Source organism: Glaesserella sp., from assembly GCF_041814905.1.
In the GTDB taxonomy this organism is placed as follows: Bacteria; Pseudomonadota; Gammaproteobacteria; order Enterobacterales; family Pasteurellaceae; genus Glaesserella.
In genome coordinates this window covers 1-57,671 of the sequence record NZ_JBGXYA010000055.1, presented here as the reverse complement: position 1 = coordinate 57,671, position 57,671 = coordinate 1, and the positions used below count along the sequence as shown (strand labels likewise).

The window sequence follows — 57,671 nt, the reverse complement described above, 5'->3', positions numbered from 1 at the left end:
AGACAACTTCGCCAAAAATAATGAACTACTATTTCCATTTGGAGAATGAATATCTCGAACATCCTGCAAATTTTCTTTGTATCGAATAGAAACGTTATTCTGATTGTTATATTCCGAATGAATTTCAGTAAAAACAGCACTTGAATTAGGTAATGCAAGATAAATATCATACGAGCTGGCATTATCTAACTGTTTGATTTCCAATGGTGCAGGTAATAGATCTTGGGCCGGTAAGTTAAAATACGAACCGTCCGGAAATACCCCTCTTGCAGATAGCAACGCAATACGCCCAAGATTTAACATTTCCCGATCAATTTCGAGAGAAATTAATCCAAAATTGTAATTATTATTCAAAGCTAATAATTGATTTTGAATTAAATAATCAATATGACGCTGCTGTTGTTGGAAATGCTGTGGTTGAACAAACAATCCTTCTTTCCAAATCACTCTGTTCTTAGACATAAAATTATTCTTCGTCCTTTCTAATATCTACTTCATTTTCCCTAACATGAACTAATATATGATATCTATGACCCACTCCTTTTAACGTCACGACTTTTTTCCACTCTGTCTCTCCGGAATCAGCATAATATGCAATTACACCAAGATAGTTATTTTCCTCTTTCAATTTAACCTGTGGCAAAGACTTATATTGAGACGGTAATAAAGTATAATCTTGATGATCAATATAGTTTTTTCCTAAAACGTCTTTCAATTCTTCCATACTAAGTTGCTCATAATAAGCGGATAGTAATTTAGAATCTTCGCTTAGATAAACTAGTTGTAACTCTATTGGAGATGGTTGACCCGCCTCATTACGGTTAATATCAGATTCTGCAAGCAATGAAATCTGTACGGTAGACGGCTGCTCTAACGGACCGCCAACTTGGATATCCGGATCTTTGATAACTTTTCCTATTTTAGTCATAGTTTGGCACCCCGAAAGAACGAGAGTGACCAATAATACAGAGAGCAATTTCGATTTTAAGTTACGGTGCATATAAAACATTATTCATTTCCTTTATTTTGTTTATCACGTAATGCTTTGTCATAAGCCTGAGAATAGACTTCCCAGAATAATTTCTCAAAACCATATTGACGTTTTGATGTTAATTCTTCGTAATAATTTTTATACATTTCCCAAGCCCAGGCACTTCCTCCATTTTGTTTCTCATTACTACGGCGATAATTTTCAAATCGTTGCAATAATAATTGGGGAGAGAATGCATCTAAAATTGCCCCCAATGCACTAATAATAGCTACACGATTTGCCTCATTATGAATTAATAAGTTATGCAAACTTTCTGATACGGCTGCAGGTGCAGCTAGATGAACCGGGCTTTTTTGATCTCCGAATAATACCTCCATCGTTGTAGAATAATCTAAATTTAGGCGAAGAGGGTTATCTTCTATCGGTCGCAAATGTTTATCAGACAAACTATTTTGTTCTTTTTGCAACGCTAATAAACCTTCAATAACAGCTTTTAACGTTTTGCCAACCTCTTCTAAAAAGTCGTTTGCTTCCTGGCTATCTATCAGCTTAATCTTGGTATCCATCTCTCTCATTAACGGGGAAATAGTAACGTAAGCATTTTCCATAAATTGAGAGTGCTCTTCATCCTCATTGTGCACTATTGGTAAATCCACATAAGATTGGTGGTTCATCTTAAAATCTCCATAAGATTGTAATTTGATTGATTTATCTTCTGAACGATGGCGATCTGATAATAAGTGATGCGAATTACCACCGGTATCAGAGTTGGTAATATTATTTCCTTTAGGATCTAAAGCAAATATAGGATCTTTAACAATACTTTCGTCTACCGTATCCGCGAGTTGTTTCTCATCAACCAAATTTACCCCGTGTTTACGGTCCAGAATTTCTTTTAAGTAGTCTTGGTTGCCAGCAACTATCTCTTCAACCGTTTTTCCTGAACGGTTTTCTGATAATAAATCCGTTTCACTTATTGTAACTGCTAACTTTAAAGAGCCAAGCTTAATCTGATCTCCGTCTTTCAAACGGATAAACCCGGATTTAGGAGTAAAGGTTGCGGAATTTACCAATAATGCTTTCCCGATAACCTGTAAACAAAAAGCATTATCTCTCCATTCAATATTGGCTTGATTTGTCGGAATAGTACCTTTTATATCTTGTAATACCCAATGATTATTGGCACCACTACCAATAGTTCCACCATCTTTGTTAAAAACATTTTCTCGGGATCGACCGCTCTCTAAATCGGTAACATTTTTAACGCTTAATATCAATGAATAATGACTCACTTATCTACTCCCTAATACAAATTGTCACATTGGGTTTTTGATCCGGTTTACCTACAAAACTTGTCCAACCAAGCATAGAATTTTGCTCATCACCAAGTTTCATACCTGTGATTTGCTTCGGTTTAAGCCCCAACTTTAAATCCCAAGCAAATTGATCTTTTAAAACAAAAGAAACAAACGTAATTAATGATAAATAATTCTCTCCGTTAGGTAAAAAAGAAAGAAATTGCTTACGTGAAAGATTGTTCAATTGAAGTTCAAACTTACCTCCACGATCAGGATTTTTTCCACCCAATGTAAAATTCACCCCTAAACAACTACGACCTGTAGGCGGTCGTCCTAATTCTTTTAGGATCCCTCCTAAACGATTCTGTTCATTTTCGGAAATATTTACGTACCGGAAACGCCATTCTTTTAGACTAACATCAGGTAAATCAAAACAATGAGAAACTAAATTTGCAATAACCTCAGAAGATCTTCCCGGACTAGCCAGCATTCCCGCATAAGCTAACATTTTACTATGATGTATACTTAAACGATTACGCGTTTTTTCATGCCCTAATCCAACTAGCGAAAACATTCGTTGTGAAAAAGCATCTGTTCCTTCATCTCTAAAATTAATGTAGTAGCGGTATTTTCTCCAAATATGGTGTAGCAATAATACTAATCTATGGTTGAATAAATTCATAAAATCAACTAGCTTCGTTTCTTTATGTAAATATTCAGCGGCTAAACTTTCTAAATAATAAGTTGGTAACGGAGATTGGCTACCATGTAATCCTAAAAAACTAACTTCTAAATAGTATTGCCCTTGCTTAGTTGAAAGTACATCCACAATATCCCGGATTGGAAATTCCAATCCTGCAGATGACATGAAGCGAATCGGCTCTTTTTGAGGTAATAATGCTAAAGTTGTCGCAGATTCTACCTTTGATAATTTAAAAAGTATTTCAACTAATTGATAAAAGCTATAACGCGTAATATTAATTAATTGTGTCTTTTCTACATCAGGGCGTGTTGACCTATTTGAATTGGCCATTCGTACACCTCCTGATTATCAATATTCACTATTCTTAATTTATGGAAAGAGTTCACACTCGCATAAAGCGTAAAAAATTGGGACAGTACACTACCAAATAAAAACATATCTCCTTCAGAAGTAAACCCACTTTGTTTTATATGTAATGTGGATTGAAGCCCTCTAATTGAAACTCCTTTAAATAATCTATCAATGGATATGGTTTCAATTGATTGAATGGCATCTAATTTCTTTTGTGAAATTTTTGCATTACGACGACTATGCCAAGCCGGTAAATCATAGGTTTTCAATATTTCCTTCAATGGTTCAATATCTAATAACGATAAATAATTTAAAGAAGAATTAGAAATTAGTTTCCAAGCCAACGTTCCATCTAATGAAGGGTGTAGAGGTAATGATGGACGTGTAATATTTTTAAATTGTGTTGAAGACGGATGTTGCTCGGTACTAACACAAATATCGCCAACCTTTAATTGAGTCGGTAAATCACGGTTAGTACAAGTTAAATCAATAGCAACACATTCATTTGTTGTTAATAATTGAACCTCATCACCTCTAACAAAGGATAAATAGTGATCAAAACCGGAGTGAAATAAAGCTTCTTTAGTTCTCAAACGATAATAAAGAGATGTTCGACCTTTCATATATTCTATTTGATGACGAAAACTTTCAAAAGGTTCGTAAACACGGCTACCACTATTGTTTCTTTTACTTAAATTAGTCTCTTTTTGAACAAAACTAGAAACTTTATCTATTGAGAAAATTTCATACCAGTCCGGATGTTGGTGACTTCCTTTAACTATATATTCTGTTTTGGTTCCATCTAAACGAATATTCTCACTATCATGTTTAAACAAATTAATAGCAGGCACACAATGCAAACGGAATGTTGATGTCCGAATATTTACATCTACAGGTAAAGGCAAAGAAAATGATAGTTTAAGAGTAAACGTTTTACTTTTCACTTCAGATGATAGTGTTTCAAATCCAGTTACATCAAAAAATAAAAAACTTTCAGGAAAACAATAATACTCTTGCAAAACTCTATACCCTGCATTTGTATGTTGAGGATAAGGTAATATAGCATCCTCTCTCTTAAATCCTACAGGAGAAAAGTTGATATTAGGTACCGGATAATTTATCTCATTTATCACCAATTTAGCGGATTGAAGATAGTAGGACAGCCATAAATATAATTGCTGACTACTATACTCATCCGCACCTAGATAAAATCTTAATTTATTTAAATCTAAAGTATCAAAAGACAACTCAGATTCAGAAGAGAAATGAATTTCAATAACTGACTTTTCATTATTGTTCGTTGTCACAATCTCTTTAATTGAAAAAGGATTTAACCACACATCACGACAAGTTTGGAAAGTACATCGAACCTCACCATCATCAATAATAGCATTATCTTGATTAATGTAAGTCGTGGAAATAGGCTTACTTAATAAATAAGTACCTTTCTCTACTATATCTTGCAATTTTCCGACTTTTTCATCGGGAGAAAACTCCACTATAGTCATACTTGGAGTTGGTCTTAAATAGTTAGGCCACAGCATATTAATCATGCTATGTGTAAATTCAGGAAACTCATCTTCGATCTTAGCTCTTAGATTTCCTGTTAAAAAAGCAAACCCTTCTAATAAACGTTCAACATCAGGATCTGAACTTTTCTCAGACAAAAAATTAGCTAAATGCGGTTTTTCAACAGCAAGTTGTTTCCCTAGTTCACGTAAATATTCTAGTTCGTTTCTGAAATATTTTTCTAATACAGACATCGTTATGCTCAAATATCAGCAAGATCTAAGTAATAATGGCGATCGTTATCTAAATGTAAATTAAATATCACTGAAGAATGTATGTCTTCCACTGATAATACTGCATCAATACGAAAATGCAGTAATAGAGGATTATCTTCATTTATCAGTGATTGTACTTTCACAGAAGTAATTCTAGGCTCAAAATTTAAAATACAACTTTCAATGACAGATTGAATTTTCCCCGTCATGTCCATAGTACCTATGGTCGCATCATTTAAATCAACAATACCCAAATCTGAAGCACTTTGACAGGCTCCAGGATGGGTATTTAAAATGTTGAGTAAATTACGCTTAACGGATAAAACAAGTTCCCTCGAATGATGACGTTTAGAAATTTGAGTATCTTCTGCTTGAATTCGTTCAAACAAGCTGGCAGCGTTTTCTCTATCCCAGCTAAGTAATGCTGGCATAAAAAATCTACTCCTTATCTAAACGACCAACTAGCGACAATTCAAAATTAGAGCCCATATATTTGAAATGTGGTCTCACTTTGATTGAAGATAAATACCAACCCGGATCACCCGCTACATCAGACACACTAATGGATGCACTACGGAAAGGACGGCGACTACGAACATCAGCCGGCGGATTCTCCTGATCTGCAACATATTGTTTCAACCAAGTATTGAGTTCTTTCTCTAAATCACCGCGCTCTTTCCAGCTACCAATTTGCTCTCTTTGCAGTACTTTAATGTAGTGAGCTATACGAGTGATCATGAACGTATAAGGTAACTGTGTGCCCAATTTATAATTGGTTTCAGCAATCTTACCTTCTTTTGTGTTAGGGAAAACTTTCGGTTTCTGAACTGAGTTGGCAGAGAAAAACGCAGCATTATCACTTCCTTTACGCATTGTCAAAGCAATAAAGCCTTCTTCCGCCAATTCAAATTCACGACGATCTGTAATCAATACTTCTGTTGGGATTTTAGCAACGGTTTGCCCCATAGCTTCATATAAATGGACTGGCAAATCATAAACAGCACCGCCACTTTGTGGTCCGATAATATTTGCACACCAACGGTATTTAGCAAAACTATCAGTTAAGCAGGAACCTAATAAGAATGCACTATTTCCCCACAGATAATGCTCATGGTCTTTACTTACATCTTCTTCATAACCAAAACTTTTTACCGGATTATCTGTAACAGAATAAGGTAAACGAGCCAAGAAACGTGATACCGTTAAACCAAGGCTACGAGAATCTTCTGATTCGCGTAATGCACGCCATTTTGTATAGACAGGGCTCTCAAAAACAGACTTAAGATCTTTAATTGCAGGTAATTCGGTATAACTTTGAACACCAAAGAATGTCGGAGAAACCGATGATAAGAAAGGAGCATGAGCCATAGAACCTACGGCACTAACATACTGCAATAACTTCATATCCGGTGTTTTTGGAGTAAATTCATAATTACCGATTACAGTACCAATAGGCTCTCCACCGAATTGACCATAACCAGAAGAATAAACATGTTTATAAAAACCGGATTGAACCAATTCAGGAGCAAATTCAAAGTCATCAAGTAATTCTTCTTTTGTTGCATGTAAAATATTAATTTTAACATTTTCACGGAAGTCGGTTCTGTCTACTAACAATTTTAAAGAACGCCAAGATGATTCTAGCTGGCGGAATTTTTCATGGTGTAAAATTTCGTCAACCTGCAAACTTAATTTGCGATCAATCTCTGCAATCATTCGATCGATTAACAATTTATTGATTGGTTCTTCTTGATTATCCGTCATTAGGATATTTGAAATAAATGCCGCAACACCTTGTTTTGCAACATCGTACCCTTCGCTATCAGATGCAATACGCGTATGCGCCATAATTTCGTCAAGTAAAGACGTAGTTTGTACTTCAGACTCTTGAAGTTGTTCTTTTACAGCTCTTGCCATAGTTTATTACCCTTTCTTAAAATATCACCAACGGTTACTTATCGCTTACTAAATTCAATTCTTTTAGCAGTTGTTCTCTAGACTCATCATTCTCTAATAACTCGGCTAAACGAGCGCGAAATGCAGGGACGTTACCCAACGGACCTTTTACCGCAGTTAATGCTTCACGTAACTCTAATAATTTTTTGAGTTCAGGTACCGCATTAACAATGTTATCCGGTGAAAAATCATTTAAAGAGTCGATACTTAAATTTACACTTAACTCTTCATCCTCTTTTTCTGACAATTTATTCGGAACATTGAGGTTTAGCTCAATATCCATTTCTCCCATCACTGCAGAGAATGTATTTTTGTCAATAGAAATCATAGAACGCTCTTCAATAGTTGAATCTTCTGTTCTACCTTTCATATCACCGACAACAAGCACATTTAGAGGTAATTCAACCTCTGCAGCTTGACCTTCCGTTGCAGGTACATATTTAATGTTAATTCTCTCTTTCGGTGCTACTGAACCTTCTTTGTATTTACTCATAGAGCGATCTCCTCATTACAAATTGTCTTTACAGAATTAAGAACCTTTACTCGCATATATCATGGAATACACCAATATAATGCAATCCATTAATCATACATCAAAATACCATAAATATAAAAGATTTGGAAAAATTTCCACTCCATACAAATTTTATTTACAAAAAATTAATATATTTACAAATAAAGGCAATTAATTTATTAAACAATAACGCTAAACTTACAAACAAAATAATAAGCTCGCTAAACAAAGTTTAGCATCTCATTGAAAACTAAAGAGATTTTATTATATATCAAGGGTGTTCAGAAAGAAATTAAATTTAATTATTTTAAACAACCAAAAACAAAAATTAATTTACATTTACAGCATCATACCTATGATTTATTAAAAATCAGACCTCTTTAATAATAAATATTTTTTATCATACCCTCTTGTAATTTTATTAAAATTTGAGATACTTATACAAAGCTTTTGGTGAGTTAATAGTGAGATAGGTAAAAAGCTTTTACTAACTTAAGTTAATCTAACATAAAGGCTACATTTCAAATGTTTCATATCCCAATTGTAATAAAGTAGGAGAAAACCATGCCAACCCCATGTTATGTATCAATTACCGGTAAAACACAAGGTGAAATTACTTCTGGTGCTTTCACAGCTGAATCAGTAGGTAATATCTTCGTTCAAGGTCATGAAAATGAAATGCTTGTGCAAGAAGTTAAGCATGTTATTGAAGTTCCGACCGATCCTCAATCAGGTCAACCTTCCGGTCAACGTGCTCATAAGCCATTAAAACTTACCGTTGCATTAAACAAAGCTGTACCTATGCTTTACAATGCATTAGCATCTGGTGAAATGTTACCTAAAGTTGAATTAAAATGGTATCGCACCTCTGTTGAAGGTAAACAAGAACACTTCTTCACAACTTCATTAGAAGATGCAACTATCGTTAGTATTGATTTAAAAATGCCTCATGCTCAAGATCCTACACAACGTGAGTTTACTCAGTTGTTGGAAATTTCTTTGGCATATCGTAAAATTAATTGGGAACACACATCAGCAGGTACTTCTGGTGCCGACGACTGGCGTAATCCACTTGAAGCTTAATTTTTTGACTAGATACTCTTTATCTAGAAAATAAAAATTCTGTTTCTAATTTGGACTTATAAAAAGGTCTAGACATTTGGCTAGACCTTTTTATCTATCTGAACTACAGTTCACATGTAGTATTTCTTACCTATGTAATTCTAAAATAGCAGTTATTTATAAAAACAGTTTCATGAAGGAAGAATAAATGAAAGTATTAAATAAAATTTTTATTCATATCATGGCATTTTTCTTGGTTGCTTGTAGCGCCAAAAATCCATCCGGATATGAAAAAGTAGAAGCTGTAGTGACTGCATCCAATGGTAATTTATATATCTTAACGGAGACCTTGGATTATGAATTTCCAAAATCCCGCATTAAAGATATAAAATTATTTTTTGAACTTGCCCCTACATTTTCAGAAATCAATCAACCTATTAGCTCCCGTATGTGGGTAAAAGAACGCAGTGTCGACTTCTCATTTGATGAAGCTACATTGCGCATTCAAAAAGAAGATAATCATAAATTCTCAAGAAACGATTCAAACCTTAAAGATTCTTATACCGCCAACAATAAGGCGAAGAAATTTTTGAAACATCTTGAGAAAATGGTAAAACAAGATCGTTCCGGCAAATTGGCTATTAAACGCGAAAATAATCAAGAAAACATTACCGATTATAATTTCATCACAAACAAAAAAGTTAAAAATGATAACATAAGAGGAAGAATCGTAGATATCGCAGAGCGCCAAAAAATTATTGAAGAATATAAATCCAATCCGGATAGCTTTAAAGATTACCGAATTAATATCTTCTATGAACCAAGCTTATTCACAAAAAATTTCTTTGGTAAAAAAATCGACAAACGCACGATAATATCAGAAAGTCCGATAACACTAGGAAACTGGAAAACATTACCGACTTTAAAAATACAATAACGCCTCAGTATTTTGTCTTACTCAAGTTTCAATCAAACATACGAATGTTTTGTAAAGCCATAATAAACAGTAAACACGTTTATTATGGCTTTTTTGTATAGTTAAAACAGCATTTAGCGATGACTGCCTGTTATCTTTAATTTGCAAAATTTTTGCCTAAACAGACCGCTTGTAAGAACCGATAAAGAACCGAATAGCGTCTACAATTCCAGCAAGACGGCTCTAAGTTGATGCAGTTTGTCTCTTGTTGCCGCCGCTTTTTCAAATTCAAGATCTTTAGCGAAATCACGCATTTGTTGTTCAAGCACTTTAAGTTCTTTCTCCAATTCTTTACGGGATTTTGGCATATAACTATGCTGAGCTTCACTGGCTTTTGTCGATTTCTTACCTCGCTTTGGCTTATCACTTTGACCGATATCGAGTAACTCACCGACTTTCTTATTCAACGCTTGCGGCACAATACCGTGCTGTTTGTTGTATTCCATCTGTTTTTCACGGCGACGTTCGGTTTCCTGAATCGCTTTTTGCATGGAATTCGTGATTTTGTCGCCATATAAAATTGCTTTACCGTTCAGGTTACGTGCCGCTCGCCCGATAGTTTGGATAAGTGAACGCTCGGAACGAAGAAAACCTTCTTTATCCGCATCAAGAATGGCGACGAGAGAAACTTCCGGCATATCCAAGCCTTCACGCAGTAAGTTGATACCGACTAGTACATCAAACATCCCCATTCGTAAATCATGGATGATTTCCACCCGTTCAACCGTGTCGATATCACTGTGCAAATAGCGGACCCGTACACCGTGTTCATCGAGATAATCGGTTAAATCCTCCGCCATCTTTTTGGTCAGTGTAGTCACCAAAACCCTTTCATTCACGTCTACCCGTTTACGAATTTCGGAAAGCAGATCATCAACCTGCGTTGAAACCGGACGCACTTCAATCAACGGATCCAACAAGCCCGTCGGACGCACCACTTGATCGATCACATCCGGATTTTTTTCCAGTTCATAAGGCCCAGGGGTGGCAGAAACATAAATTGTTTGCGGAGAAAGACGCTCAAATTCTTCAAAACGCAGCGGACGATTATCCAACGCCGACGGCAGACGAAATCCGTATTGTACCAATGTTTCTTTCCGCGCACGGTCACCACGATACATGCCACCGATTTGCGGCACAGTCACATGAGATTCATCGATAATCAAAATACCGTCGCTCGGCATATAATCGAACAACGTCGGCGGTGGCTCGCCCTCTTTTCTGCCCGATAAATAACGGGAGTAATTTTCGATTCCGGAACAATAACCAAGCTCGTTCATCATTTCGATATCAAACTGAGTGCGCTGTGCAAGGCGCTGTTCTTCAAGCAATTTATTCTCTTGGATAAAATAAGTGCGACGCTCGGCAAGCTCAACTTTAATCTGCTCGATAGCATCTAAAATGCGTTCTCTCGGTGTTACATAATGGCTTTTCGGATAGACGGTGAAACGCGGTACACGACCTAAATTATGCCCGGTAAGCGGATCGAACAAGGAAAGGTTTTCGATTTCATCATCAAATAATTCAACTCTCAATGCCACCTCATCCGATTCGGCGGGGAAAATATCGATCACTTCACCGCGTACACGGAAGGTACTGCGCTGAAAGGCTTGATCGTTTCGGGTATATTGCAATTCGGCAAGGCGAGACAAAATTTCACGCTGATTCATGATCGCCCCGACTTGTAAATGCAGCATCATCTGCATATAGGCATCGACATCCCCTAAACCATAAATCGCCGATACGGAAGCCACCACAATGGTGTCACGCCGCTCAAGAAAAGATTTAGTCGCAGAAAGACGCATTTGTTCGATCTGTTCATTGATCGATGCATCTTTTTCAATGAACGTATCACTACTCGGCACATAGGCTTCCGGCTGGTAATAATCGTAGTAAGAAACGAAATACTCTACCGCATTTTCCGGGAAGAATGCTTTCATTTCCGCATAGAGCTGTGCCGCTAAAGTTTTATTTGGTGCCAAAACCATTGCCGGTCGATTAAGGGTAGCAATCACATTGGCGATAGTAAACGTTTTACCCGAGCCGGTTACCCCAAGTAATGTTTGATGTGCCAAACCGTCATTCAAACCCTCTATCAGCTTGGCAATGGCTGACGGTTGGTCGCCCGAAGGTTTAAACGGAGAATGGAGAATAAAAGGTTTGCCTTGCTTACTCATTAAAAAATCCTATCCAAAAATTTGAACAGGATTTTAGCATAGACAAGCGGTCTGTTTTAGCCGAAATTTTGCAAATTATTTACGCGAAAAACCGTTTGACTCAAGCAATCGACTAGTTTTTCTTGGATGCAACCACATTCTCTATCTGTTGTAAAAAATGGCGCCACGTGAACCGATTCAACACAAAGTCCGCCCCGGCTCTTGCCCTTTCCAAATCTTGTGCCGACGGACCGAATTTCAGCCGCTTAAACAATGCCGCCGCCTCATCTTCGCTGTGTACGATATGGCAATATTCTTTAAACAATGAATTCAACGCCAAACTCGGCGTAGAAACCAAAATACCCCCGCATGCCAAAATTTCCACCACACGGCGGGAAAACATCGTCGGTGAATCCTCAATCGTATTCACATTCAGCGACACCGCATACTGACGATAAATATCCGCCGTTTGCTCATAACTGAGCGACGGACGAACATCCAAACCAAATTCCGCTTGCGGATAACGATAATTGTCCGATTTACGCGCCGAATTCCGATCAAACACCGTCACCGGCAGCCCGGCGCGCTGTGCGGCACGAAATAACATCTCTTGCCGGGCACGACGCTGATCATGCACATGCTTACTGTAACTCCCGACAAAATTCGCCGCACAATGTTTAAACTGAAACCCTTGATAATTATGAATGCGGGGCTGAACGGGGAACATCGCCACATCGACGGTTGTCGACGCAGGCACCACCGCCCGATAGCGTTCGACACAATTTTGATCCACCGTAAAAATATGATCAAAATGCTTTGCCGAATCAATAAACCGCTCGAAATGTACCCCGTCTTCTTTATTCCAAAATACGGTCGGAATCCCCTTGTCCTTAGCTTTTTCCACCAATCGTACCAATTTTTCATTGGTTCGGTTTGGATGGTCTGGATAAGAGGCGATTTTAAACTTCCAGCTGTCTTTATAGCCATTCCAAGCAGATTCGACTAAAAGGCAATCAGAGGATAATTTTAGTATATGATTTGCTATAAAGTTACATTTTAAATGCGATAAATAACTACCTTCGTACTCTAGAGAAGAGGCAGTTAATTTATCAGAGATTAACATTATCTTCATAGTATTTATCATGCATAAAAATTAGGTTGATTACTCAAACCAGCTTCAGCAATTAACCTATTTAATAAATATTTAGATTTTCTATCTTCAAAACTCAGACATAGCATTAACTCATTAATTAATCTACAATTGAAAGGTAATATTACTTTATGTGACAAATCACATTCTTGGTACCAAATATTAGCCCATTTACTATTTCTATGTTCCCAATAAAAAAGATCGTAAAAATCAAAGTCACTTATTTTATCATTATAAAACTCAGTATATTCAATATATTTTCTAAATTCTTCAATTACTAATTCATTAGTATTAATATCCGATGTAGACCATTTTTTAGCTAGAACTTCTGGTGTGATATTCTTTTCCATTCTTTCTGAATAAAATATTGTCCCTGTTTCTGATATAGTTGAAACTAATACATTAGAATCTATAGGAAGTTGTTGATAATATGCTTGAGCTAATACAGGAAATCTTGCATGTAGTGAAAATGTCTTAGAATACATTTTATAAAAATCATTTCCATAATCTAATGTAGGTAAATATAAAATAAAATGAGGGAAACCTGCATGTGTCGCACATTTTGATGCTCCCACTAAATCTTTTTCATAATGGGGATAATCACCTCCAAATTTGGTATACGTAAATGTATCAACTTTCAAATTGGCTAATAATGCAATAGCAAGAATTGTTCTACTATCTAAACCATTAGTAAGTGAGATATATGTATTATCCTTTTCATATATGCATTTAAAATAGTTAAGCAAATAATTCTTAAACAAAAGATAAATAACATCCTTACTATACCTACTATATTTATCAGAAAGAGAAATATGAGGATAAAATCTCTTATGCTCTGTATACTCATTCGTATGTTCTATAAAGCAGTTTGCAATAACTGGATATATACCTTTTAAAGGTGTAAGCATAGCAGGAAAATATTTTCCACCCGGAGAAATATAATCCTTATGATTCATAATATCTGACAAGTTCTTATCTTTATCAACATCAAAGTAGTCTTTAAATATTTGTAAGTGAGACGTAAAAACTCCATTTACCTCTTTTGACCAATAACAAGCATAAGTACAATGGCTATCCGGTATTATAGACAAACTGGATTTATTTTTTAAAATAACTAAGAATCTACCAGCTAAATAAGTAATATAATTAATCGCTTCATTAAATGATTTTTTATACTTTTCTAAAATCAACTGAGAAACTTGTTTACTTTTATAACTACTCTCTAGATCGTAAGCATTTCCAATGAGTAACACAAAAATATCATCATTTGAAATTAAATGATACTCCGTCGTTTTAGAAAAATAAAATTTATATTCACCGATATTTTCCTTTTCCCAAGGTAACGGTATATCTTTCTTACACAATAAAAAACCATTTGAGCAATATTCAGCATAATCCCTTTTTGTATTCATAATATTAACATTCATGTTATCCCCTAACTAATTTCATATCTTTTCATTGGAATTGAATTAAGCACTAAAATTTCCATAACCAAACCTTAAAAAACTTATATAAATATAATTTTACAATTTAACTATTCCTAATGATAAACCATCACCAACAAAATTACCTTTCTCAGTGAAAAAACTATCCTCTACTTGCCAAGTATGATTATTTACTTCTTTCGAACGATATACTACAAAATTAAAAGGATCTGCAACATATGTTTTAACACCCAACTTTTTAGCCTGTTGCAATATATTAGAATCTTCACCTTTATTTAGATCACCAAATTCTAATTTATTTAATGCCTCTCTTGAAAAAACTAGTGTTGCACCTGTTAAAAAATCAGTTTCCATATGACGTTGTCCTTTATATCTAACAAATGTTTTATCTTGTCCTTCTAAATAGATAAATATCTCTTTCTTACCTACAATACCATAATCACCAAACTTAAATGGAATTAACATATCCTGAAGATAATTCGGAAAATAAAAATCATCGTCATCAAATTTGGCGACATAATCCCCTTTTGATAACTTAATACCCTGATTTAGACGTTTACCTAAAGTATCTTCACTATCATTTTTTACAATGTGAATTTCTTTAAATTTTTTTCCACTGACTTTTAATTTATTTTTCAACTCCTCAATTTGTTGATCAGTATATTTTTGAGCAATAATAATTAACTCAATATTCGGATAAACTTGTTTTGTTACATTTTCCACTATTCGATCAATAAAGTAAGGTCGGTTAGAAGCGATAACAATACTCGCCAAAGGATCATCTAATTTTATGTCTTGCCCTAAAACATTAGCTATCTGTACTGCTCTATGTTCATAAGTATGATGTAACATAACCTCACGGTATCCCCGATGAGACAGACGAAGCCATTCCCATTCATTAGAAAGTAAATGTTTTACTATCTTATTTGCTTCTCTTGCATTTCTAGCAACTTGAACAATACCTCTAAATTGTTCATCTATCGCCAGTGAAGGAGTAGAAATAACCGGCGTACCGCAAGCAAGCAATTCATAAACACGACGTGACATCATTGTCGGTGAATCAGTAATCGTATTGACATTTAAGAAAATTTTAAATTGTTTATACACATCCACGATTCCCCTAAACGGTACTGCCGGACGAATAAATTTGCGGTATTTTCTAGGATAAGCATAACGTTCATTTTCTAGTTGAGACATACGATCATAAATAGCCCCCTTGAATTTAATAATTGTAGGCAAAAGTGCATCCATCTGTTTTTTACGATCATCATGCCCTACGCCATAATACGAACCGGCAAAACAGACGCTTTCGTGTTCTTTTCTAAAACGATTTGCGGGATTACAAATATTAATATTTGCCGCAAATAATAATGTTTCTACTTTGGCATTTGGTACATCTCTTTGATAGTCCGCAACTTTATTAATATCTGTAGTAAAAATTACATCGCATTTAGAAGAGATAGGTAAAAATTTATCATAATGCATTGGATCTTCTTTATTCCAAAACACTATTGGTAAATTTCTTTCTTTAGCCACATCTAATGCCTTTAATAAATTTTGTGCATTTTGATGTTGCATATTGGGTGAAACAAATGCATATTCCCAAGCACCAAAATTCCCTTTCCAACAGCTTTCAATAAAAAAGGCTAATGAAGTACTCCCCTTTATTTGGGTTTCAAATGAAGCCTTATTTAATGGGAATAATCTAAATTCACTTTCAAAAGAAGTATGAGATATTTCATCTAAAATAGAGATAAATTTAAGACCATATTTCTTCTTAAATCTACCATCCACTTTTGGATAAGCCGCCCATGTAACATTCTGTGTTTTATGGACTTTATTTTCTTTTTTATCTTTGATAAAAGATCTTAAAGCCCATAAATCAGCGGGTAAAGAAAAAAAGTTTTTTATTGATTTTGTTGAATGAATAAGAGTATAGCCTAATTTGAAAGATAATGTATTTTCAACTTGTTCTTTAGCTTGCTTGCCCTTAAGCTGTGCCTGTTTTAATTCATTTTCTTTCTTTTTGTAATCATTATCCAAAGCTTGTAGTTTGGCTAATAGATCACTTTCTTTCTTTTTAAAAGCAATATCTTTACCTACTAATTTTTCATTTAGCTCTTTAATTCTATTTTCATAGCTTTGAATGCTCTTCTTATATTCTTCTTTTAAAGAATCATGCTGTTGAGCATTCAATGTATTTGCTTTATTCAATAAAAAATTGATAGTAGAGATTTCTTTATATAAAGAGACATACTCATTTTCTGCTTTTACTAAGCTTTCATTGGTGAGCTTATTAAGTTCAGAAATCATTTTAGAATAGTCAACTGTCAATACGTCAGATTTCTCATTACTCTTTTTCAACAATTTTTTTGCTATTCTTTTGTTCGTCATATAACTACCAAATCCCCTTCGTATCCACCACAATCGATTCGCTCGAAATGGAAACGGCTTCTTTAAATTCTTTATGATCAACCAATAATACCAACACGTCCACTTGCTTCAGTGCGGTGTCGAGGTCAATCAGTGAAATACCTTTGGCTGCTAATTTTGGCGGGAGTACCTCCACATTCGGCTCTACCGCAAGGATTTGATTTGGGTATTTGGTCGCTAATTGTTCGGTAATTTTCACTGCCGGGCTTTCACGTAAGTCGTCGATATCCGGCTTGAATGCCAAACCTAAGCAAGCGATTTTGATGTCGCCAAGCGTTTTACGTGGTTTAAGTTGTAAAACGTCGATAACAGCTTGATTGACTTTGTCGATCACCCATTGCGGTTTGCCGTCGTTGACAAGGCGTGCGGTGTGGATCAGTTTTGCCAAATCCGGGGTTTTGTTGACAATAAACCATGGGTCAACGGCAATGCAGTGTCCGCCGACACCACACCCCGGTTGGAGAATATTGACGCGCGGATGGCGGTTTGCCAGTGAGATGAGTTCCCATACGTTGATGCCTAAACGATCGCAGATGATTGAAAGTTCATTGGCAAAGGCAATGTTGACATCACGGAAGGCGTTTTCAGTGAGTTTACACATTTCGGCGGTGCGGCTGTTGGTGACAATGCAGTCACCTTTTACAAAAGTTTTGTACAATCTGACCGCTTGTTCAGAACATTTTTTTGTCATACCGCCGATAATGCGGTCATTATCAATGAGTTCCCGCATGACTTGTCCCGGTAATACTCGTTCAGGACAGTGAGCAATGCGGATATCGGATTCCTCCCCTGCTTGTTGTGGAAAGGTGAGATCCGGTCTGGCTTGTGCTAACCATTCTGCCATTTGTTCCGTCGCACCCACCGGCGAAGTTGATTCCAAAATCACCAAATCGCCCTTTTTCAATACCGGTGCAATCGCGCGGCTTGCCGCCTCGATGTAGCTTAAATCCGGTTCGTAATTATCGCCTTTGAACGGAGTTGGTACGGCTATTAAGAAGGCTTCAGCAGGCTCCGGGGTTAAAGTGGCTTTTAATCGTCCATTGGTAACGGATAAATATACGGCAACCTCTAACTCAGGCTCAACAATATGAATCTTTCCTTGATTAATGGTATCTACGGCATGTTGATTAACGTCTACGCCAATAACTTTGACACCGTTTAAAGCGAATGCCGCAGCAGTCGGCAAGCCGATATAACCTAGCCCGACAACCGAAATTTGGTTAAATTTCTCCATTTTTTGTGCTCTCCTTGATAATTTTAATGATGTTGAAAAACCGATAAAATTTTATGTACTGCAGTACCGTCTCCGTATGGATTATGTGCTGCTGCCATTTGGTTGTATTCCGCTTCATTCGTCAGCAATAAATTTACTTGCTCGATGATTTTCTCTTTTGAGGTACCGACAAGTCTGACAGTGCCAACCTCAACCGCTTCCGGTCGCTCTGTGGTATCACGCATCACCAGTACCGGTTTACCTAATGACGGCGCTTCTTCCTGAATACCGCCGGAGTCGGTTAAGATTAAATGCGATTGCTTCATCAAATATACGAAAGAAAGATAGTCCAACGGTTCAATTAAATGGACATTCGATTTGCCGGTTAAAATTTTATTGACCGGTTCGCGTACATTCGGGTTGAGATGAACCGGATAAACAAACTGAACATCCGGATGTAACACGGATAATGCAGCAATAGCTTGGCAGATATTGTCAAAACCTTCACCGAAGTTTTCACGGCGGTGACCGGTAATTAAGACAAATTTTTTATCCGTTACATAACTGAACTGTTGTTTAAATTGTTTGAGCAACTCTTGATTCTGTTCGATTTTCTTACAAGCCAAAAATAATGCATCCACCACCGTGTTGCCGGTCACGTAAATATTATTCGGCTGAATCCCTTCATCAATCAGGTTTCTCATGGTGCTTTCCGTCGGCGCAAAATGATATTTTGCCAATGAACCGGTTAAACGACGGTTGCCCTCCTCCGGCCAAGGGGAATAGATGTTATGGGTACGTAACCCGGCTTCAATATGGGCAATCGGAATTTGGTTATAGTATGCAGCTAAAGACGCGGCAAAAGTTGTTGCAGTATCGCCGTGTACAAAAATCACAGAAGGTTGATATTCTTCGATTACCGGCTGAATTTTTTGTAATATTGTCGATGTAATGCCGGAAAGCGTTTGCTTCTCGCTCATAATATTCAGGTCGTAATCCGGCGTAATCTCAAACAGGTCTAAAACCTGATCTAACATTTGCCGATGTTGAGCCGTTACGCAAACACAAAAATCCAAACCGTTTTTCTTAAATCCTTCTACTAATGGTGCCATTTTGATGGCTTCCGGTCTGGTACCAAACACAAAAAGTGCTTTAAGTGACATACTAATTACCTCCAATAATCTATTCTCCCCGATCGGGAGAATCTTTCCTTAGTAAACAAATTGTAAATTTACATAACTCTATTTCTTGCAATAATACATAAATAGATTTTCCACTTCAATACCAACTTTACACTAATTTAATAAATATGCTAAATTTTTTGCTAAATGTGAAAAAGATCACATTTTAAGCTATTAATCCCTTGCTTTTATTTGTCTATTTATGTAATTTTTGCTAAACTTAAGCAACTCAGAAATGTAATTTTATGTAAACATTAAATACATTACAGTAGTAAAAATGCTTAAGGCAGCTTTTGCCCTTATTCCATTGGATGAGGAGTAATCGAATAACAACAAGCGGTACGTTATCTTGAATTTTTTGCAAATTTTTATGCGAAACCGACCGCTTGTAGAATGTGAAAACGGCGTTGTGCCTTACCGCCCTATCGGTTTCACACCACCTTTTATTTGGTACGTATTTGGATATCACCTTTTTATGAAGATCACATTGAAACGAACTTTGAGTAGCTTACTCATGACTGCCGCATTAACCGGTTGTTCAACCCTACCAACCTCCGGACCAAACCACAATGCGGTTTTAAACATAAACGAACAAGAAAATCTGCCGCAAGTGAATGTGGTGGAATTAGATAATCAACTCGTGCAAACACTTTATCAAACCCAACAAAACCAACGTTTTTCCGGTTTTGTCGGTATGCAAATGTACAACCATTATGCCGGAACGGCAAATGTTGGGGACGTGCTGGATATCGCCATTTGGGAGGCTCCGCCGGCAGTACTATTCGGTTCAACGTTCGGTGAAACGGGGCAAGGCAGCGGTCATTTAACCAAATTGCCGGCTCAAATGGTCAATAAGAAAGGGGCAATCACGATCCCGTTTGCCGGTGACATTACGGTTAAAGGAAAATCGCCTGAAGCCATTCAAAAAGAGATTGTCAGACGCTTACAAGGCAAAGCGAATCAACCTCAGGCGATGGTACAAATCATCAACAATAACTCTGCCAATGTTACGGTGATCCGCCAAGGTAACAGCGTGCGTATGCCGTTAACCGCTAATGCGGAGCGAGTGTTGGATGCCGTTGCGGCAATCGGCGGTTCACCCGCCGATATTCAGGATATTACGGTTCAACTTACCCGTGGCAACCAAGTCAAAACCGTGGCATTTGAAACCTTGATTGCTGATCCGACACAGAATATTTCATTACAAGCCGGTGATGTCGTTTCGCTCCTGACTACGCCTTACAGTTTTACCGGACTCGGTGCTGTCGGTTCAAACCAACAAGTTAAATTCTCAACCAAAGGCATTACGCTTGCCGAGGCGATCGGCAAAATGGGTGGCTTGATTGACACGCGTTCAGACCCACGTGGCGTGTTTGTGTTCCGCTATATTCCGTTTACGCAATTATCGTTGACGGACCAAACGGCATGGCGGGCTAACGGCTACGGTGAAGGAATGGATGTGCCGACGGTTTATCGTGCCAATCTGCTGGATCCGAAAGCCATGTTCTTGTTACAGCGCTTCCCGATGCAGGATAAAGATATTGTGTACGTTTCTAATGCACCGTTGGCTGAATTCGGTAAATTTATTCGAACCATATTTTCTATGACCGCACCGATCACCGGTACAATCAACAGTGTAAACAGTTTATAGGAAAGCAATATGACGGCAGCAACAACTCAACTGCAAACCAAACCGGCACCGAAAAAGAAGCGTAAATTCAAACCGCTGCTATGGCTGACGGTTATCTTACCGACATTGTTTTCCGGTGTGTATTTCGGCTTATTTGCCTCTGACGTGTATATTTCCGAATCCAGCTTTGTCGTGCGTTCCCCGAATAATCAAGCTTCATTAAGCGGAGTCGGCGCATTACTTCAAGGCGTGGGATTTTCCCGTTCGCAAGACGATTCTTACACGGTGCAAGAATACATCCGTTCGCGTAATGCGCTGGAACAATTAGCCCAAATCTTACCGGTACGTGATTATTATGAACAAAAAGGCGATCTGCTCAGTCGTTTTAACCCTTTTGGGTTGGATGATTCACAAGAAGCGTTTTTCCAATATTTTAAAAAACGTTTAGTGGCAGATTTAGATGCAATTTCAGGTATTGCCACGTTGCGAATCCGCTCGTTTGATGCCGAAGAGTCGCAAAAAATCAATATACAATTGTTAAAACAAGGCGAAGCACTGATTAACCGTTTAAATGAGCGGGCGCGCCAAGACACGATCCGATTTGCCGAACAATCGGTCAGCGATGCGGAACGGCGTGTTATGGAGACCGCGGAAGCGCTCAGCCAATATCGTATTCAACATAAAATTTTTGATCTGCCGGCACAATCCGACGTGCAGCTGACTTTAATTTCAACGTTGAAAAGTGAATTAATCCAAGTGGAAACCCAGTTGGCACAGTTACGTTCGCTCACGCCGGATAACCCGCAGGTTGCCGCGCTCAAAACCCGTGAAAAAAGTCTAAAAGCGGAAATTGCCGATCAATTACAAACATTGTCGGGCGGACAAAACTCCATTGCGACCCAAACTGCCGAGTATCAGCGTTTAATGTTGGATAATACGCTTGCCCAGCAACAACTCACGACGGCAATTACCTCGTTACAAAATACCAAAGGGGAAGCTGATCGTCAGCAACTTTATTTGGAAGTGATCAATCAACCGAATAAGCCTGACTTAGCACTGGAACCGTATAGACTTTACAACATTTTGGCAACGTTTTTTATCGGTTTATTGCTTTACGGGGTGATTACTTTACTTATCGCCGGTATCAGAGAGCATCAAAACTAATGAAATACGGTAATCAAACCACCTTCAAACGTTCACGGGTACTGCAAGGACGGGTACTGAAAGCGTTATTGTTACGCGAAATCATCACCCGTTACGGGCGTAAAAATATCGGCTTTTTATGGCTGTTCGTTGAACCACTACTGATGACCTTGATGGTTGTGTTGTTGTGGCAATTTTTACGTGCCGACAAAGTGTCTACGCTTAATATCATTGCCTTTATTATTACCGGCTATCCGATGGCGATGATGTGGCGTAATGCCTCCAACCGTGCAATTGGGGCGATTTCATCCAATATCAGTTTGCTTTATCACCGTAACGTTAAAGTGTTGGATACCTTAATATCCCGCACTATATTGGAAGTTGCCGGAGCCACTATTGCACAAATGTTGATCATGGCGGTATTTATTTTTATCGGTTGGATAGACTTCCCGCAAGATGTGTTCTATATGTTAGTTGCATGGTGCTTAATGGCGATCTTTGCATTCGGATTAGGGTTGATTATTTGTGCAATCGCCCATCATTTTGAGGTATTCGGTAAGCTTTGGAATCCCCTTAGCTTTGTGATGTTACCGCTGTCGGGAGCCTTCTTTTTCGTGCATTCGCTCCCGCAGCAAATTCAACAGTATGCGGTGTGGGTACCGATGATTAGCGGCACGGAAATGTTCCGTCAAGGTTACTTCGGCGACTCGGTCAAAACCTATGAAAATATCGGTTTTATTATTGTATGCGATTTAGTCATGGTGTTTATCGGACTATTGGCAATTAAACAATTCAGTAAAGGAATCGAACCGCAATGATCAGTGTGAAAAACGTCAGTAAAAGTTACTACACCCAAAGCGGTGAACGGAAGGTCTTACAGGATATTAATTTTGAAATTAAAAAAGGAGAAAAAATCGGTATTTTAGGACGCAATGGTGCAGGGAAATCCACGCTTATCCGCCTGTTAAGCGGGGTTGAACCGCCAAGTTCAGGCAAAATCGAACGTAAAATGAGTATCTCTTGGCCTCTCGCTTTTAGCGGTGCTTTCCAAGGCAGCTTGACCGGCATGGATAACTTACGGTTTATTTGCCGAATTTACGGTGCGGATATCGAATATGTGAAACAGTTTACCGAAGCATTTTCAGAGCTTGGTGAATATCTCTACGAACCGGTGAAGAAATACTCCTCAGGGATGAAAGCCCGCTTAGCTTTCGCCCTCTCACTTTCAGTAGAATTTGATTGCTACCTGATTGATGAAGTGATCGCGGTAGGAGATTCCCGCTTCAGTGCTAAATGCCGTTACGAATTGTTTGAAAAACGCAAGGATCGCTCAATTATATTAGTTTCTCATAGCCCAAACGCAATTAAGGAGTACTGCGACAATGCTATGGTACTTGATCAAGGATATATGCATAAATTCCCGTCTATCGAGGAAGCATATCGATATTACAACAAAGGCTAAATCTCCCCTTACAAGCGGTAAGATTTGCCCTAAAATTTGCAAATAATAATGAAATCAAAAGCAATCATATTTTCTCGCGGCATTTTGAAAATTCCGCACTTATCTTCTTTTTTAACGGAAGGATATACTACTCCGCATACGTTACTCAGCGCTAAGGTAAGCATTGATAAAACTATTGGTTGGGGGCTGCGTTTTCCCTCCAAAATACCTCAGTTTTATGCAAAATGGCGCCATCTTCCCTACATTGCGATAGAAGACGGTTTCTTACGATCCTTAGGACTCGGTGTAAAAGGTTATCCTCCGTTTTCTATGGTATATGACGATTTAGGAATTTATTACGATACGACCCGCCCATCTCGTTTAGAGCAGCTGATTATTGATGCCGAAATGGACGAAGAGATATTGCAACAAGCTAAGCAGGCGATCGCACTGATCAAAACGCATAAACTCTCTAAATATAATCACGCCCTTGATTTTAATGAACCTCGTCTTACCTATCAGCCGATTGTATTAGTCATTGATCAAACCCACGGAGATAGGTCGGTAAAATACGGGCAAGCGGATGAAAGCCACTTTAAACAGATGTTAGAGGCGGCAATCAAAGAAAATCCATTATCATTAATTTGGGTTAAAACCCATCCGGATGTGATTAGCGGCAAAAAGAAAGGCTATTTAACCGAACTTTCTGCTTATAAAAATCGTATCCGATTGATTACCCAAGACTTTAATCCGCTCAGTTTATTGGAAGCGGTGGATAAAGTGTATTGTGTTACTTCACAAATGGGATTTGAAGCCCTTTTTCTCGGTAAAAAAGTCATTACTTTCGGTGTACCTTGGTTTGCCGGTTGGGGAATAACGGAAGACAGACATCCCAATATTGAAATATTACAAAAAAATCATCGTAGAACGGCGAGAAACCTAGTTCAGCTTTTTTGTGCCGCCTATTTGCAATACAGCCGATATATCAATCCGAACAACGGCAAAACAGGTTCTATTTTTGATGTGATTGACTATCTGCAAAAAGTAAAACAGCTCAATCAGCGTTTAGCCGGCAATATCTACTGTGTCGGTTTATCACCGTGGAAACGAGCCGTTATTGCGCCTTTTTTCCGTTTTCCGCAATGTCGCTTATATTTTATCTCTGACATTAAGCAGCTAAAGAATACCTTCTTGCCCTCTGACGCCAAATTGTTGGTATGGGGTCAAGGAAAACCGGAACTTATTGCATTTGCAGACAAACATCAATTACCGCTATTAAGAATGGAAGACGGTTTTATCCGTTCGGTCGGATTAGGTTCTAATCTTGTCACCCCCTTTTCTTTAGTCGTTGACGATAAAGGAATCTATTTTAATGCCCAAACACCTTCCCGCTTGGAACTCATTTTTCAAATGACGGCTTTTTCCGACAACGATCTCAACATAGCCAAAAACGTGCAAAATCATTTATTAAATGAAAATATCTGTAAATATAATGTCGGAACATCCGGGTTTTACCTCAATAAAACAAATAAAAGGACCATTCTCGTGCCGGGTCAGGTTGAAGACGATGCATCGATTCTCTTAGGTTCGCCTCAAATTAAGACTAATTTGGACTTATTAAAAAAAGTGCGCGAATTAAATCCTGACGCTTACATCATTTATAAGCCTCACCCTGATGTCGTGAGCGGAAATCGCATTGGCAAAATATCACCATCCGATGTGCTGAAATATGCCGACGATATCATTGAAAATGCCAATATTTTGGATTGTATTCATCAAGTTGATGAAGTTCACACCATGACTTCGTTAGCTGGTTTTGAAGCGTTAATCAGAAACAAAACCGTGCATTGCTACGGTTTACCCTTTTATTCCAACTGGGGATTAACGATTGATCATATTGAGTTGGAAAGGCGTAACCGTAAACTCACGTTAGAAGAGCTTATTTGCGGCACATTACTGCACTATCCGCTTTATATCGATCCGCAAAAACAGCAAATTATTCATGTTGAACAAGCCGTTTACTTGTTACAACAACAAAAAACCAATACAACCAATCATGCGATCCGTCGACCTTGGCTTTTTAAACAGATTGAAAAAATAAAACACCTTTATCGAGCTTTTGTATAAAAATAGTGGAAGTTATATGATTAATCATAACTTGGATGAATTGATTTCAACCGCAGATAATGTTCTGTTGCTACAAGGACCTATAGGCTCTTTCTTTTATGAATTTTCAGTATGGATGAAAACGCATAACAAGCGGGTATTTAAACTGAATTTTAATGGGGGAGATGAGTATTTTTATCCGAATCATACCGAAAATACGTTTGCTTACCGTAGCTCACCAGCACAATTTAGTGAATATCTTTCAACATTTTGTACCGAGCATCACATTGATACGTTGGTTTGTTTCGGTGACAACCGTCGTTATCACCAAATCGCCAAACAAATAGCAAACAAGTTTAATCTGCATTTTTGGGCATTTGAGGAAGGTTATTTCCGACCGGAGTACATCACTTTAGAAAAAGAAGGGGTAAACGCTTATTCTCCGATTCCCAAAGACAGACAATTTTTCTGTGAGGTGCGTGAATCGCTTGTCGAACCATCAGAACCCCTTCATGTTGCAAAAGGTTTTTTACCGATGGCAAAACGAGCCGTTCTATATCACTGGTATGCCAAACAAAAAATCAGCGCCTATCCGGAATATTGTCACCATAAAAATTTGAGTATATGTCATTATCTGAAATTATGGACAATTTCGGGAATTAAACGCGCGTACTACTATATCCACGACTGCCATTTCGCCAATCGAGTCATTAAAGGAGAATTCGGCGAATTCTATATTCTGCCACTGCAGTTATACAATGATAGTCAAGTTCAGGTACACAGTGATTACGATTCCGTTGCTGACTATTTAAAAGAAGTGCTTCACTCTTTTGCCGTCCATGCAAAAGCGCATTTTAATTTAATTATCAAACATCACCCAATGGATAGAGGTTTTATTAATTATAGTAACGTGATTGATGACTTTATTCGACGTTATCCGCATCTTAAAAAGAGAGTATTTTATATCCACGATGTGCCCATGCCGGTGCTGTTACGTAAAGCCGTGGGAATGGTAACGCTAAACAGTACCAGCGGTATCTCTGCATTGCTGCATAATATGCCGGTTAAAGTGATTGGTAGAGCGAATTATGATTTTGAAGGAATGACGGATCAAAAGTCATTAGATGAATTTTGGAACAACCCCGAACCACCCGTGCCGGAGGTGTTTGCGGCTTATCACCAATATCATTTGAATAAAACCCACTTAAACGGAAGTTTTTATAATAAAGTGATTTTACGTTACCCGTATAATCGAACGACGAAAGATTAACAAGCGGTCACTTTTGCCTGTTTTTTTGCAAATTTTCCCTTCTCCTTGACGGGAGAAGGGATATAGTTTCTACAGACGGTTTATCATCAAACCACTTTCTCTGCGACTTCATGAGCAGAATCTGCTTTTTCTTCGCCGATTTCAGGTTCCGTGCGCTGTGTCGGTGGTGTCGGTTTTTCTACAGCTAGCGTTGCTGACTTTTCACGCGTGGTACGAATAACAACCCACAAGAAGAATAACCCGAAGAAAAGATCGCCGGCCCCGTAGAATTTAAAGAAAGAGGCTAGCTTTGGTGAAGTTTCGGCTAATTTTGTGACGACATCTTGATTACTAAAGAACCATACAGCCCAAGTAACCGCATAAACCATTTTTTCGATAAAGAAAACAAATACCAGTTTTGGAACGTTATAAAAGGAAAATGAAACGGATAAATAGGCTAATCCCCATAAAATAACACTGATTTGTCCGAACCAAGAAAATACTGCGGGATTGACATCGACAATGGTTTGATCCATAAAAAAGGATGTGGCATACAAAATACCGCCTAAATTATATAATCCTGCCAAAATAAAGAAAAAGGCAATTACATTGTCAAAAAAAGGGCGTTTAGTCATTTTTCACCTCATTGAATATTAAAAATGTGGTTTATTCTACCACTTCACCTTCTGTTAAGGCGTTGATTTATATTTATTTGCAAAAAATTTTCAATTTCTGACCGCTTGCTATCCCATTAACGTTTTATTCGGCTCACGTGCCATTTCTCTGGCAAGTTTTGGGACTAAATAGCCGGAACTGATTCGTTGTAGCTCTTTATAAATAGATAACGCTTGCTCGTCATCAACATAAAAATGGCTTGCTCCCCGCACCTTATCCAACAAATGCAAATAGTAAGGCAAAATACCGTAACTAAATAGTTTGTCACTCAGCGCTTTTAGTGTTTGAGCATCATCATTCACGTCTTTTAACAGAACCGATTGATTTAATAGCACCACACCGGCTTTTTTAAGTTGCGCCATCTTTTCGGCAAATTCATCATCAATTTCATTAGCATGGTTAATATGCGTAACCAACACAATATTTAAACGGGATTTTGCCAAGCGTTCGCAAAGTGCTATGGTAATTCGATTCGGAATCACCACCGGTAGGCGACTGTGAATACGCAATGTTTTAATATGCGGAATTTGCTCCAGCTTTGTCAAAATCCAATCAATTTCACTCTCTTTCGCCATTAACGGATCGCCCCCGGAAAGAATGATTTCTTCTAATTCGAGATGATCCGCAATATAGCGAATGCTTTGCAGCCAACTCTCTTTTCCGCTTTTCACTTCTTGATACGGAAAATGGCGACGAAAACAGTAACGGCAGTTAATCGCACAGCTATTCTTAACCATAAACAGTAAACGGTTGTGGTATTTATGCAGAATATTCGGGGCGGGAGAATGCTGTTCTTCCAGTGGATCCGCCACAAAACCTTCTGCTTCAAGAAACTCCTGTTGTAACGACATCGCTTGTAAAAAAAGCGGATCGCGACGATCCCCTTTTTGCATTTTTTCTGCAAACGGAAGCGGCACACGTAATGAAAATAAACGGCGTGCTGACATATCCTGTTCGAATTCTGCGGGATCTAATTCAAGATATGTTAATAAATCATGCGGGTATTTAAATGCCTGCGCCAAATCGGTTAGCCATTGCGCTGTTGTCGGTGACACTGTTGGGATGTGGTTTTGCAAGTCGTTTCTCTTTTTAATCGGGCCTAAAAACGCGTGGATTATACAAATACCACACCAAGAGTGAAGAAAATTTTTAAAAAATTGTGCTTTTTGATGTATCATATACGCCTTTTTGTACATCTTGCCTTTAGGGCATTCTTTTTTATCTATTTCTGAGGATAACAATGGCTAGTTACAGCACTAACGACTTTAAACCAGGCTTAAAATTCATCCAAGACGGTGAACCTTGCGTCATCGTAGAAAACGAATTCGTTAAACCGGGTAAAGGTCAAGCATTCACCCGTACCAAAATCCGTAAATTAATTTCCGGTAAAGTATTAGAGATCAACTTTAAATCAGGAACTTCTGTTGAAGCGGCAGACGTTGTAGATTACAACTATAACTACTCTTATAAAGATGAAGATTTCTGGTATTTTATGCACCCAGAAACTTTCGAACAAATTTCTGTGGACGCGAAAGCATTAGGCGACAACGACAAATGGTTGGTTGATCAAGCAGAATGTATCATCACTTTATGGAACGGCTCTGCAATCGGTGTGACTCCGCCAAACTTCGTTGAATTAGAAGTGATTGAAACCGATCCTGGTCTAAAAGGTGATACGGCAGGTACCGGCGGTAAACCGGCAACCTTAAGCACCGGCGCGGTAGTTCGCGTGCCACTCTTCGTTCAAATCGGCGAGGTTATCCGCGTTGATACCCGTTCCGGCGAATACGTTTCGCGCGTTAAATAATCCCATTTCATCCCCTAACTTCGTTAGGGGATTTTTTATCCGTAAAGCCAAAGTTTGTAGTGAAAAACCCGTTGTTTTCAGGTAGAATCCTGCCATCTCCAGCATTTATATTTAAGAGGAATTATTATGTCAGTGACAATTTTGGACCAACTTGAAGAAAAAATTAAACAAGCCGTTGAAACCATTCAGCTTCTTCAATTAGAGATCGAAGAGTTAAAAGGTAAAAATGACGAAGCAAATCGTGCAAATGAAAGTCTGCGTAACGAACATGAACAATTAAAAGTAGAACATCAAAATTTCCAAGATCGCTTACGTTCACTTTTAGGTCAAATCGACAACGTTTAATTTTTTATTTATTTTGTCTAAAACGGCTAATCTTTTAGCCGTTTTTTTATGTGCTATCTCTTCTGTGAAGGGAAGCTAAGGGGACTTATGGCAAAACTTTATTTCTACTATTCCTCAATGAATGCAGGTAAATCCACTACTCTGCTACAATCGTCTTATAACTACCAAGAAAGAGGAATGACACCGTTAATTTACACTGCTGCAATTGATGATCGTTATGGCGTGGGTAAAGTAGCATCTCGAATCGGAATTTCTCAAGAGGCGAAACTGTTCTATAAACACAGTGATCTTTTGGCAGAAATTCAAGCTCATCATCAGCAGCAAAAACTTCATTGTATCTTAATTGATGAAGCACAATTTTTAACCAAAGATCAGGTTTATCAACTTACCGAAGTTGTTGATAGATTACATATTCCGGTTTTATGCTACGGATTACGCACCGATTTCCAAGCTGAATTATTTGAAGGCAGCCGCTATCTGCTTGCCTGGGCAGACCAGTTAGAAGAGTTGAAAACTATTTGCTATTGCGGACGCAAAGCAAACTTTGTCATACGTTTGAATGCCGAAGGCGAAGCCGTGAAAGATGGTGCGCAAATTCAAATCGGAGGCAACGACAGTTACCTCTCTGTTTGTCGCTTACATTACAAGGAAAAACTGGGGTTATAATGCTCAACACCTCTCTTATTTGAAGTGGTATTACTAACATTAGTGCGTATAAGTGCGGTATGCAAAGGCACTAATTAAGATGATCAGTGCAATAATTAGCTGTATTAAACGTTTTTTGGTTAGCTTTTCTGCCGGCATTTCCTCACTCCAAAACAATAATAATTTATTTCAAAACACCTTTAAATAATGTTAAACTTTGCCCTAAATCAAATTAAAGGCATTTAACGGCGGGATCTTATGAAAATTGTATCTGATTTTAAAGCAAATGGAAGAACAGCATGTACAATTCACTGCCAAAATTGCAGTATCAGCCAACTATGTTTACCTTTCACGCTTAACGAACACGAATTAACGCAATTAGACAATATTATCGAGCGTAAAAAACCGGTTCAAAAATCCCAAATTATTTTCCAATCCGGCGATGAACTTCGCTCTATTTATGCGATTCGTTCAGGTACCATTAAAAGTTATACCATCAGCGAAAACGGTGAAGAACAGATTACCGCATTCCACTTACCGGGGGATCTTGTCGGCTTTGATGCCATTACGGATATGCGTCACGTCGGTTTTGCCCAAGCGCTAGAAACATCGATGATTTGCGAAATTCCATTTGATATTTTGGATGACCTTGCCGGCAAAATGCCGAAAATTCGACATCAAATTATGCGCTTAATGAGCAGTGAAATTAAAAGCGATCAGGAAATGATCTTACTTTTATCTAAAATGAGTGCTGAAGAAAAACTCGCCGCTTTCCTCTATAACTTATCTCAACGTTATGCCGCACGCGGTTTTTCAGCTCGTGAGTTCCGCTTAACCATGACGCGTGGCGATATCGGTAACTACCTTGGTTTAACCATTGAAACCATCAGTCGCTTATTGGGTCGATTCCAAAAAAGCGGAATGATTTCAGTACAAGGTAAATATATCACCATTAATCGCATGGAAGAATTAAGTGAAATGGCTGGTGTCACCAAATCGCACATTCCGGTAACCAGCATTTCCCTCTAATTCAGCAAATACAAGCGGTACGATTCGGCAAATAATTTGCAAATCGTACCGTTTTTTATTGTCCTGATATTGAATTTTGCATCGTATGGATTACACAAAAAATAAAAAAACCGGCACTTGCCGGTTTTTCCATTTATAGCAACTAAGCTATGCGTTTATTACCAGAATACGCGTAAACCTACACCGATTGCTTTATCGGTAGTTTTTTCACCACCTTTAACTTTAGCAGTACCGTAAACACCTTCTAAGTAAGTGAATACGTTTTTATGCATTTTATATTCAGTACCTAACATGAATTTATCAATGGTTGTTTTGGTTACTACATCACTTACGGTTTCTTTACCTGATGCACGACCATAGTTACCGTATACAGCAATTGCTGGAGCTACTGCATATTTAGCACCTACACGGAAACCATTCCAACGATCTTTATAGCTACCTTCTTTCTCAAATGAACCTGCATAGTCTGCTGCTAAAGTTAATGCATCAATTGTGTAAGAGATACCTGCTGCATAAGCATCTTTGTGGTGTGAGTTGCTTGAAGTTGTTTTGTAGTTATTACGAGTATAACCTGCTGCTAGTTTCATTGACTGACCTTCAGCTACAGGGAAACCATAAATTACACCAGCACCGTAACCTGATTTTAATGCATTATCAAGTACTTCACCATTTGTTGAATCACGCTCTTCTGCAAAACGATAATCTACGCCTACTTGCAAACCTTCGATACCTTTATAGTCATAACGAACAACTGATTTACCAGAAGTTACTAATGTTGTATCCCATGCACCGTATGCATTATCAAAACCTGATTGTGCAATATCATCACCGATAGTTACTTGACGACCGAATGATAATTCACCATATTGTTTGCTGCCTAAACCCACATAAGCACGGTGTGCATATAAGTCACCAAATTGATCTGCTTGTGTGTCACCACCATTGAAACGGAATTCTAAACGACCAAATGCGAAGAAGTCTTCAGCTAAATTGTGAGTCATTCTCACACCGAAACGTGAACCATCGTTGTGTAAATTACTGTGCGCACGTTTAGTTGTGGTATCACCTACTTTTTTAGAGTTTTGTTCTAAAAGTAAACGGATAGAACCGTCAAAATCAACTTTTGAACCTTCATTTTCATAGATGGTTAAAGCTGATGCTGAAGTTGCAAATGCTGTTACTGCTAATGCTACAAGTGTTTTTTTCATAATGTTCACCTTAAGGTTTTTATTTTAGTCTAGTCAAAACTACTCTCATTAAGGTATAAGAGTAATTCTCCATATCTGATATACACCTAAAGATCTATGTAAGTTTGGTAAATATCAAATGCGAGCGAATATTGGCAGAATCAATATTAAGTGTCAATATGTCTTGCCACTCTTGCAAGACAACAAAAATTTCTTTTAAATCAATTAGTTATTTTAAAATTTTAAAAAAGAGAGTTTTTCTCCTTGTTTAGCAGAGATTTACTCCAACATAAAAATTAATCATAACTATTTGTTTTATATTGATTTTTATGAATTTTAATAGGAGACTGAATTTTTTTAGTTTATTTGTGAACTAATTCACATTTTTGAAAATTATTTTGTTTTTAGCTGTTTTTTTATCCTTAAAATAGCGAAAAAAGTAAATATAGATAGTTATAATGCAAATATTAATACCATGGAAGTCTAAAAAATGACGAGTTTTACAGCAATTATTGAAAGAAATTTAGATATTTTCACTCCATTTTTGGAGTGTCATATTGAGATTAGTCATAACCTATTCAGTGTAAAAAGCGAAAAAGTGGCTTTTTTTGTTGCTGAAATAAAGCAAACATACCAACAGTTAACACAGCAAACTGACAGTGAGTATGCTGAAATTTATGCTCAAAAATTAGTAAAACAATTTGATGGGCTTAAACAGGCTGTTGATTTGCTAGCAAAAAGTAATAGGGTAAAAACGGCTTTTCGCTCCGGTTATCATTTTCCTAAAAATATTCATCGTTTACCACCACATAAACGTTTAATTGAATATAAAAATGCCTTGCGTGCTTTGAATGAAAAAATCAGTTGGCTGACCGAACAAAGTATTCGTAGTGAAGATGAACAGGAAAAATGCGCTTATTTATCTCAAATGCAAGAAACGGAATACCGCAAGCAAAAATGTTTAGCGGCAATTGACGAGTTGGAAATCAGCGTGAATAAAAACTAAACTCCCGTCCCGTGGACAAGGACAGGAAAATGGGAGGCAAGCGGTCATTTTCAGTCAATTTTTTGCAAAAAATTCCGCAAAAACGACCGCTTGTTTACCGTTATTCTCCCGAAATTTTCATTTTATCCAATAAAATCGAACCGGTCTGAATATTTGAGCGATGTTCGATATCATCCCCTACCGCAACGATATTTTTAAACATCTCTTGTAATTGCCCGGCAATAGTAATTTCTGCAACCGGGTAGCAAATCTCTCCGTTTTCGACCCAAAAACCGGCTGCGCCGCGCGAATATTCACCGGTAACACCGTTAATTGCACTGCCGAGCATTTCGGTAACAAGTAATCCCGTTCCCATCTCTTTCAGTAACGTTGCTAGCCCACCGGTTCGATTCGGCTTCACCAGCCAGTTATGAATACCGCCCGCGTGTCCGGTTGTTTGCATACCTAATTTTCTCGCGCTGTAAGAGGTTAATAGATAAGTCTGCAAAATACCAGCGCGGATAATCTGCTGTTCTTTGGTGCGAACACCTTCACTGTCAAACGGAGATGACGCAAGTTGGCGCAATAAATGCGGTTGTTCGGTAATATCAAACCAATTCGGCAAAATCGGCTGACCGAGTTTATCCAATAAAAAACTGGCTTTACGATATAACGCACCGCCGCTAATCGCTCCCGCCAAATGCCCGATAAGGCCCGTTGCCACATCATTATAGAAAATAACCGGCATTTCACCGGTAGCTAATTTTTGCGGATTCAAACGATCAACCGCTTTCACCGCAGCTTGTCTGCCTACCCATTCGGCGGAAGCCAGTTGCTCGAAGCGGCGGGAAATCGTGTATTCATAATCACGCTCCAACGCCTCGCCGTGAGCGGCAATGACGCTACAGGACAGTGCATATCGGCTTGAAAGATAGCTTTGCAGCATGCCGTGAGTATTTCCGTAAACACGAATGCCGCTGTGCGAATTGAATGTCGCCCCTTCACTATTGGTAATCTTATCATCGCTGTTTAAAGCGTAATGTTCCGCTTCTATCGCTAATTGCACCGCTTGATCGACATCAATGTCCGCTTCGTGATACAAATCTAAATCCGGTGCATCAAATGCCATCATTGCACTATCCGCCAAGCCGGCACAATCATCTTCGGAAGTATATTTTGCAATGGCAAGCGCCGATTCTACCGCTTGTTTGATGGACTTCGGCTGCAAATCCGAGGTGGACGCATTACCTTTACGTTTACCTAAATAAACAGAGATCCCTAACGATCCATCATTATTAAATTCAATATTTTCGGTCTGCTCCAAACGGCTTGAAACCGATAATCCCGCCACTTTAGTGACACTCACCTCCGCCGTCGCCCCGCCCTTTTGTGCTAATGATAACGCGGTATTAACCGCCTCTCGCAACTGCTGTTCTTGTTGTTGAAGCTCTTTTTTACTCACTAATGCCATAATTTTTCCCGTTTAAACCGTAACAAGCGGTCGGTTTGAGCGAAAATATTGCAAAATTCTGCCGAAAACCTACCGCTTGTAATCTAAATTCTCCGCATTCTACCTCAAATTTCTGTTAGACTACGCACATTTTTTACAATACCAAGGATCCATAATGGCAAAAAAACAACGAAATGAAATCGACTGGACAGATGACGAAGAAGAGATTATTTGGGTCAGTAAAAGCGAAATCAAACGCGATGCCGAACATTTAAAAAAATTAGGTGCCAGCCTAATTGAATTAAACCCGACTAATTTAGCCAAAATGCCGTTGGACGATAATTTACGTGAAGCGATTGAATTGGCACAAAAACTCCGTTTAGAGGCGCGTCGTCGCCAAATACAATATATCGGGAAATTATTGCGCAATATCGATCCAGAACCGATCCAAGAAGCATTGGATAAAGTAGAAAACCGTCACAATCAGCAGTTAGCGTTATTACATAAATTGGAATTATTGCGTGATCAGCTTGTTGAACAAGGTGATGATGTGTTAAACGATTTAATTGATGAATATCCGACGCTGGATCGCCAGCATTTGCGCAATTTGATTCGTTCGGCACAAAAAGAGAAACAAACAAACAAACCGCCGAAAAATTATCGCGAAATCTATCAATATCTGAAGTCGGTTATTGTAGAAATATAGGATGGCATTTATGGAAATTATTTTTTGGTCTCATATCGGGCTTGCTTACATCAGCTTAGGGTTATTGTTACTACGCGGCGTACTTTCGGCAAAAATGGTGGATTGGCGACAGAACAACTTACTGCGAATTACGCCGCATGTCGTCGATACACTGCTGTTAATCAGCGGTATTGCGCTGTTTATTGCATTTGGTGCTTCGTTCCAATCGTGGATTTTCGCCAAGTTATTCTTTTTGGTACTTTATATTGTATTTGCCGCTAAAGCGTTCAAAAAAGGGCAACGTTTTTCAATTAAACACTTTTTATTAGCGGTAATCAGCTTTATGTTGGTGCTACTCACGGCAACCGTGAAGTAACGACAAGCGGTCGGTTTGAGCGAATAATTTGCAGTTTTTTCCTCAAAAGTGACCGCTTGCAAAATAAAAAAATCTGCACTTGATTACTCAATGTGCAGATTTTTTATTTCGTTAGCGTTCAAACTATACGCGTTTGAAATCTAAGTGTACGAGTTTTGGTTTAATCGGGTGACGTTGAATCGCTTGTACTTTAACTTGCTCTTCTTTACCCGCAACAACGATAGTTAATACCTCGTTGTAGAACGCATCTTGTGCTTGCGCGTTGTTCACTTTATCGTGATCTAAAATGATTGATACCGGCTCTGCGTTACCACCGTAGATGATAGCAGGCACTTGACCGTTGTGACGCAGGCGGCGGCTCGCACCCTTACCTTGCGTTGTACGAACTTCAGCTTCGAATTTGAATGACATGATTTTTTCTCATAAAAAATGGAACCTCAAGGTTCCGTTATTAAACAAAAACAGCAGGCGACCCAGCTGTTCCCAAAAATTTTTGACTTAAAAGTCGAGCGCAGATTCTAATGAAATCTACAAATAAATCAATACATTTTTAGAAATTTATTCCGGCTCTAAGCCGATGAAATAAGGTTTCAATCAGGATTTTTGTGTAATTAGCAAGCGTTTTTAGCAAATCTGTAGTAAAATGCGTCCGTTTTTTATTCGTCCTTATTTAATATACATAGGAGTACCTCTTAATGGCCAATAAACAGCCAAACACGAATCTTAGTCCTGAAAACATTCAGAACGTGAAAAATGCAATTTTGCATAAGCTTGTGTTTGCACTCGGTGTTGAACCACGTGAAGCAAGTAAACGCAACTGGCTTAACGCCGCATTACGCGTCGTTCGTGATTTATCCACGGAATCTTGGTTACAAACCCGTCGTAGCCAAGCCGCAAATACGAACCGCCGCGTTTACTATCTTTCAATGGAATTTTTGATGGGAAGAACCTTCAGTAATGCCATGATTGCCGAAGGTGTTTATGAATTAATCCGTGCAGCCTTTGATGAGCTTGGTCAAAACCTTGAAGACATCATCAATGAAGAAGGCGATCCGGGTTTAGGTAACGGCGGTTTAGGTCGTTTGGCGGCATGTTATATGGACAGCCTTGCGGCAATGAAAATTCCGGCGATCGGTTACGGTATTCGTTATGAATACGGTATGTTCCGCCAAGAAATCAAAAACGGTGAGCAAGTTGAACACCCTGATTATTGGTTAGAAAATGAATTTGCATGGCCGTATTTACGTTCAAGTAAAAAATTCCCTGTTCGTTTTGGCGGCAGAACTTGGCAAGAAGGCAAAAAAACCATATGGCAGCCTGACGAAGAAATCATTGCCCAAGCCCATGACCAACTTATTCCGGGTTTTGAAACTACCGCAACTAACAGCTTGCGTTTATGGTCTGCTCACGCGGGCGAAAAATTATTCGGTTTGGCCGATTTTAACCGTGGTGACTATTTTGCGGCAATGAGCCAACAAAACAGTTCTGAAAATGTCTCGCGCGTTCTCTATCCTGATGATTCAACCTATAACGGTCGTGAATTACGTTTACGTCAAGAATACTTCCTCTGTTCCGCATCGGTACAAGATATTGTACGCCGCCATGAGCTTGAATCCGGATCTTGCATCAATCTTGCAGAAAAAGTGGCTATCCACTTAAACGATACGCACCCAACCTTGGCGATTCCGGAATTAATGCGTATCTTAATTGATGAGAAAGGCTATAGCTGGGAACAAGCATGGAACACAACCCGTAAAACGTTCTTCTATACCAACCATACATTAATGAGCGAAGCGCTTGAAACGTGGCCGGTAGAAATGGTTGCGCGCATTTTACCGCGTCATTTACAGATCATTTTTGAAATCAATGATTGGTTCTTACAAGAAGTACGTGAGAAATTCCCGGGCGACGATGCGTTAGTCAGCCGTGTATCCATTATCGACGAAAACGGTGATCGCCGTATTCGTATGGCGTGGTTAGCGGTTATTGCTTCCGGTAAGGTTAACGGTGTCGCTAAAATCCATTCTGACTTAATGGTAGAATCGATCTTTGCCGATTTCGCGAAGATCTACCCTAACCGCTTTACTAACGTCACCAACGGTGTAACTCCGCGTCGCTGGATTCAAATTGCAAACCCGGGCTTGGCCGCAATTTTAGATAAACATATCGGCAAAAATTGGCGTACCGAATTAACCGAACTCAATAAACTAAATGTGTTTGTTGATGATGCTGACGTTCAAGCCGAAATCGCAGCGGTAAAAGTGGAAAACAAACGTAAACTCGCCGCGTATGTTGAACAAACGCAAGGGATTAAATTGAATCCGGACGCGATTTTTGACGTGCAGATCAAACGTATCCACAAATATAAACGTCAGCAATTAAATGTATTACACATTATTGCGCTGTATAATCGCATTTTGAAAAATCCGAATGCTGATTGGCAGCCTCGCGTGTTTATCTTTGCCGGTAAAGCCGCAAGCGCTTATTATGCCGCGAAGAAAGTCATTCGTTTAATCAATGATGTTGCCAAAGTGATCAATAATGATGCTCGTATTAAAGATTTACTAAAAGTCGTGTTTATTCCGAACTACGGCGTGAGCTTAGCACAAATGATTATTCCGGCAGCGGACGTTTCAGAACAAATTTCATTGGCTGGTACGGAAGCGTCCGGTACGTCTAATATGAAATTTGCATTAAACGGCGCCTTAACTATCGGTACGTTAGACGGTGCGAATGTAGAAATTCTTGAACGTGTAGGTAAAGATAATATCTTTATTTTCGGAAACACCGTTGAACAAGTGGAAGAATTGCGTCGTAACGGCTATTCACCGTATCACTATTACGAAAAAGATGCCGAATTAAACGAAGCGATTTCACAAATCTTAAACGGTAAATTCTCTCCGGACGATCCGTATCGTTATCAAGATTTGATCTTAAATTCCGGCGACTATTATCAGGCTTGTGCAGACTTCCGTAGCTATGTTGATGCCCAAGAGAAAGTGGCTCAGGCATACCGTAATAAGAAAGCGTGGACACGTTCTGCAATTATCAACATTGCGAACATGGGTTATTTCTCATCAGACCGATCCGTGTTAGATTATGCACGTGATATTTGGAACATCGAACCGATGACCGAAGCACAAATCAACGAGCAGTTGAAAATGATCGAAATACTCAACGAAGCCAGCAAATTGTTGATTATCAAGTAATAACAAGCGGTCGTTTCCAGCATGAAATTTGCAAAAAATTACTAAAAACCGACCGCTTGTCAACCATAAAAAAAGGCATTCTCATAACGAGAGTGCCTTTTGTCTTGCTTGCTATACCTTTTTTACAACCTTAATAACGCTTCAATTCCGCCGGATAAAACATCGTTAATGGCGTTTTTTGCTGCAATATTTGGTAATAATAGTCGTAAGCCAACACATTCTGCACATAACCGCGCGTTTCTAAAAACGGAATAGAAGCGATAAACTCATCCATTTCTAACTTACCGCCAGCTCTTTCCAACCAACGGGTTACACGATGCGGTCCGGCATTATATGCACTGGCAATTAAAATACGGTTGTCCGGGTATTTTGCATTGAGCTCCGACAAATGTGTTGTGCCTAACACAATATTGCGGAATGGGTTGATTAAATCCGCTTCACCACCATAAGGTAATTCGCCGAGTTTAGCCGTAGCCTCCGCGGTTGAACCGAGCATCTGCATCAAACCGATAGCATTGGCATGAGATCTTGCCTGAACATCCCAAGCGCTTTCTTGACGGGCAATAGCCATTGCAAAACTTTTTGTCACGGTTTTATTCGCTAATGCGATATCAAACCAATCGGAATACGCTTGCGGCAAACGCAAACTGATATAATCCCACGCTTTGGCTTGAATCGTCGCTTCCACGGCCAAATCAAACCAGTCTTGCTGTTGGGCGTAATCACTCAGCGCTAATTTTTCTTCAAAACTCAGTGTTTTTAATAACTCAATCCAGACCGTTTTTGCTGTCTGATAACGCGCTAAACGGCGCAACTCTGCAATACGCTCTAATTGACTTCGGTACTGATTTTTTTGCTGTTCGGTCAGCTTTTTAGGTTCCGGAATAGTCACCTGATACGTTTTATTTAATTGATGTGCAGCCAACATCGGGTAAAAACCGCGTTCTTTACTGAGCTGTTCAAGCAGCGCCGCTTTCTGGCTCGGCTCGACTTTCGCTAACCAATAACGCCATTCCGCTTTATTTTTTCCGTCGGCAGAAAGTACATTCAACCAATTCCTCAAATCGGTTTTTTGCCAAATCGCCATTCGCAAGCGGCGTTCCGTGAGATTATCCGCTTTCAGTTCGAGGATCTGCTGATCACGCCAAGTTTGAAAAGCAACATTCGTATTATCAAAGAAGCGGTTAAGAAACGTGATTTTCCATTCTCGAATTTCATTTGCTGAAAACTTCCACTGCTCCGCCCAACGCTGGTAAATCGAAAAATCCGGTGTTTCCATCTGCTCCGGCAAAGCACGTATTGCGCCCGGGAATGTTTTCAGAATTAATGCTTTATTCCAACTCTCAAGCGGTTGGTTTTGTACAAAAGTTTGCAAATAAGTCGGATCGTTCAATAATTTCTGAACTGCCTTCAGCCATTCCCCCAGCGCCGCATCCTGATTATTTGCGATAATCGCTTCAATCGCTTTTTTCCCGTTCAGATTAAACAATCCCACAACTTTTTTGCGTACTTTGTCACTGGTTTTCAAACCTTGATCGCGCCAATAAGCTTCTAATGCACTACAATCAGAAGGCAAATCCGCATTGGTTTTCCAATAATTCGCAAATGAACCGTCACCGTTTATCCAAAAATCGTTATCTTCTACCCCTTGCCAAAAGCGATCAAACTGCTGAACCAGCTGAGCCATCTCTTGCGATGCGGCAGACTGCGTATTGCCGGCTTGTTCTGCTTCCGGATTTGGCTGGAGTTGCTCTGCCAGCAGTTGAAATTGTGCCGAAAAAAAACGGCATTGATTTTCCACATTGGCAGGCGGAACTGTCTTCGCATAAGCAATCAGTTCTTCAAATTTCTGCTGCTGATAAAAACGTTCATACGGCAGCTGCGCTAAATTATTGCGTTTTGCCGTACTCGGATACTGCTCGATAAACTGATTCAATTCATCATCCGTCACTTGATTTACATCGATTTTTGCTCGAAGTAACGCCCATTCCGCATCCTCTTTCAAAGGATAATGCTTAAGTGACATCATCAGTTGATTCACTAATGCTAAGGTATTGAGGGATAAATTGCCTTGTCGTGTTGCTCCCCGCAACAACGATTCCAACTGCAAAAAATTTTCACGTTGCAGGTTGTGTTGCGATTGTTCAAATTGCCAAAGTTGCTGAAGCTGGGCTACTTCTGCGTCCGTCCACATTTTAGGTGCGACTTTCTTATCCGTTGTGGATGCCCACGCGAAGGAACCAGAAATTAAAAATGCAATTACCGTTTTTTTCCACATCATTTGTCACTCTCCTTTTGTTTAACGTTCTGCTTAGAATACAAAAACCGCTTGAAGTTTCAAACAACAAGCGGTCTTATTTGGTGATAATTTTGCAAATTATTCATCAATAACGACTTTAGCGATGTAATCTAAATTACGATAATATTGTGCATAATCAATACCGTAACCCACCACAAATTCATCCGGGATCGCAAAACCGATCCATTCTACCGGTACATCGACTTCACGGCGGGAAGGCTTATCCAACAAAGTACAAATCGCCACAGAGTTCGGATCCCGTAACTTCAAAATTTCACGAACTTTGCTTAATGTAAAACCGGTGTCGATAATATCTTCCACAATCAGTACATCTTTACCGTGAATTTCACCATCTAAATCTTTCAGAATTTTTACATCACGACTTGATTCCGTACCGGTGCCGTAACTGGATGCCGTCATAAAATCCACTTCAACCGGTAATTTCAACTGACGCACCAAATCTGCCATAAACATAAAGGAACCGCGTAACAACCCGACTACCACAAGGTTCTTACAGTTCATGTGCTGATAATATTGGTTGATTTCCTGTGCTAATTCCGCAATACGTTGCTGAATTTCTTCTGTTGAAATCAGTGTGTCAATGTGGTGCTTTTTCATAATTCCGAATCCATAGAAAAAAAAGCCTAACGATTCCGCTAGGCTTTTAAAATGGTGCTCTGGGCGAGACTCGAACTCGCACATCCTCTGGACACTACCCCCTCAAGATAGCGTGTCTACCAATTCCACCACCAGAGCGCTTCATTAAGTTTATTGAGGAATATCGCTATTTTCTGTCTTAGCCGGCATAACTTCTTTTTGTTGTACGTTACTTAAATCTTCAAACTGACTTGAAGGTGCTTTGTTGTCCGCATTTAAGTTACCGATAACTAAGCTAATACTGAAGAAAATAATCGCTAAAATCGCTGTTGTTCTTGATAAAAAGTTTGCAGAACCTGCTGAACCGAATACCGTTCCTGCCGCTCCGCCGCCGAATGAGGCACCGGCATCTGCACCTTTACCTTGTTGCATTAAAATAAAACCGACAAGGAAAATTGCAACAACGAGATATACAATTGTGAGTACGTTAATTAACATCGTTTTCTCTTTTTAATCCGTTCAAAATAAAATTCCGCATGATGCGGAATTCACTTTCGATAGCGCGCATCATATCGGGTTATGTCTTTGCTTGCAAGGGGATTTTTATCATTCGCCCACGTTCGGTTTATTTTTCAGCATTTTGTTGCGTTTTCTTACGGTAGCTACGTTTAGTTCCTGTTACAAGCGGTGAGATTTTGGCTAAATTTTGCAAAATTTGTTGATTAGGGGATCGTAAAAGATCCGGTAGCCGCGCGTTTAATTCTGCCATAAACTGCTGATAGCTCGCCTGTTTTTTACTGATGTCGTTCAGTTGCATTTCCCAATGCGCTGTCATATCCGGCTGAGTTGCCGAGTCCGGTAATGCAAAAATCAAGGTTCTACCGGCTTCAGTACTGTGAATATTTCTCCCTTTTTTAATTAAAAATCCACGTTTAAACAGCAATTCGATAATCCCTGCCCGAGTAGCTTCCGTGCCTAACCCATCGGTTTCCCGTAAGATTTTTTTCAGTTGTTTATCTTGTACAAAACGCGCAATGCCTGTCATTGCCGAAAGCAACGTGGCATCCGTAAAATAACGTGGCGGTTGTGTTTTTTTGCTAACAATTTCACCTTTTTCACAACACAGTTCTTGTCCTTTTTTGACCACAGGTAACAACGGTTCTGCTACTTCGTCACTATCTTCCTTACCGAGCAGCGCTTTCCAACCGGCTACAACTAAATTTCGGGCTTGTGCGATAAAAGTTCCGCCGGCAATATTCAAGGTGATTTTACCTTTTCGATATTCTGCGTCCGGACAAAATTGTAATAGATATTGGCGGGCAATAAGTTGATAAATATGTCGTTCATTGTCGGATAAATTCACTTGCCCTTGACGCGCCGTCGGAATAATTGCATGGTGCGCTTCAACTTTGTTGTCATTCCAACAACGATTTTTCTGATTCGAATCGAGCACTGCCGGTTTTTCGGCATATTCCGATAAATGGTGGGCTATCGCTGCCATCACTTTAAATCTTTCGGCAAAATGTTCGTTAGGTAAGTAGCGGTTGTCCGAACGAGGATAAGTAATCAATTTATGGGTTTCGTACAGCTTTTGGCAAATATCCAGAACATCTTGTGCCGATAAACCGAAACGGCGAGCTGCATCGATCTGCAAAGCGGAAAGCGAATAAGGTAATGGTGCAGTTTCCGTTTCTATTTTATCCTGATAGTCGGTAACCCATGCCGGCTGACCGCTGATCCGTTGCACGACGTTTTCGGCTAACGGACGGGACAACACGCGTCCTTCTTCGTCTTGGTAATCTTCGCAGGCTTTGCTTGGCTGCCACTGTGCGGTAAAACGCTCTTGAGTTTCAGGCACGACAATATGAGCCAATACTTCAAAATAATCCTTTGGGACAAAATTCTCGATTTCGAGATCTCGACGCACGATCAGCCCCAATACCGGCGTTTGCACCCGACCGACAGAAAGCACGCCTTTATAGCCCGCCCATCTACCTTGTAAAGTATAGGCCCGGGTCATATTCATGCCGTATAACCAATCGGCTCTGGCTCGAGCCAATGCGGAGGTTGCAAGCGGTATGAAATCGCGATTAAATTGCAATTTTTCAATCGATTTTTTTACCGCATTCGGATTAAGATCGCTTATCAAACACCGCTGAATCTGCGCTTTTCTTTCGGCACTTAAATTTAGATAGCCAAAAACTTCATCCACCAGCAGCTGTCCTTCTCTATCCGGATCTCCTGCATTAATTAGGATATCCGCTTGTTGGATTAAACGCTCGACCACTTTAAGCTGTTTAAGCGTCTCTTTTTTCGGAACGAGCTTCCACTGTTCGGGAATAATCGGTAGATGTTCCATCCGCCATATTTTAAAGCGCTCATCATAAGCATCAGGTTCCGCCTGTTCCAATAAATGACCGATACACCAAGTCACTACGTTATCTTCACCGCATTGGATAAAGCCGTCTCCGCGGGTATGCGGTTTCGGCAATACATCGGCAATAGCACGTCCAAGACTTGGTTTTTCAGCTATAAATAAACGCATAAAATGTAATAAGTTAGATTGGAAAACGTTAATGGAAATAATGTCAAAGGGTGCGTTCTCGCACCCTCATCATTTAAAGCCCGTTTGATGACAAAATCATCTGACAAAGCTGAGGCGGTTGAGGAATCGTTTTAGCTTTTGGCGTTGTACTAGACGGCTTTGCCGGCTCAAACCAAGAATACAGTTCCGCCCCGCAGCCGTCTCCTGCCGGTATGGCGGCTTGGTTTTCACAATTTGTTGCATCAGCCGGACAAGTTAAGCGCACATGAAAATGTGAGTCGTGTGCATACCAAGGGCGAATTTTACGTAGCCATTCACGATCAGTTCCTGCCGTATTACACAATTTTACCTTAATTGCCGGATTAACAAAGATGCGATCTACTCGCGGATCCGTTGCTGCCAATTTAATTAATTTAGTGTGATTGTTTGTCCATAATTTTTCATCCACCACATTGGCACTACGGTCGACCATAATGGTTGCAAGCCCGGCAGGATTACGGGCGGTTGCATCGTCCATCGGTCCGAAACGTAACCAAATGTCAGCATCTAAACCCGTTTGATGGCTGGCGTGACCGGAAGAAAATCGTCCTCCGGCAGGCATTCCCATATCACCAATCAAAATCGGCGGAATTCCTGATGCCTTTGCTCGTTTACCTAAATGTTGTAAGTAGCCGAGTAATTGCGGATGGCCGTAGTAACGATTTTTAATCGAACGAATAACTTGATATCCCTCGCCTTTCAACGCAAGCGGTTGGGCGCCGATAATACATCCGTTACTATATCCACCGATCGATTGTGCTTTACCTGCGACCGGCGCCTTGATTTGCTCCCACTGCGATGCGACTGCCGAAGCGGAAAAAACAGCGACTGAAATCAAGAGCGTATTAAATAATCTCATTATGCTTTCCTAATATGAATGAATATGCTGATTTAATTGCGTCATTTTAGAGTAAGCCCGATTGAAAAGCAAAAGGCTGAAGTGAAAATACTCTGTTTGTTTTTTAGCCGTCGACATATTGTGTTGAATTAAGATACACCAATTTAATAAATTTTATTTGACATAAGCATAAGAAAAAGTTATTTATATGTGCGTTTTTCGTAGCCTTACGAACTAAAGTTATAATTCAAATTATAGCGGGAGAGGCGCAACGCTCAGGCAACTTATTTTAGGGAACTAGACCGATTGAGAATAAGTGATGGGAGTGATTGCCGAGATGTGAATTCACTAGACAGGAATGATCATCGGCTGAGCAGGTTGAATCCTATCAGCTGTCGTTTAAAACGATATTGTATGTGCGTTTTAAATGGAGTGCTCTTAATTTTGTATACACAAAGCCAAAAGTAACTCAATTCTATTTCCTCTCTAAAACTTCAGCCTTTATTTTGTAAACACAATTTTTATTTAACTCTATAGGAAATTTTAATTATGTCTCATCTTTCCGTGGCAAAATTTGGTGGTACGAGCGTTGCAAATTTTGATGCAATGACAGCCTGTGCAAACATTGTAACTGCAGACCCTAATACTCGCGTTGTCGTACTTTCTGCTTCTGCAGGCGTCACCAACTATCTCGTTGAATTGGCAAATGGTTGTGATTTAGCACGCCGTACTGAAATTTTAGATGCCGTTCGTACCATTCAATACAACATCATTGAGAAATTACAACAACCTCAAGCAGTGTCAGCGGATGTTGATGCGTTGTTAGAACACGTTGCCGCCCTTGCCGAATCAGCAAGCCTTGCAACGTCTACCGCACTCACTGACGAACTTATCTGCCACGGTGAAATGATGTCAACCAAGATTTTCACCCAACTATTGCAAGAAAGAAATTTCCCTGCAATTTGGGTTGATGTACGGAATATTGTGGCAACCAATAATCACTATGGTAAGGCAGCGCCAAACGATGAAAAAACCCAAAAACAATCCGATGCGATTGTCAAACCGCTGATTGCCGAAGGGAAAGTGGTTATTACTCAAGGCTTTATCGGTCGTGATGATGAAGGTAAAACCACAACATTAGGTCGTGGCGGTAGTGACTACTCTGCTGCATTACTTGCAGAAGTATTGAATGCGGATGATGTGTTAATCTGGACCGATGTACCGGGCATCTATACCACAGACCCACGTGTTGTACCTGCCGCGCAACGCATTGATACAATGAGCTTCAACGAAGCGGCAGAGATGGCAACCTTTGGTGCTAAAGTACTTCACCCTGCAACGTTATTGCCAGCCGTTCGTAGTAATATTCCTGTTTATGTCGGTTCAAGTAAAGCCCTGGAACAAGGCGGAACTTGGGTAACGCGTGACCCGCAACCTCGTCCGACCTTCCGTGCTTTAGCATTGCGACGCAACCAAACATTATTGACGCTTTCAAGCTTAAGTATGCTGCACGCACAAGGTTTCTTAGCGAAAGTATTTGCCATTTTGGCTCAACACAAAATTTCTGTGGATGTTATCACCACCTCTGAAGTCAGCATTGCGCTCACCTTAGATAAAACAGGATCGGCATCTTCCGGTGCGGATATGTTATCTGAAGCATTGTTAGCAGAATTACGTCAACACTGTAACGTTCAAGTAGAAAACGATTTAGCACTTGTGGCGATTATCGGCAATAACTTACATACTCAATCCGGTATTGCAAAACAATTATTCGGTACATTGTCTCCGTACAATATTCGCTTAATCAGCTACGGTGCAAGCACAAACAATGTTTGTACTTTGGTGAAAAACAGCGAAGCCGATGAGGTTATCCGCGGTTTACACGCAGCACTTTTTGAATAAAACGCTGCTCTGATAACCAAAAGGGCAAATCCAATGGACTTGCCCTTTTTGCAAAATAATCGTCGAAACTCACCGCTTGTGCGGTAATTTCTGCCAAGTCACTTCATTACGCAAATAAACCGGTTCAATCTCTAACGCAGATTGAATATTTCCCTGAGTAATCGCCGTTAAGGCTAATGGCAGCATATATTGCGCAGAGGGCAAGGTGATCTCGCTTATTTGTACATTCAAAGTCGCTTCGGTAAATTGCGGATAAGCGGTCCAACCGGTACCGACAACCACATAATCATCGTTTGGCAGAATTTGACTGATCGCTTTTTCCGGTGAACAAACTTGCTCCGCAATCACTTCTTTCCAACCATTCTCCGTTCTTGCAAATTGGGCAAAATAAACTTCATTCATTCGTGCATCAATCAGTGCAATCACATTTTTCGCAGCTGACTGCTGATAAGCCGCTTCTGCCATTACTAATAAATTTGAAATCGGAACTACCGACAATTCTGCACCGAGAGCCAAACCTTGAGCAATACCGACTCCGACACGTACGCCCGTAAAACTACCCGGACCACGCCCAAAGGCAAGGATATCAACATCTTTAATTGAAATCCCTGCATTGGACAGTAACTCATCAATCATCGGTAAAATACGTTGAGTATGAGTGCGGGGGCTTAATTCATCCGTAAATGTGACTTTTTGCTGATGTAACAAAGCCACAGAGCATGCTTCGGTGGCTGTGTCTAATGCTAATATTGTTTTATTCATTTTATTGGTTTAATTTGCGGCGTTTTTCTACAGCTTCCGCCAATTGGAATAATGCTTTTTCGCTATCTTCCCAGCCAATACAAGCATCGGTAATACTTTGTCCGTAAACTAATTCTTTACCTTCAACTAAATCTTGGCGACCTTCAACAAGGTGGCTTTCGATCATTACCCCTGAAATCAGATGCGATCCGTTTGCGATCTGTTGGGCAACGCTGTCACACACATCCATTTGGCGTTTGAATTGTTTCTGACTGTTTGCATGGCTGAAGTCTACCATTACATGCGGACGACGTCCGGATTTCTCAATATCCGCGCAAACCTTTGCAATTGATTCTGCATCATAGTTTGTTGCATGATCTCCACCACGTAAAATAATATGACAATCTGGATTTCCCGCAGTAGAAACAATCGCTGAATGACCGAATTTTGTTACCGATAAGAAATGGTGAGGAGCTTCTGCTGCACCGATAGCATCTAAGGCGATTTTTACACCGCCATTAGTGGCATTTTTAAAACCAACGGCGCAAGATAAACCGGAAGCCAATTCGCGGTGGACTTGAGATTCCGTCGTTCTTGCACCAATTGCTCCCCAGCTCATAAAATCAGCCACATATTGCGGAGTGATCATATCTAAAAATTCACCGGCGGCCGGTACGGTTAAATCATTAATATCCGATAATACTTTGCGCGCAATACGTAAACCATCATTCAAAGCAAAAGTTTCATTCAAATAAGGATCATTAATTAACCCTTTCCAACCTACTGTAGTACGCGGTTTTTCAAAATAAACACGCATAACGACTTCTAAATTTTGGTTAATTTTTGGGTTGTCACGAATCTCTTTGATTTTGTGCGCATATTCCAACGCTGCTTTCGGATCGTGAATTGAGCAAGGACCAATAACCACTAATAAGCGATCATCCGCACCATGAATAATTTTATGGATTGCCGAACGTGTTTTTTCGACAGTTTCTGCCGCCACATCGCTAGCAGGGAAGCGCTCTAATAGCGCTACAGGAGGTAAGAGCTCTTCAATTTTATTAATTCTGAGGTCATCATTTTTGTACATCATTTTTAGTCTCACTATACTGGTTACATCTCATTTTTTAAGACCAATTGTCTTTCGACCATTGGCTACCACACTAAATCACGGACTAAGGTAGAAGAATCTATCTACATTGTCAAATAGATTTGTACTGCTTTAATAGTACATCAATACAATTGAATGTTTTATATCCGATTACTGAAAAGTATTACATACATTCGGGTTTCCGGACTGCAAACCTTTTCTAAACCATGTCAAACGCTGAGCGGATGAACCGTGGGTAAAACTATCCGGAATCACTCGCCCTTGGCTCTGTTGTTGGATACGATCATTTCCCACTGCTTCTGCCGCTAAAAAGGCTTCTTCAATATCTCCCGCATCTAATTTACCCTCTTTTTGGATTTGGTAACCCCATACACCGGCAAAACAGTCTGCTTGTAGCTCAACATTCACTGAGATTTGATTTGCCACTCTTTGGCTACCCGCACTACGTTGTGCTTGTTGTGTTTTTTGAGTAATTCCTAATTGATGCTGCACATGATGACCGACTTCATGAGCTATAACATAAGCAAAAGCAAAATCACCTGAAGCTTTTAACTTCGTTTTCATATCGTTATAAAAAGAAAGATCGAGATAAATTTTTTCATCCGCCGGACAATAAAACGGTCCCATCACTGATTGACCAACACCACAAGCGGTACTTGTTGCTCCGCGATAAAGCACCAACGTCGGTTCACGGTAAGTTAAACCATTCTGCTTAAAATAATCGCCCCAAATACGTTCCGTTGTGTATAACACTTTACTGGAAAGTGTTTTTAGCTCGGCTTCTTCGGAGGAAATCGTGCTACTTTGGCTCTGCTCATATTGGTTTTCTTGACCAAGACTAATTACCCCCGATAAATCTACGCCATAATAAGCGCCGATCAATAAAATAATAAAGCCTAAAATCCCCCCTTTTCCACCACCAATAGAAACTCGTCTGCCTGAGTAGCCTTGACTACGACGATCTTCCACATTTCTACTCTCTTTTTCGTTACCTAAACGCATAATAATTTACCTTTTTATCCTCGTTTTATTTGAAAGTTATCTTGCCAACAGTTCTCTTTTACCGCGATTATCTGCCGCAGAGATAATACCTTGCTCTTCCAATTGATCGATAATCCGTGCCGCACGGTTAAAACCAATTGAGAAACGGCGCTGAATACCACTGATTGATGTCGTACCGCTATCAATCATAAATTGCGTTACTTCGTCAAATAATGGGTCTAAGTCACCGCTTGTACCTCGCTCGCCTGACCCATTATCGTCATCAACCGAAGCCGTAATATTTTCAATATATGATGGTTTACCACGCGCACGCCAGTTATCTGCAACACGCTGAACATCATCATCCGTCATAAATGCACCGTGAATACGTATAATTTCCGGGCTTCCCGCACCGGAATAGAGCATATCACCTCTGCCTAATAAAGATTCCGCACCGCCTTTGTCTAAAATTGTACGAGAGTCAATTTGGCTCGCTACCGTAAATGCAATACGGCTCGGAATGTTCGCTTTGATAACACCGGTAATCACATCCGTTGAAGGTCGTTGAGTCGCCAAAATCAAGTGAATACCGACTGCGCGAGCTTTTTGAGCAATCCGCATGATATGATCTTCGACCTGTTTTCCCGCAGACATCATTAAATCAGCGAACTCATCCACAATAAGAACGATATAACTCATTTTTTCCAATGGCGGAGCCAATTCATCCATTGAATCACGTGGTCTCCATAACGGATTCGGAATCGGTAAATTCATTTCTGCCGCTTTTTCAATCTTGTCGTTATATCCTTCAATATTACGGACACTTAAACTGCTTACAAGCAAGTAACGACGTTCCATCTCCTCCACGGCCCAACGCAATGCATTTTCAGCTTTTTTCATGTCTGTCACGACCGGTGTTAATAAATGCGGAATATCATTATAGATAGAAAGTTCGACAACCTTCGGATCAATCATAATAAAGCGAACTTGTTCCGGCGTCAGTTTAAACAACAGACTTAAAATCATGGTGTTTACCCCGACCGATTTTCCCCCACCGGTTTGTCCTGCTACTAATAAATGCGGCATTTTTGCCATATCCACCACCACAGGTTGACCGCTAATATCCTTACCAAGCGCCATTGGTAAAGTTGTCTGACTATGACGAAATTCATTACTATCCAACACATCGCGCAACCATACCGTTTCACGATGGCGATTCGGTGTTTCAATACCCATATATGGCTTGCCCGGTACGACATCAGTAATTCGGATCGCTTTAAAGATCAATGCCCGTGCTAAATCACTACCAAGATTGGCAATTTTAGATACTCGGACACCGTCTGCCGGTAAAATTTCATAACGGGTAACCACTGGCCCCACTAACACATCTTCAACGGAAGCTTTCACCCCGAAACTCGCTAATGCTCGTTCAATACGGTCTGACGTTTCCAGAATTTCTTGTTTCGTAATTTGTTGAGTCGTTGCCGGAGTTGCTGTAAGTAAATCGATTGTTGGAAACGGCGTGGTTGGTTTTTCTACCGTTTTTCTACGTTGCAACAGCGGATGAATCAAACTGTCACCATAACCTTTCGGATACGGAGATGATTGAGTTTTAGGTTCAAAGACCAACTCTTCTTGTACCGGTTTATGCCCTTCCTGAATCGGTTCAAGTTGGACCTGCGGTATCATATTACCGACAAATTTTGGCTGCCCTTCGTTTTGTATCTCGTTTGGTTGATATCCCGCAATGACATTTGCGTCCTCTTTTGAAGCCGATGGTGGGTTAACAGAAGCCTGAGGATTTAGACGAATTGTCGGCATAACACGTTCTTCTTGTACAGAAGGTATTTCGTGCATCGTATTTTCATTTGTTGATGAAAATACCGGATGTGAAATAGATTCCGGCACACTTACTTTGGGTAAATGAGTTTCCGAATGTATGCTATACATTGAATCGTCGGATATAGCATCTTGAGTTGCCGCCGTTACCGTTTCTGTAGTCACTGCCGATACAGACTGCCCAGTATTTTTCAAACCGGTAATATTCGGACGAGAAAAAACAGAAACATCGGTTAATTGGCTTTCTTCTAGTTCTTCCGAATTTTCAAGTTCTACTGTTTCCGGCATAACATCATTATGACGAGGCGTCTTTTTAGATAACGGTACAAGCTGATCTTTAGGAGTACCGATAATCCAATGATATAAACGGTTAAATAAACCGATAATAATCTGCCCTGAACAAAAATAGAAACCGACTGCAGTCAACAGCATGGAAATAAACAACACCCCAAACTGACCTAACGAGTCGCTGACAAAATCATTAAGCAAACCGCCAACAACACCGCCGGATAAATAGTAAGCTGAATTCGATAAAATCACGTTTGCTAATCCTGACAACCCAATGATGAGTAATAAAAAACTAACAAACCAAGCGATCATTTCACGCCAATTTAACTCATCAGCTAACCGTAAAACTAAAATATAAACCGCAGTAAACGTTAGCCCGAATGGGAAAACAAAGGCGACTTTACCAAACGCACTAAATAAAATATCAATGATCCATGCACCGAGAGCACCTGTTTTATTTAATACATGATGAGTCGCGGAACTGGCGACGGACCAAGCATTATCCAGCGGACTATAACTTGCCCAAGCAATAATAAGATATAAGCCGATAGCCGTGGTCAACAATAAAACCAGCTTAATTAAATTCTCTTTTCCTCTTAAACGGTCAATCACATCAAATCCTTATTTCAACAGCAAATAGTTGGTTTGTTTCACTTCTTCCATTACAACGTAAGTCCGCGTGTCGTTTACTCCCGGTAAACGTAACAGCGTCGTTCCTAATAACTTACGATACGCCGCCATATCAGCAACACGGGTTTTGAGCAAATAATCAAAATCACCGGAAACCAAATGACATTCCTGAATTTCATCTAGCTGCTGTACTTCACGATTAAATTCTTCAAACACATCCGGTTTACCACGAACTAAAGTAATTTCCACAATGACCAATAGCGGTGCTTCCAGTAATTCCGGATTCAGCAATGCACGATATCCCATTATGACATTTTGCTTTTCCAAACGTTTCACACGCTCCAAGCATGGCGTCGGCGATAATCCGACACGTTTAGAAAGTTCGATATTCGAAATTTTTCCGTTGCGCTGTAATTCGTTCAAAATTTTTAAATCAATAGCATCGAGGGCTTTAGGTAGTTTTTTATTTTCCATTTTTTCACCTTTTTAGCGTTTTGTTCTAATTTACTCATTTTACAAGGGAATAATCATCAGGTCTAAATCTATTTGCAAAAAAATAAAAAAATCCGACCGCTTGTAATACGATCGGATTTTATTTTTCTCAAGATAATCAAGCTTAACCGACAACGGTTGGTAAATATCCTGCTTTAATTAAGAAAGGCACATTAATAATAAGAAGACCTAAAATTAACGCTACGAATAAACCAATATTACCACCGAGGACACGATACGGCAGGTCAGGGTATTTGCGTCTGAGCATCCATGCCATACCCACCGGTAACACTAAACCATAGAAAGTAAACATCTGACCGGCGTAAGTTAAGACCCCTAAGAAGTCACGATAGAATAAAGAGAATAACAACACAGGTACAAAAGTTAACAGACTTAATGTAATGCGGTTAGCCGTTACATTTACACGTTTGAGTAAATCGTCTAAACAATCGACCAATGCTAATGCGACACCAAGGAAGGAGGTAATTAACGCTAACGCGGAGAAAATTCTCACCGCACCACTGATTAAATTACTGCCTGTCGCTTGATAAGTCGCATCAACCAAGCCGTTTAGTGTCGGATTTTCACGAATAATCTCCACAAATCGCACCTGTTCAAAAACACCGTGAGTTGCCATTTGCCACACGATATAAGCGGCCAACGGAATTCCGGTACCGCAAATAATAGCGATACGTAAACGGCGAATATCACCATCTAAATAGTTATTGATACTCGGAATCACGACATGAAAACCGAAAGAGGTAAAGAAAACTGGACTTGCTGAAATAATCGCTAAATATTTCAATGGCATTGCGCCTAAGTTTTGCATCGTCACTTTTGGTAACATAAAAAATAACACCAGCGCAAAAGCAATCAATTTAGCAATAAAAAGTAAACGGGTGAAAGCATCCACCGCACCGGTACCTATTGTCACCGCAATCGCAAAAATGACAACAAATAGAACGATTGCCACACTTCCTGCATTATCACCGGCAAAAGTTAAAAACTGTTCGAACAAGTTACCGCCGCCAAGGGTGTAAACCGTCAAGATCGCATACATAAAAATAACAAGCGAAAGCGTGGCAAGAACACGCCCTACCATACCGAAGTGCTGTTCGGCTAAAGTGGCGATACCCGCGTCTTTACGTTCCGCTTTTTGATATACTTCCACAAACAATAAGGCACTGTAAGAAAGCAACGCCCATAATAAGAATAATAGAATTAACGTGTAGCCAAAGCCCATCTCCGCAGAGGTTAACGGCATTGCCAACATTCCTGCACCGATTGTTGTTCCTGCAACAATTAGCGCACTACCAAAGGTTTTATTTTTCATAGAGACCTCAAAATGGATAAATAGGAGCGCATTCTAGCAAATAGCATCATAAAAATGTAAAAATTCTAATACGATTGCAAATTTATATGTACAACTTATATTCAGCCCCAACAAGGTGAGAGCGCTTCCCTCATTTTTGCAAAAAAAGTTGAGAATCTCACCGCTTGTAAGGTGAAAATAGCGTATTAGCGAAAATAACCGCTCAACTCTCCGCCCACAAACACATAACCTTTGAAATTGCCTTTTTCAATATAAAACAATTTGATGGAATCAAACACTAACAACTCCCCCTTCTCTGTCTTAATTTCAAGTAACTCATTTAAAGCCGGCACTAATTGCTGATAATCGTATCGGGTAGCAAGTTTAATACCGTGTTTACGTAGCACACGTTGTACATACTCTTCATTAAATGAAAAAAGTAATTCAGAGTGATACGATGAAACAATACTGATAGGCGCTTTTTCCGGAGAAAAATGTAACGGTTGACCGTTTTCTGTAAAGGTAACGATACCACTAGGATCATCATTGGCAGAAACAACCAACAAATCACCTCTTGCCGCCGGGACAAATTCACGATATTGGCTTATATCAATAGCTAACCCGCGTTGACGAGAATGTATCAGTTCCTCATTCGCTACGCTTTCAAGCCCTTTAACATAAACATAATCCTGCCCGGCAGGCGCGTTGTCGAACTCATAATAAATAGACGCCAAAGTACTTAAAGACTCTTGACCATAAAACTCAATCATACTCGGATTATCAAGATAGAAATAATATAAATCATTAAGCTGTTTATATTTCTCTTTATCTACCACTTTATGTTTATAGGTATTTGAAAGAAATTCCGCACGAATTTTTCCGTTTTCATCTAAGCCGTTAAGTTGTTTCATGATCGTAATAAAACGTTGCTGCTGGCTGTTTAAAGCAATTTTTTCCGGAGAAATGACCATCGTCATCACAATGATGGAAATCATCGTCATCAAACTGAATAAACGATATTGCAACCATTTTTTATGTAACGAAAACACAACAAATAAAGTCACTAACAGAGAAATCGCAATCAACCATATACGAACGATCGTAAAACCGTAGGTTGAAATGCGTTCATAAATTCCTAGCCATAACAGCCCGAGCGGAATAATCGAAAAATAGGCAAAATGACAATAAAACCATTGCCATTTCGGATTTTCTGAGAATTGGCGTAACGCAATACAAAGCAACCCTAAACCGATATACGGTAAAATAATGGTAGAAACACTACTGACCGGTAATTCAAAGGCAAATAAAATCGTGACTAAATAAAGATAAACAATCAGCGTATAGATCATCACGATAGGTGAAAAAATATAATTAATCAGAATTTCCCCTACCTGTAGCAAGCTTTCACGTTGCTCGCCATAAGGTGCAGTCCTATTTTCTAAAATAAGAAAAAAGAATGCCGTACAGAAAACAAACACGCCCCAGCACAACTTACCTAAAAAATACTCCTCAAACAGTTTCAGCTTAAACAAGGCATCAATGCTGATATGAATCAGAAATATACTGCCTGCAACAATTCCGGCTAAAATCAGAGCAAAAGCCAAATTGATTGCGGAGGTTATCATGTTATAAATAAAATGACGGTTATCCGGATTAAATCCACGGGTGAAAAACAGGATTACATGAACGAAATACAATCCGAGAAAAACCTGTTCATGTCCTTTAAATCCAAAGGCATAGGCTAATGCCGAACCCAATATCGGATACAAAATCGACCACAAATAATGGAACCGATGAATATTCATCAAATAAATGACAGTAAAGAAATTCGGGAAAAGTAAAATAAAGAGAAATATGGACTCGTCTTCGTTGATCGGAGTGCGCAAATCAGCGAATAGAATCGCAACGAAGGTGACTAAACTCAGTAAAATTTCAATCGGATATTTTTTCCATATTTGGCGAAACGAATCCGAAAGAGAAGAAAAAATTGCCATACAAGCGGTCCTTTTTCGTGAAAAATTTGCAAATTTTAGCGAAATTCCAACCGCTTGCAACAAGATAAAACAGAAATAAAAAAACCGAGTAATATCATCACTCGGTTTTTTATTTCATTACCTTTTTATTTTGCGTCTGCTTCGCTATCTGCCACAGAATCACCTAATTTATTGTCAGAAGCCGCTTTATCTTCTTTAGACTTTTCCATTGTTTTTACATCATTGGAAGGCTCAGAAGGCGTATCGCTACTGCCATTATCGTTTTCTCTCCAACCTGCAGGCTCACCGACCGGTTTACGCTCCATTAAGTTTTTAATCTGTGGCATATCGATGGTTTCATATTTCATTAACGCATCTTTCATTGCATGCAAGATATCCATATTCTCTTCAAGAACCTTTCTTGCCCGTTCATAGTTACGATCAACAATTTTACGTACTTCTTGATCAATCAATTCCGCCGTTGCGTCTGAAACCACTTTCGGCGCACCGAAGCTTTCTTCCTCTTTATAAAGAATCGGACCTAAATTCTCTGAAAAGCCCCATTCCGTCACCATACGACGAGCAATATTAGAAGCGACTTGAATATCACTTGATGCCCCGGTTGAGATATTTTCTTTACCGTAGATCAACTCTTCCGCCAAACGTCCGCCATAGGTACTTGCCAATTTTCCTTCAAGCTGTTTATGACTGATACTGATTTTATCGCCTTCCGGTAAGAAGAAGGTGACGCCTAACGCACGTCCGCGCGGAATAATCGTTACTTTATGTACCGGATCGTGTTCCGGCATAAGATAACCGACAATTGCATGCCCGGCTTCATGATACGCCGTCGAAATTTTTTGTTCTTCGGTCATAATCATTGAACGGCGTTCCGGTCCCATATTGATT

The 57,671-nt window shown here is 39.5% G+C and carries 48 protein-coding genes, 1 tRNA gene, 1 pseudogene and 1 riboswitch (1 of these 51 running past the window's edge); of the genes and pseudogenes, 17 read left to right on the top strand and 33 right to left on the bottom strand.

Annotation, left to right across the window (positions count from 1 at the left end; translation table 11 throughout):
* The 8 genes in view from tssK to tssB are tightly spaced (at most 34 nt apart) and all read right to left on the bottom strand, a layout consistent with a single transcriptional unit that may run on beyond the window.
* On the bottom strand, nucleotides 1–462 hold the 5' portion of the coding sequence (gene tssK, locus ACEYJ7_RS08505; RefSeq protein ID WP_373778648.1) for a type VI secretion system baseplate subunit TssK. It extends 885 nt beyond the left edge of the window; the window shows 462 of its 1,347 coding nt (coding positions 1–462); its start codon is at nucleotides 460–462; the stop codon falls past the left edge of the window.
* Between the two features lie 4 nt (nucleotides 463–466).
* Nucleotides 467–1,009 carry a type VI secretion system lipoprotein TssJ gene (tssJ, locus tag ACEYJ7_RS08500; protein ID WP_373778647.1) on the bottom strand — a complete coding sequence of 181 codons (543 nt, stop codon included), beginning with the start codon at nucleotides 1,007–1,009 and terminating at the stop codon, nucleotides 467–469.
* Nucleotides 1,009–2,283, bottom strand: coding sequence for a type VI secretion system-associated FHA domain protein TagH (gene tagH, locus ACEYJ7_RS08495; protein WP_373778645.1), 1,275 nt, complete (start codon nucleotides 2,281–2,283; stop codon nucleotides 1,009–1,011). The genes tssJ and tagH overlap by 1 nt, the downstream gene beginning before the upstream one ends.
* A 4-nt stretch (nucleotides 2,284–2,287) precedes the next feature.
* On the bottom strand, nucleotides 2,288–3,322 hold the full coding sequence (gene tssG / locus ACEYJ7_RS08490; protein WP_373778644.1) for a type VI secretion system baseplate subunit TssG: 1,035 nt from the start codon (nucleotides 3,320–3,322) through the stop codon (nucleotides 2,288–2,290).
* Nucleotides 3,286–5,106: a type VI secretion system baseplate subunit TssF gene (tssF, locus tag ACEYJ7_RS08485; RefSeq protein WP_373778643.1), complete on the bottom strand. Its 1,821-nt coding sequence runs from the start codon at nucleotides 5,104–5,106 to the stop codon at nucleotides 3,286–3,288. The genes tssG and tssF overlap by 37 nt, the downstream gene beginning before the upstream one ends.
* A gap of 8 nt (nucleotides 5,107–5,114) precedes the next feature.
* Nucleotides 5,115–5,558, bottom strand: a complete 444-nt coding sequence (tssE, locus tag ACEYJ7_RS08480; protein WP_373778641.1) for a type VI secretion system baseplate subunit TssE — start codon at nucleotides 5,556–5,558, stop codon at nucleotides 5,115–5,117.
* Between the two features lie 7 nt (nucleotides 5,559–5,565).
* Nucleotides 5,566–7,044, bottom strand: coding sequence for a type VI secretion system contractile sheath large subunit (gene tssC, locus ACEYJ7_RS08475; protein ID WP_373778639.1), 1,479 nt, complete (start codon nucleotides 7,042–7,044; stop codon nucleotides 5,566–5,568).
* A gap of 34 nt (nucleotides 7,045–7,078) precedes the next feature.
* The gene (tssB, locus tag ACEYJ7_RS08470) at nucleotides 7,079–7,576 is read right to left on the bottom strand and encodes a type VI secretion system contractile sheath small subunit (RefSeq protein ID WP_373778638.1); all 498 of its coding nucleotides are present in this window, start codon (nucleotides 7,574–7,576) and stop codon (nucleotides 7,079–7,081) included.
* Nucleotides 7,577–8,161: 585 nt separating this feature from the next.
* On the opposite strand from tssB, the gene ACEYJ7_RS08465 reads away from it, so the two are divergent.
* Nucleotides 8,162–8,680, top strand: coding sequence for an Hcp family type VI secretion system effector (locus ACEYJ7_RS08465; protein ID WP_373778637.1), 519 nt, complete (start codon nucleotides 8,162–8,164; stop codon nucleotides 8,678–8,680).
* 187 nt (nucleotides 8,681–8,867) lie between these two features.
* Nucleotides 8,868–9,596: a hypothetical protein gene (locus ACEYJ7_RS08460; RefSeq protein ID WP_373778635.1), complete on the top strand. Its 729-nt coding sequence runs from the start codon at nucleotides 8,868–8,870 to the stop codon at nucleotides 9,594–9,596.
* Between the two features lie 200 nt (nucleotides 9,597–9,796).
* On the opposite strand, the gene uvrB is transcribed toward ACEYJ7_RS08460, so the two are convergent.
* The 6 genes from uvrB to wecB all read right to left on the bottom strand — a co-directional run bounded on the left by uvrB (nucleotide 9,797) and on the right by wecB (nucleotide 19,195).
* A complete protein-coding gene (gene uvrB, locus ACEYJ7_RS08455; protein WP_373778634.1) occupies nucleotides 9,797–11,812 on the bottom strand; it encodes an excinuclease ABC subunit UvrB in 2,016 nt (671 codons plus the stop codon).
* 112 nt (nucleotides 11,813–11,924) lie between these two features.
* Nucleotides 11,925–12,923: a glycosyltransferase gene (locus ACEYJ7_RS08450; RefSeq protein ID WP_373778632.1), complete on the bottom strand. Its 999-nt coding sequence runs from the start codon at nucleotides 12,921–12,923 to the stop codon at nucleotides 11,925–11,927.
* An 8-nt stretch (nucleotides 12,924–12,931) separates the two neighbouring features.
* Complete coding sequence (locus ACEYJ7_RS08445; protein ID WP_373778631.1) at nucleotides 12,932–14,368, bottom strand: hypothetical protein; 1,437 nt, start codon at nucleotides 14,366–14,368, stop codon at nucleotides 12,932–12,934.
* Nucleotides 14,369–14,464: 96 nt separating this feature from the next.
* Nucleotides 14,465–16,780, bottom strand: a complete 2,316-nt coding sequence (locus ACEYJ7_RS08440; protein ID WP_373778630.1) for a glycosyltransferase — start codon at nucleotides 16,778–16,780, stop codon at nucleotides 14,465–14,467.
* Between the two features lie 4 nt (nucleotides 16,781–16,784).
* Nucleotides 16,785–18,053, bottom strand: a complete 1,269-nt coding sequence (wecC, locus tag ACEYJ7_RS08435) for a UDP-N-acetyl-D-mannosamine dehydrogenase (RefSeq protein ID WP_373778629.1) — start codon at nucleotides 18,051–18,053, stop codon at nucleotides 16,785–16,787.
* Nucleotides 18,054–18,076: 23 nt separating this feature from the next.
* Nucleotides 18,077–19,195: a non-hydrolyzing UDP-N-acetylglucosamine 2-epimerase gene (wecB, locus tag ACEYJ7_RS08430; RefSeq protein ID WP_373778628.1), complete on the bottom strand. Its 1,119-nt coding sequence runs from the start codon at nucleotides 19,193–19,195 to the stop codon at nucleotides 18,077–18,079.
* Between the two features lie 493 nt (nucleotides 19,196–19,688).
* Here wecB and ACEYJ7_RS08425 point away from each other — a divergent pair, with 493 nt between their 5' ends.
* The 6 genes from ACEYJ7_RS08425 to ACEYJ7_RS08400 are packed head-to-tail and all read left to right on the top strand — an operon-like array spanning nucleotide 19,689 to nucleotide 26,803.
* Nucleotides 19,689–20,864, top strand: a complete 1,176-nt coding sequence (locus ACEYJ7_RS08425; protein WP_373778627.1) for a polysaccharide biosynthesis/export family protein — start codon at nucleotides 19,689–19,691, stop codon at nucleotides 20,862–20,864.
* Nucleotides 20,865–20,873: 9 nt separating this feature from the next.
* Nucleotides 20,874–22,007, top strand: a complete 1,134-nt coding sequence (locus tag ACEYJ7_RS08420) for a capsule biosynthesis protein (protein WP_373778626.1) — start codon at nucleotides 20,874–20,876, stop codon at nucleotides 22,005–22,007.
* Nucleotides 22,007–22,804 carry an ABC transporter permease gene (locus ACEYJ7_RS08415; RefSeq protein ID WP_373778625.1) on the top strand — a complete coding sequence of 266 codons (798 nt, stop codon included), beginning with the start codon at nucleotides 22,007–22,009 and terminating at the stop codon, nucleotides 22,802–22,804. Before ACEYJ7_RS08420 ends, ACEYJ7_RS08415 begins: the two co-directional genes overlap by 1 nt.
* On the top strand, nucleotides 22,801–23,448 hold the full coding sequence (locus tag ACEYJ7_RS08410; protein ID WP_373778624.1) for an ABC transporter ATP-binding protein: 648 nt from the start codon (nucleotides 22,801–22,803) through the stop codon (nucleotides 23,446–23,448). Before ACEYJ7_RS08415 ends, ACEYJ7_RS08410 begins: the two co-directional genes overlap by 4 nt.
* A 48-nt stretch (nucleotides 23,449–23,496) precedes the next feature.
* Complete coding sequence (locus ACEYJ7_RS08405) at nucleotides 23,497–25,554, top strand: capsular polysaccharide biosynthesis protein (RefSeq protein ID WP_373778623.1); 2,058 nt, start codon at nucleotides 23,497–23,499, stop codon at nucleotides 25,552–25,554.
* A gap of 16 nt (nucleotides 25,555–25,570) precedes the next feature.
* Nucleotides 25,571–26,803 carry a capsule biosynthesis protein gene (locus ACEYJ7_RS08400; RefSeq protein ID WP_373778622.1) on the top strand — a complete coding sequence of 411 codons (1,233 nt, stop codon included), beginning with the start codon at nucleotides 25,571–25,573 and terminating at the stop codon, nucleotides 26,801–26,803.
* Between the two features lie 86 nt (nucleotides 26,804–26,889).
* Here the strand turns inward: ACEYJ7_RS08400 and ACEYJ7_RS08395 are convergent, their stop codons facing one another.
* Entirely contained in the window at nucleotides 26,890–27,417 is a 528-nt protein-coding gene (locus tag ACEYJ7_RS08395; RefSeq protein ID WP_373778621.1) for a hypothetical protein, read from the bottom strand.
* A gap of 108 nt (nucleotides 27,418–27,525) precedes the next feature.
* The gene (epmB, locus tag ACEYJ7_RS08390) at nucleotides 27,526–28,533 is read right to left on the bottom strand and encodes an EF-P beta-lysylation protein EpmB (RefSeq protein ID WP_373778620.1); all 1,008 of its coding nucleotides are present in this window, start codon (nucleotides 28,531–28,533) and stop codon (nucleotides 27,526–27,528) included.
* A gap of 164 nt (nucleotides 28,534–28,697) precedes the next feature.
* Here epmB and efp point away from each other — a divergent pair, with 164 nt between their 5' ends.
* The 4 genes from efp (at nucleotide 28,698) to ACEYJ7_RS08370 (ending at nucleotide 31,283) form a co-directional block, all read left to right on the top strand.
* The gene (gene efp / locus ACEYJ7_RS08385; RefSeq protein ID WP_373778619.1) at nucleotides 28,698–29,264 is read left to right on the top strand and encodes an elongation factor P; all 567 of its coding nucleotides are present in this window, start codon (nucleotides 28,698–28,700) and stop codon (nucleotides 29,262–29,264) included.
* A gap of 126 nt (nucleotides 29,265–29,390) precedes the next feature.
* Complete coding sequence (zapB, locus tag ACEYJ7_RS08380) at nucleotides 29,391–29,609, top strand: cell division protein ZapB (RefSeq protein WP_373778618.1); 219 nt, start codon at nucleotides 29,391–29,393, stop codon at nucleotides 29,607–29,609.
* Between the two features lie 87 nt (nucleotides 29,610–29,696).
* Nucleotides 29,697–30,275, top strand: coding sequence for a thymidine kinase (locus tag ACEYJ7_RS08375; protein ID WP_373778617.1), 579 nt, complete (start codon nucleotides 29,697–29,699; stop codon nucleotides 30,273–30,275).
* A gap of 237 nt (nucleotides 30,276–30,512) precedes the next feature.
* The gene (locus ACEYJ7_RS08370) at nucleotides 30,513–31,283 is read left to right on the top strand and encodes an FNR family transcription factor (RefSeq protein ID WP_373778616.1); all 771 of its coding nucleotides are present in this window, start codon (nucleotides 30,513–30,515) and stop codon (nucleotides 31,281–31,283) included.
* 158 nt (nucleotides 31,284–31,441) lie between these two features.
* Here the strand turns inward: ACEYJ7_RS08370 and ACEYJ7_RS08365 are convergent, their stop codons facing one another.
* Nucleotides 31,442–32,491: a porin gene (locus ACEYJ7_RS08365; RefSeq protein ID WP_373778615.1), complete on the bottom strand. Its 1,050-nt coding sequence runs from the start codon at nucleotides 32,489–32,491 to the stop codon at nucleotides 31,442–31,444.
* Nucleotides 32,492–32,960: 469 nt separating this feature from the next.
* Here ACEYJ7_RS08365 and priC point away from each other — a divergent pair, with 469 nt between their 5' ends.
* The gene (gene priC / locus ACEYJ7_RS08360) at nucleotides 32,961–33,476 is read left to right on the top strand and encodes a primosomal replication protein PriC (protein WP_373778614.1); all 516 of its coding nucleotides are present in this window, start codon (nucleotides 32,961–32,963) and stop codon (nucleotides 33,474–33,476) included.
* Nucleotides 33,477–33,576: 100 nt separating this feature from the next.
* On the opposite strand, the gene pmbA is transcribed toward priC, so the two are convergent.
* On the bottom strand, nucleotides 33,577–34,926 hold the full coding sequence (pmbA, locus tag ACEYJ7_RS08355) for a metalloprotease PmbA (protein ID WP_373778613.1): 1,350 nt from the start codon (nucleotides 34,924–34,926) through the stop codon (nucleotides 33,577–33,579).
* Between the two features lie 154 nt (nucleotides 34,927–35,080).
* Here pmbA and yjgA point away from each other — a divergent pair, with 154 nt between their 5' ends.
* Entirely contained in the window at nucleotides 35,081–35,611 is a 531-nt protein-coding gene (gene yjgA, locus ACEYJ7_RS08350) for a ribosome biogenesis factor YjgA (protein ID WP_373778612.1), read from the top strand.
* 1 nt (nucleotide 35,612) lies between these two features.
* Nucleotides 35,613–35,966: a SirB2 family protein gene (locus ACEYJ7_RS08345; RefSeq protein WP_373778611.1), complete on the top strand. Its 354-nt coding sequence runs from the start codon at nucleotides 35,613–35,615 to the stop codon at nucleotides 35,964–35,966.
* 123 nt (nucleotides 35,967–36,089) lie between these two features.
* Here ACEYJ7_RS08345 and rplY read toward each other — a convergent pair whose 3' ends face one another.
* Nucleotides 36,090–36,377, bottom strand: a complete 288-nt coding sequence (gene rplY, locus ACEYJ7_RS08340; RefSeq protein WP_373778610.1) for a 50S ribosomal protein L25 — start codon at nucleotides 36,375–36,377, stop codon at nucleotides 36,090–36,092.
* A gap of 284 nt (nucleotides 36,378–36,661) precedes the next feature.
* On the opposite strand from rplY, the gene ACEYJ7_RS08335 reads away from it, so the two are divergent.
* A complete protein-coding gene (locus ACEYJ7_RS08335) occupies nucleotides 36,662–39,175 on the top strand; it encodes a glycogen/starch/alpha-glucan phosphorylase (protein ID WP_373778609.1) in 2,514 nt (837 codons plus the stop codon).
* Nucleotides 39,176–39,305: 130 nt separating this feature from the next.
* Here the strand turns inward: ACEYJ7_RS08335 and ACEYJ7_RS08330 are convergent, their stop codons facing one another.
* From ACEYJ7_RS08330 to mepA, 6 genes are all read right to left on the bottom strand, one after another.
* Complete coding sequence (locus ACEYJ7_RS08330) at nucleotides 39,306–41,456, bottom strand: transglycosylase SLT domain-containing protein (protein ID WP_373778608.1); 2,151 nt, start codon at nucleotides 41,454–41,456, stop codon at nucleotides 39,306–39,308.
* A gap of 96 nt (nucleotides 41,457–41,552) precedes the next feature.
* Nucleotides 41,553–42,092: a hypoxanthine phosphoribosyltransferase gene (gene hpt / locus ACEYJ7_RS08325; protein WP_373778607.1), complete on the bottom strand. Its 540-nt coding sequence runs from the start codon at nucleotides 42,090–42,092 to the stop codon at nucleotides 41,553–41,555.
* A 52-nt stretch (nucleotides 42,093–42,144) separates the two neighbouring features.
* Nucleotides 42,145–42,230: transfer RNA gene (locus ACEYJ7_RS08320), tRNA-Leu, on the bottom strand.
* Nucleotides 42,231–42,242: 12 nt separating this feature from the next.
* Nucleotides 42,243–42,569, bottom strand: a complete 327-nt coding sequence (gene secG / locus ACEYJ7_RS08315) for a preprotein translocase subunit SecG (RefSeq protein WP_373778606.1) — start codon at nucleotides 42,567–42,569, stop codon at nucleotides 42,243–42,245.
* Nucleotides 42,570–42,696: 127 nt separating this feature from the next.
* The gene (locus ACEYJ7_RS08310) at nucleotides 42,697–44,616 is read right to left on the bottom strand and encodes a DNA topoisomerase III (protein ID WP_373778605.1); all 1,920 of its coding nucleotides are present in this window, start codon (nucleotides 44,614–44,616) and stop codon (nucleotides 42,697–42,699) included.
* A 73-nt stretch (nucleotides 44,617–44,689) separates the two neighbouring features.
* A complete protein-coding gene (gene mepA, locus ACEYJ7_RS08305; RefSeq protein ID WP_373778604.1) occupies nucleotides 44,690–45,514 on the bottom strand; it encodes a penicillin-insensitive murein endopeptidase in 825 nt (274 codons plus the stop codon).
* A 232-nt stretch (nucleotides 45,515–45,746) separates the two neighbouring features.
* Nucleotides 45,747–45,939, top strand: a riboswitch (Lysine riboswitch).
* Nucleotides 45,940–46,042: 103 nt separating this feature from the next.
* Here mepA and lysC point away from each other — a divergent pair.
* Nucleotides 46,043–47,395 (top strand): lysine-sensitive aspartokinase 3, encoded by a 1,353-nt coding sequence (gene lysC / locus ACEYJ7_RS08300; protein WP_373778603.1) that lies wholly within the window; start codon nucleotides 46,043–46,045, stop codon nucleotides 47,393–47,395.
* A gap of 69 nt (nucleotides 47,396–47,464) precedes the next feature.
* On the opposite strand, the gene tsaB is transcribed toward lysC, so the two are convergent.
* The 8 genes and pseudogenes from tsaB to ACEYJ7_RS08260 form a co-directional block, all read right to left on the bottom strand.
* Complete coding sequence (tsaB, locus tag ACEYJ7_RS08295; RefSeq protein WP_373778602.1) at nucleotides 47,465–48,157, bottom strand: tRNA (adenosine(37)-N6)-threonylcarbamoyltransferase complex dimerization subunit type 1 TsaB; 693 nt, start codon at nucleotides 48,155–48,157, stop codon at nucleotides 47,465–47,467.
* Nucleotide 48,158: 1 nt separating this feature from the next.
* Nucleotides 48,159–49,229: a 3-deoxy-7-phosphoheptulonate synthase AroG gene (aroG, locus tag ACEYJ7_RS08290; protein ID WP_373778601.1), complete on the bottom strand. Its 1,071-nt coding sequence runs from the start codon at nucleotides 49,227–49,229 to the stop codon at nucleotides 48,159–48,161.
* A gap of 168 nt (nucleotides 49,230–49,397) precedes the next feature.
* Complete coding sequence (locus ACEYJ7_RS08285; protein WP_373778600.1) at nucleotides 49,398–50,249, bottom strand: neutral zinc metallopeptidase; 852 nt, start codon at nucleotides 50,247–50,249, stop codon at nucleotides 49,398–49,400.
* A 36-nt stretch (nucleotides 50,250–50,285) separates the two neighbouring features.
* The gene (locus ACEYJ7_RS08280) at nucleotides 50,286–52,967 is read right to left on the bottom strand and encodes a DNA translocase FtsK (RefSeq protein ID WP_373778599.1); all 2,682 of its coding nucleotides are present in this window, start codon (nucleotides 52,965–52,967) and stop codon (nucleotides 50,286–50,288) included.
* Between the two features lie 9 nt (nucleotides 52,968–52,976).
* Nucleotides 52,977–53,459, bottom strand: coding sequence for a leucine-responsive transcriptional regulator Lrp (gene lrp, locus ACEYJ7_RS08275; protein WP_373778598.1), 483 nt, complete (start codon nucleotides 53,457–53,459; stop codon nucleotides 52,977–52,979).
* 142 nt (nucleotides 53,460–53,601) lie between these two features.
* On the bottom strand, nucleotides 53,602–54,810 hold the full coding sequence (locus ACEYJ7_RS08270; protein ID WP_373778597.1) for an aromatic amino acid transporter: 1,209 nt from the start codon (nucleotides 54,808–54,810) through the stop codon (nucleotides 53,602–53,604).
* Nucleotides 54,811–54,995: 185 nt separating this feature from the next.
* A complete protein-coding gene (locus ACEYJ7_RS08265) occupies nucleotides 54,996–56,783 on the bottom strand; it encodes a DUF4153 domain-containing protein (protein ID WP_373778596.1) in 1,788 nt (595 codons plus the stop codon).
* Between the two features lie 125 nt (nucleotides 56,784–56,908).
* Nucleotides 56,909–57,671 (bottom strand): annotated as a pseudogene (locus ACEYJ7_RS08260) (ATP-dependent metalloprotease); the annotation flags it as partial.

Excerpts from the sequence above, each read along its gene's own strand:
- tssJ (WP_373778647.1), bottom strand. The coding sequence starts at position 1,009 with ATGTTTTATATGCACCGTAACTTAAAATCGAAATTGCTCTCTGTATTA.
- tssG (WP_373778644.1), bottom strand. The coding sequence starts at position 3,322 with ATGGCCAATTCAAATAGGTCAACACGCCCTGATGTAGAAAAGACACAA.
- tssF (WP_373778643.1), bottom strand. The coding sequence starts at position 5,106 with ATGTCTGTATTAGAAAAATATTTCAGAAACGAACTAGAATATTTACGT.
- tssE (WP_373778641.1), bottom strand. The coding sequence starts at position 5,558 with ATGCCAGCATTACTTAGCTGGGATAGAGAAAACGCTGCCAGCTTGTTT.
- tssC (WP_373778639.1), bottom strand. The coding sequence starts at position 7,044 with ATGGCAAGAGCTGTAAAAGAACAACTTCAAGAGTCTGAAGTACAAACT.
- tssB (WP_373778638.1), bottom strand. The coding sequence starts at position 7,576 with ATGAGTAAATACAAAGAAGGTTCAGTAGCACCGAAAGAGAGAATTAAC.
- ACEYJ7_RS08465 (WP_373778637.1), top strand. The coding sequence starts at position 8,162 with ATGCCAACCCCATGTTATGTATCAATTACCGGTAAAACACAAGGTGAA.
- ACEYJ7_RS08460 (WP_373778635.1), top strand. The coding sequence starts at position 8,868 with ATGAAAGTATTAAATAAAATTTTTATTCATATCATGGCATTTTTCTTG.
- uvrB (WP_373778634.1), bottom strand. The coding sequence starts at position 11,812 with ATGAGTAAGCAAGGCAAACCTTTTATTCTCCATTCTCCGTTTAAACCT.
- ACEYJ7_RS08450 (WP_373778632.1), bottom strand. The coding sequence starts at position 12,923 with ATGAAGATAATGTTAATCTCTGATAAATTAACTGCCTCTTCTCTAGAG.
- ACEYJ7_RS08445 (WP_373778631.1), bottom strand. The coding sequence starts at position 14,368 with ATGAATGTTAATATTATGAATACAAAAAGGGATTATGCTGAATATTGC.
- ACEYJ7_RS08440 (WP_373778630.1), bottom strand. The coding sequence starts at position 16,780 with ATGACGAACAAAAGAATAGCAAAAAAATTGTTGAAAAAGAGTAATGAG.
- wecC (WP_373778629.1), bottom strand. The coding sequence starts at position 18,053 with ATGGAGAAATTTAACCAAATTTCGGTTGTCGGGCTAGGTTATATCGGC.
- wecB (WP_373778628.1), bottom strand. The coding sequence starts at position 19,195 with ATGTCACTTAAAGCACTTTTTGTGTTTGGTACCAGACCGGAAGCCATC.
- ACEYJ7_RS08425 (WP_373778627.1), top strand. The coding sequence starts at position 19,689 with ATGAAGATCACATTGAAACGAACTTTGAGTAGCTTACTCATGACTGCC.
- ACEYJ7_RS08420 (WP_373778626.1), top strand. The coding sequence starts at position 20,874 with ATGACGGCAGCAACAACTCAACTGCAAACCAAACCGGCACCGAAAAAG.
- ACEYJ7_RS08415 (WP_373778625.1), top strand. The coding sequence starts at position 22,007 with ATGAAATACGGTAATCAAACCACCTTCAAACGTTCACGGGTACTGCAA.
- ACEYJ7_RS08410 (WP_373778624.1), top strand. The coding sequence starts at position 22,801 with ATGATCAGTGTGAAAAACGTCAGTAAAAGTTACTACACCCAAAGCGGT.
- ACEYJ7_RS08405 (WP_373778623.1), top strand. The coding sequence starts at position 23,497 with ATGAAATCAAAAGCAATCATATTTTCTCGCGGCATTTTGAAAATTCCG.
- ACEYJ7_RS08400 (WP_373778622.1), top strand. The coding sequence starts at position 25,571 with ATGATTAATCATAACTTGGATGAATTGATTTCAACCGCAGATAATGTT.
- ACEYJ7_RS08395 (WP_373778621.1), bottom strand. The coding sequence starts at position 27,417 with ATGACTAAACGCCCTTTTTTTGACAATGTAATTGCCTTTTTCTTTATT.
- efp (WP_373778619.1), top strand. The coding sequence starts at position 28,698 with ATGGCTAGTTACAGCACTAACGACTTTAAACCAGGCTTAAAATTCATC.
- zapB (WP_373778618.1), top strand. The coding sequence starts at position 29,391 with ATGTCAGTGACAATTTTGGACCAACTTGAAGAAAAAATTAAACAAGCC.
- ACEYJ7_RS08375 (WP_373778617.1), top strand. The coding sequence starts at position 29,697 with ATGGCAAAACTTTATTTCTACTATTCCTCAATGAATGCAGGTAAATCC.
- ACEYJ7_RS08370 (WP_373778616.1), top strand. The coding sequence starts at position 30,513 with ATGAAAATTGTATCTGATTTTAAAGCAAATGGAAGAACAGCATGTACA.
- ACEYJ7_RS08365 (WP_373778615.1), bottom strand. The coding sequence starts at position 32,491 with ATGAAAAAAACACTTGTAGCATTAGCAGTAACAGCATTTGCAACTTCA.
- priC (WP_373778614.1), top strand. The coding sequence starts at position 32,961 with ATGACGAGTTTTACAGCAATTATTGAAAGAAATTTAGATATTTTCACT.
- pmbA (WP_373778613.1), bottom strand. The coding sequence starts at position 34,926 with ATGGCATTAGTGAGTAAAAAAGAGCTTCAACAACAAGAACAGCAGTTG.
- yjgA (WP_373778612.1), top strand. The coding sequence starts at position 35,081 with ATGGCAAAAAAACAACGAAATGAAATCGACTGGACAGATGACGAAGAA.
- ACEYJ7_RS08345 (WP_373778611.1), top strand. The coding sequence starts at position 35,613 with ATGGCATTTATGGAAATTATTTTTTGGTCTCATATCGGGCTTGCTTAC.
- rplY (WP_373778610.1), bottom strand. The coding sequence starts at position 36,377 with ATGTCATTCAAATTCGAAGCTGAAGTTCGTACAACGCAAGGTAAGGGT.
- ACEYJ7_RS08335 (WP_373778609.1), top strand. The coding sequence starts at position 36,662 with ATGGCCAATAAACAGCCAAACACGAATCTTAGTCCTGAAAACATTCAG.
- ACEYJ7_RS08330 (WP_373778608.1), bottom strand. The coding sequence starts at position 41,456 with ATGATGTGGAAAAAAACGGTAATTGCATTTTTAATTTCTGGTTCCTTC.
- hpt (WP_373778607.1), bottom strand. The coding sequence starts at position 42,092 with ATGAAAAAGCACCACATTGACACACTGATTTCAACAGAAGAAATTCAG.
- secG (WP_373778606.1), bottom strand. The coding sequence starts at position 42,569 with ATGTTAATTAACGTACTCACAATTGTATATCTCGTTGTTGCAATTTTC.
- ACEYJ7_RS08310 (WP_373778605.1), bottom strand. The coding sequence starts at position 44,616 with ATGCGTTTATTTATAGCTGAAAAACCAAGTCTTGGACGTGCTATTGCC.
- mepA (WP_373778604.1), bottom strand. The coding sequence starts at position 45,514 with ATGAGATTATTTAATACGCTCTTGATTTCAGTCGCTGTTTTTTCCGCT.
- lysC (WP_373778603.1), top strand. The coding sequence starts at position 46,043 with ATGTCTCATCTTTCCGTGGCAAAATTTGGTGGTACGAGCGTTGCAAAT.
- tsaB (WP_373778602.1), bottom strand. The coding sequence starts at position 48,157 with ATGAATAAAACAATATTAGCATTAGACACAGCCACCGAAGCATGCTCT.
- aroG (WP_373778601.1), bottom strand. The coding sequence starts at position 49,229 with ATGATGTACAAAAATGATGACCTCAGAATTAATAAAATTGAAGAGCTC.
- ACEYJ7_RS08285 (WP_373778600.1), bottom strand. The coding sequence starts at position 50,249 with ATGCGTTTAGGTAACGAAAAAGAGAGTAGAAATGTGGAAGATCGTCGT.
- lrp (WP_373778598.1), bottom strand. The coding sequence starts at position 53,459 with ATGGAAAATAAAAAACTACCTAAAGCCCTCGATGCTATTGATTTAAAA.
- ACEYJ7_RS08270 (WP_373778597.1), bottom strand. The coding sequence starts at position 54,810 with ATGAAAAATAAAACCTTTGGTAGTGCGCTAATTGTTGCAGGAACAACA.
- ACEYJ7_RS08265 (WP_373778596.1), bottom strand. The coding sequence starts at position 56,783 with ATGGCAATTTTTTCTTCTCTTTCGGATTCGTTTCGCCAAATATGGAAA.